Source organism: Culturomica sp. (assembly GCF_003524185.1).
Classification (GTDB): domain Bacteria; phylum Bacteroidota; class Bacteroidia; order Bacteroidales; family Marinifilaceae; genus Culturomica; species Culturomica massiliensis.
Genome location: NZ_DOED01000006.1, coordinates 1 through 55,140 on the forward strand (window position 1 = coordinate 1; position 55,140 = coordinate 55,140).

Annotated in this window: 51 protein-coding genes, 2 tRNA genes, 2 pseudogenes and 1 riboswitch; of the genes and pseudogenes, 12 read left to right on the forward strand and 43 right to left on the reverse strand. The window is 42.4% G+C overall.

Annotation, left to right across the window (positions count from 1 at the left end; translation table 11 throughout):
* Window positions 1-119 (reverse strand): annotated as a pseudogene (locus tag DD657_RS15205) (IS256 family transposase); the annotation flags it as partial.
* A gap of 158 nt (window positions 120-277) precedes the next feature.
* Window positions 278-352 (reverse strand) — tRNA-Val (locus DD657_RS01465).
* A 140-nt stretch (window positions 353-492) separates the two neighbouring features.
* Here DD657_RS01465 and DD657_RS01470 point away from each other — a divergent pair.
* The 3 genes from DD657_RS01470 to DD657_RS01480 all read left to right on the forward strand — a co-directional run bounded on the left by DD657_RS01470 (window position 493) and on the right by DD657_RS01480 (window position 1,810).
* Complete coding sequence (locus DD657_RS01470; protein ID WP_068691055.1) at window positions 493-942, forward strand: energy transducer TonB; 450 nt, start codon at window positions 493-495, stop codon at window positions 940-942.
* A 378-nt stretch (window positions 943-1,320) separates the two neighbouring features.
* Window positions 1,321-1,674 (forward strand): dihydroneopterin aldolase, encoded by a 354-nt coding sequence (gene folB / locus DD657_RS01475; RefSeq protein WP_021989289.1) that lies wholly within the window; start codon window positions 1,321-1,323, stop codon window positions 1,672-1,674.
* A gap of 65 nt (window positions 1,675-1,739) precedes the next feature.
* A tRNA-Cys gene (locus tag DD657_RS01480) sits at window positions 1,740-1,810 on the forward strand.
* Window positions 1,811-2,080: 270 nt separating this feature from the next.
* Here DD657_RS01480 and DD657_RS01485 read toward each other — a convergent pair.
* Window positions 2,081-2,296 (reverse strand): hypothetical protein, encoded by a 216-nt coding sequence (locus tag DD657_RS01485; protein WP_287048167.1) that lies wholly within the window; start codon window positions 2,294-2,296, stop codon window positions 2,081-2,083.
* A 198-nt stretch (window positions 2,297-2,494) separates the two neighbouring features.
* Between DD657_RS01485 and DD657_RS01490 the strand changes: the two genes are divergently transcribed.
* The gene (locus DD657_RS01490; RefSeq protein ID WP_287048169.1) at window positions 2,495-2,953 is read left to right on the forward strand and encodes a DEAD/DEAH box helicase family protein; all 459 of its coding nucleotides are present in this window, start codon (window positions 2,495-2,497) and stop codon (window positions 2,951-2,953) included.
* A 69-nt stretch (window positions 2,954-3,022) separates the two neighbouring features.
* Here the strand turns inward: DD657_RS01490 and DD657_RS01495 are convergent, their stop codons facing one another.
* From DD657_RS01495 to tnpA, 4 genes and pseudogenes are all read right to left on the reverse strand, one after another.
* A complete protein-coding gene (locus DD657_RS01495; RefSeq protein ID WP_068691060.1) occupies window positions 3,023-4,357 on the reverse strand; it encodes a type II toxin-antitoxin system HipA family toxin in 1,335 nt (444 codons plus the stop codon).
* The gene (locus DD657_RS01500) at window positions 4,350-4,664 is read right to left on the reverse strand and encodes a helix-turn-helix domain-containing protein (RefSeq protein ID WP_287048171.1); all 315 of its coding nucleotides are present in this window, start codon (window positions 4,662-4,664) and stop codon (window positions 4,350-4,352) included. Before DD657_RS01500 ends, DD657_RS01495 begins: the two co-directional genes overlap by 8 nt.
* A gap of 101 nt (window positions 4,665-4,765) precedes the next feature.
* On the reverse strand, window positions 4,766-4,915 hold the full coding sequence (locus DD657_RS01505; protein WP_287048173.1) for a hypothetical protein: 150 nt from the start codon (window positions 4,913-4,915) through the stop codon (window positions 4,766-4,768).
* A gap of 148 nt (window positions 4,916-5,063) precedes the next feature.
* Window positions 5,064-5,426, reverse strand: a pseudogene (tnpA, locus tag DD657_RS01510) (IS200/IS605 family transposase); the annotation flags it as partial.
* A 341-nt stretch (window positions 5,427-5,767) separates the two neighbouring features.
* Here tnpA and DD657_RS01515 point away from each other — a divergent pair.
* Window positions 5,768-7,660 (forward strand): PAS domain-containing sensor histidine kinase, encoded by a 1,893-nt coding sequence (locus DD657_RS01515; protein ID WP_287048175.1) that lies wholly within the window; start codon window positions 5,768-5,770, stop codon window positions 7,658-7,660.
* A 112-nt stretch (window positions 7,661-7,772) separates the two neighbouring features.
* On the opposite strand, the gene DD657_RS01520 is transcribed toward DD657_RS01515, so the two are convergent.
* The 8 genes from DD657_RS01520 to asnB all read right to left on the reverse strand — a co-directional run bounded on the left by DD657_RS01520 (window position 7,773) and on the right by asnB (window position 16,203).
* Entirely contained in the window at window positions 7,773-8,723 is a 951-nt protein-coding gene (locus DD657_RS01520) for an MraY family glycosyltransferase (RefSeq protein WP_287048177.1), read from the reverse strand.
* Window positions 8,724-8,733: 10 nt separating this feature from the next.
* On the reverse strand, window positions 8,734-9,681 hold the full coding sequence (locus DD657_RS01525; protein ID WP_287048178.1) for an NAD-dependent epimerase/dehydratase family protein: 948 nt from the start codon (window positions 9,679-9,681) through the stop codon (window positions 8,734-8,736).
* Window positions 9,682-9,784: 103 nt separating this feature from the next.
* Window positions 9,785-10,912, reverse strand: coding sequence for a glycosyltransferase family 4 protein (locus tag DD657_RS01530; RefSeq protein ID WP_287048180.1), 1,128 nt, complete (start codon window positions 10,910-10,912; stop codon window positions 9,785-9,787).
* Between the two features lie 223 nt (window positions 10,913-11,135).
* Window positions 11,136-11,438 (reverse strand): helix-turn-helix domain-containing protein, encoded by a 303-nt coding sequence (locus DD657_RS01535; protein WP_021989294.1) that lies wholly within the window; start codon window positions 11,436-11,438, stop codon window positions 11,136-11,138.
* On the reverse strand, window positions 11,422-11,757 hold the full coding sequence (locus DD657_RS01540) for a type II toxin-antitoxin system RelE/ParE family toxin (RefSeq protein ID WP_021989295.1): 336 nt from the start codon (window positions 11,755-11,757) through the stop codon (window positions 11,422-11,424). Before DD657_RS01540 ends, DD657_RS01535 begins: the two co-directional genes overlap by 17 nt.
* A 168-nt stretch (window positions 11,758-11,925) precedes the next feature.
* Window positions 11,926-13,191 carry a nucleotide sugar dehydrogenase gene (locus tag DD657_RS01545; protein ID WP_287048182.1) on the reverse strand — a complete coding sequence of 422 codons (1,266 nt, stop codon included), beginning with the start codon at window positions 13,189-13,191 and terminating at the stop codon, window positions 11,926-11,928.
* 124 nt (window positions 13,192-13,315) lie between these two features.
* The gene (locus DD657_RS01550) at window positions 13,316-14,287 is read right to left on the reverse strand and encodes an SDR family oxidoreductase (RefSeq protein ID WP_118773516.1); all 972 of its coding nucleotides are present in this window, start codon (window positions 14,285-14,287) and stop codon (window positions 13,316-13,318) included.
* A 35-nt stretch (window positions 14,288-14,322) separates the two neighbouring features.
* Window positions 14,323-16,203 (reverse strand): asparagine synthase (glutamine-hydrolyzing), encoded by a 1,881-nt coding sequence (asnB, locus tag DD657_RS01555; RefSeq protein WP_287048186.1) that lies wholly within the window; start codon window positions 16,201-16,203, stop codon window positions 14,323-14,325.
* 65 nt (window positions 16,204-16,268) lie between these two features.
* On the opposite strand from asnB, the gene DD657_RS01560 reads away from it, so the two are divergent.
* On the forward strand, window positions 16,269-16,610 hold the full coding sequence (locus DD657_RS01560; RefSeq protein WP_118773514.1) for a type II toxin-antitoxin system HicB family antitoxin: 342 nt from the start codon (window positions 16,269-16,271) through the stop codon (window positions 16,608-16,610).
* Window positions 16,611-16,810: 200 nt separating this feature from the next.
* Here DD657_RS01560 and DD657_RS01565 read toward each other — a convergent pair whose 3' ends face one another.
* From DD657_RS01565 to DD657_RS01620, 12 genes are all read right to left on the reverse strand, one after another.
* Window positions 16,811-17,131: a type II toxin-antitoxin system RelE/ParE family toxin gene (locus tag DD657_RS01565; RefSeq protein WP_287048188.1), complete on the reverse strand. Its 321-nt coding sequence runs from the start codon at window positions 17,129-17,131 to the stop codon at window positions 16,811-16,813.
* Entirely contained in the window at window positions 17,122-17,376 is a 255-nt protein-coding gene (locus DD657_RS01570) for a hypothetical protein (protein ID WP_068691081.1), read from the reverse strand. Before DD657_RS01570 ends, DD657_RS01565 begins: the two co-directional genes overlap by 10 nt.
* A 197-nt stretch (window positions 17,377-17,573) precedes the next feature.
* Window positions 17,574-18,662, reverse strand: coding sequence for a glycosyltransferase (locus DD657_RS01575; RefSeq protein WP_287048189.1), 1,089 nt, complete (start codon window positions 18,660-18,662; stop codon window positions 17,574-17,576).
* The gene (locus DD657_RS01580; protein WP_287048191.1) at window positions 18,659-19,525 is read right to left on the reverse strand and encodes a glycosyltransferase family 2 protein; all 867 of its coding nucleotides are present in this window, start codon (window positions 19,523-19,525) and stop codon (window positions 18,659-18,661) included. The genes DD657_RS01575 and DD657_RS01580 overlap by 4 nt, the downstream gene beginning before the upstream one ends.
* Window positions 19,526-19,620: 95 nt before the next feature.
* Complete coding sequence (locus DD657_RS01585; RefSeq protein WP_287048192.1) at window positions 19,621-20,739, reverse strand: EpsG family protein; 1,119 nt, start codon at window positions 20,737-20,739, stop codon at window positions 19,621-19,623.
* The gene (locus DD657_RS01590; RefSeq protein WP_287048193.1) at window positions 20,739-21,752 is read right to left on the reverse strand and encodes a polysaccharide pyruvyl transferase family protein; all 1,014 of its coding nucleotides are present in this window, start codon (window positions 21,750-21,752) and stop codon (window positions 20,739-20,741) included. Before DD657_RS01590 ends, DD657_RS01585 begins: the two co-directional genes overlap by 1 nt.
* Window positions 21,742-22,968: a Coenzyme F420 hydrogenase/dehydrogenase, beta subunit C-terminal domain gene (locus DD657_RS01595; RefSeq protein WP_287048194.1), complete on the reverse strand. Its 1,227-nt coding sequence runs from the start codon at window positions 22,966-22,968 to the stop codon at window positions 21,742-21,744. The genes DD657_RS01590 and DD657_RS01595 overlap by 11 nt, the downstream gene beginning before the upstream one ends.
* A complete protein-coding gene (locus DD657_RS01600; RefSeq protein ID WP_287048195.1) occupies window positions 22,965-23,948 on the reverse strand; it encodes a glycosyltransferase family 2 protein in 984 nt (327 codons plus the stop codon). The genes DD657_RS01595 and DD657_RS01600 overlap by 4 nt, the downstream gene beginning before the upstream one ends.
* A complete protein-coding gene (locus tag DD657_RS01605; protein ID WP_287048197.1) occupies window positions 23,941-25,467 on the reverse strand; it encodes an MATE family efflux transporter in 1,527 nt (508 codons plus the stop codon). The genes DD657_RS01600 and DD657_RS01605 overlap by 8 nt, the downstream gene beginning before the upstream one ends.
* Before the next feature lie 209 nt (window positions 25,468-25,676).
* Window positions 25,677-26,090, reverse strand: a complete 414-nt coding sequence (locus DD657_RS01610; RefSeq protein ID WP_287048199.1) for a hypothetical protein — start codon at window positions 26,088-26,090, stop codon at window positions 25,677-25,679.
* 18 nt (window positions 26,091-26,108) lie between these two features.
* A complete protein-coding gene (locus tag DD657_RS01615) occupies window positions 26,109-26,672 on the reverse strand; it encodes a protease inhibitor I42 family protein (RefSeq protein ID WP_287048201.1) in 564 nt (187 codons plus the stop codon).
* A gap of 104 nt (window positions 26,673-26,776) precedes the next feature.
* The gene (locus tag DD657_RS01620) at window positions 26,777-27,241 is read right to left on the reverse strand and encodes a hypothetical protein (protein WP_021989309.1); all 465 of its coding nucleotides are present in this window, start codon (window positions 27,239-27,241) and stop codon (window positions 26,777-26,779) included.
* A 507-nt stretch (window positions 27,242-27,748) separates the two neighbouring features.
* On the opposite strand from DD657_RS01620, the gene DD657_RS01625 reads away from it, so the two are divergent.
* Complete coding sequence (locus DD657_RS01625; RefSeq protein ID WP_287048204.1) at window positions 27,749-28,366, forward strand: recombinase family protein; 618 nt, start codon at window positions 27,749-27,751, stop codon at window positions 28,364-28,366.
* A gap of 177 nt (window positions 28,367-28,543) precedes the next feature.
* On the opposite strand, the gene DD657_RS01630 is transcribed toward DD657_RS01625, so the two are convergent.
* The 10 genes from DD657_RS01630 to DD657_RS01675 all read right to left on the reverse strand — a co-directional run bounded on the left by DD657_RS01630 (window position 28,544) and on the right by DD657_RS01675 (window position 41,231).
* The gene (locus DD657_RS01630) at window positions 28,544-28,978 is read right to left on the reverse strand and encodes a S24/S26 family peptidase (protein WP_021989312.1); all 435 of its coding nucleotides are present in this window, start codon (window positions 28,976-28,978) and stop codon (window positions 28,544-28,546) included.
* On the reverse strand, window positions 28,975-29,847 hold the full coding sequence (locus DD657_RS01635) for a hypothetical protein (RefSeq protein WP_287048206.1): 873 nt from the start codon (window positions 29,845-29,847) through the stop codon (window positions 28,975-28,977). Before DD657_RS01635 ends, DD657_RS01630 begins: the two co-directional genes overlap by 4 nt.
* Window positions 29,848-29,858: 11 nt before the next feature.
* Window positions 29,859-30,956, reverse strand: a complete 1,098-nt coding sequence (locus DD657_RS01640) for a nucleotidyltransferase domain-containing protein (protein WP_287048207.1) — start codon at window positions 30,954-30,956, stop codon at window positions 29,859-29,861.
* 1 nt (window position 30,957) lies between these two features.
* Window positions 30,958-31,224 carry a PqqD family protein gene (locus DD657_RS01645; protein ID WP_021989315.1) on the reverse strand — a complete coding sequence of 89 codons (267 nt, stop codon included), beginning with the start codon at window positions 31,222-31,224 and terminating at the stop codon, window positions 30,958-30,960.
* A 63-nt stretch (window positions 31,225-31,287) separates the two neighbouring features.
* On the reverse strand, window positions 31,288-33,261 hold the full coding sequence (locus DD657_RS01650; protein ID WP_287048209.1) for a DUF5074 domain-containing protein: 1,974 nt from the start codon (window positions 33,259-33,261) through the stop codon (window positions 31,288-31,290).
* A gap of 234 nt (window positions 33,262-33,495) precedes the next feature.
* On the reverse strand, window positions 33,496-35,205 hold the full coding sequence (locus DD657_RS01655) for a DUF4465 domain-containing protein (RefSeq protein WP_287048210.1): 1,710 nt from the start codon (window positions 35,203-35,205) through the stop codon (window positions 33,496-33,498).
* 167 nt (window positions 35,206-35,372) lie between these two features.
* The gene (locus DD657_RS01660) at window positions 35,373-36,680 is read right to left on the reverse strand and encodes a hypothetical protein (protein ID WP_068691104.1); all 1,308 of its coding nucleotides are present in this window, start codon (window positions 36,678-36,680) and stop codon (window positions 35,373-35,375) included.
* Window positions 36,681-36,764: 84 nt separating this feature from the next.
* A complete protein-coding gene (locus DD657_RS01665) occupies window positions 36,765-37,895 on the reverse strand; it encodes a YncE family protein (protein ID WP_068691105.1) in 1,131 nt (376 codons plus the stop codon).
* The gene (locus DD657_RS01670) at window positions 37,895-39,934 is read right to left on the reverse strand and encodes a TonB-dependent receptor (protein ID WP_287048212.1); all 2,040 of its coding nucleotides are present in this window, start codon (window positions 39,932-39,934) and stop codon (window positions 37,895-37,897) included. Before DD657_RS01670 ends, DD657_RS01665 begins: the two co-directional genes overlap by 1 nt.
* Before the next feature lie 140 nt (window positions 39,935-40,074).
* Window positions 40,075-40,267: riboswitch (cobalamin riboswitch) on the reverse strand.
* Between the two features lie 76 nt (window positions 40,268-40,343).
* A complete protein-coding gene (locus DD657_RS01675) occupies window positions 40,344-41,231 on the reverse strand; it encodes a DUF5996 family protein (protein WP_273134000.1) in 888 nt (295 codons plus the stop codon).
* A gap of 174 nt (window positions 41,232-41,405) precedes the next feature.
* Between DD657_RS01675 and DD657_RS01680 the strand changes: the two genes are divergently transcribed.
* The 5 genes from DD657_RS01680 to DD657_RS01700 all read left to right on the forward strand — a co-directional run bounded on the left by DD657_RS01680 (window position 41,406) and on the right by DD657_RS01700 (window position 45,096).
* Window positions 41,406-42,536, forward strand: a complete 1,131-nt coding sequence (locus tag DD657_RS01680; RefSeq protein WP_287048214.1) for a hypothetical protein — start codon at window positions 41,406-41,408, stop codon at window positions 42,534-42,536.
* A gap of 10 nt (window positions 42,537-42,546) precedes the next feature.
* Window positions 42,547-43,194: an ABC transporter permease gene (locus DD657_RS01685; protein WP_021989325.1), complete on the forward strand. Its 648-nt coding sequence runs from the start codon at window positions 42,547-42,549 to the stop codon at window positions 43,192-43,194.
* Window positions 43,191-44,078 carry a glycine betaine ABC transporter substrate-binding protein gene (locus tag DD657_RS01690; RefSeq protein ID WP_068691113.1) on the forward strand — a complete coding sequence of 296 codons (888 nt, stop codon included), beginning with the start codon at window positions 43,191-43,193 and terminating at the stop codon, window positions 44,076-44,078. The genes DD657_RS01685 and DD657_RS01690 overlap by 4 nt, the downstream gene beginning before the upstream one ends.
* Before the next feature lie 9 nt (window positions 44,079-44,087).
* Window positions 44,088-44,828, forward strand: coding sequence for an ATP-binding cassette domain-containing protein (locus DD657_RS01695; protein ID WP_021989327.1), 741 nt, complete (start codon window positions 44,088-44,090; stop codon window positions 44,826-44,828).
* 124 nt (window positions 44,829-44,952) lie between these two features.
* Window positions 44,953-45,096, forward strand: coding sequence for a hypothetical protein (locus DD657_RS01700; protein ID WP_021989328.1), 144 nt, complete (start codon window positions 44,953-44,955; stop codon window positions 45,094-45,096).
* Between the two features lie 68 nt (window positions 45,097-45,164).
* Here DD657_RS01700 and DD657_RS01705 read toward each other — a convergent pair whose 3' ends face one another.
* The 6 genes from DD657_RS01705 to DD657_RS01730 form a co-directional block, all read right to left on the reverse strand.
* Window positions 45,165-46,586, reverse strand: a complete 1,422-nt coding sequence (locus DD657_RS01705) for an alkaline phosphatase (RefSeq protein ID WP_287048216.1) — start codon at window positions 46,584-46,586, stop codon at window positions 45,165-45,167.
* 287 nt (window positions 46,587-46,873) lie between these two features.
* A complete protein-coding gene (locus tag DD657_RS01710; RefSeq protein WP_287048218.1) occupies window positions 46,874-48,013 on the reverse strand; it encodes a metallophosphoesterase in 1,140 nt (379 codons plus the stop codon).
* Between the two features lie 142 nt (window positions 48,014-48,155).
* A complete protein-coding gene (locus tag DD657_RS01715) occupies window positions 48,156-49,667 on the reverse strand; it encodes a RagB/SusD family nutrient uptake outer membrane protein (RefSeq protein ID WP_287048219.1) in 1,512 nt (503 codons plus the stop codon).
* 11 nt (window positions 49,668-49,678) lie between these two features.
* Entirely contained in the window at window positions 49,679-53,092 is a 3,414-nt protein-coding gene (locus DD657_RS01720; protein ID WP_287048221.1) for a TonB-dependent receptor, read from the reverse strand.
* Window positions 53,093-53,259: 167 nt separating this feature from the next.
* On the reverse strand, window positions 53,260-54,453 hold the full coding sequence (locus DD657_RS01725; protein ID WP_287048222.1) for a FecR family protein: 1,194 nt from the start codon (window positions 54,451-54,453) through the stop codon (window positions 53,260-53,262).
* Window positions 54,454-54,549: 96 nt separating this feature from the next.
* Complete coding sequence (locus DD657_RS01730; RefSeq protein ID WP_021989333.1) at window positions 54,550-55,101, reverse strand: RNA polymerase sigma-70 factor; 552 nt, start codon at window positions 55,099-55,101, stop codon at window positions 54,550-54,552.
* Window positions 55,102-55,140: the final 39 nt, after the last annotated feature.

Below are 55,140 nucleotides of genomic sequence, written 5' to 3' on the forward strand. Positions count from 1 at the left end.
AGACGACGCTCAGACACCATTAAGCTCTCCAGGCCTTGTTTTACCAAGCCTTGTAAACCTTGTTCCCCATTTGTGATTTCAGAAATTATTTCCGAAATTTGTTCATGTGTAAATTCCATAATCTATCATTTTTGAAGTTGCTTTACAAAAATAATCAAAATGGGATTTACACACTTTTTGAAACACTATCTATGCTTACAATCCTCCCGGTCTTTCGCCCGGAATCCCCCTTCTTTGGGCAATAAAAAAAGAGAAGCCTTAAAGCTTCTCTCTGGGGTGGGTCCTGAGGGATTCGAACCCCCGACCCTCTGGGTGTAAACCAGATGCTCTGAACCAACTGAGCTAAGAACCCGTGCAATTCATTTTATTGCGGGACAAATGTAGTGCTTTTTTCTTTTTCTCCAAAACATCCGGTAAAAAGTTTACCAAAAATATTACATTTATATCTTTTCGAATTCTTTTATACCTTTACTGCCTTTAAAACATAAGCGTATGAATATCTGTGGGAGATCCGTCTGTTTCTTTTTATTATACTTACTCAGCCTCTCTGGCTCCGGAGAAACACCCTACTCTCCCGGAATAACTATTTCTTCGGATACGACGCTGACGTTTTCCGATACAATTGCCAAAACCATACCTGCCCCCATTACATTCAGTTATAAAAATGTACGCGACTATATTTTCAATCAACTCAGCTATCCGCAAGCCGCCATCGACTCGACAATTCAAGGTACGGTCGTGCTTAAATTTACGATTATGCCCAGCGGGATAGTCGACAGTCTCCGGATCACCCAACCGGTCCATCCTCTTCTCGATGCGGAAGCATTACGCCTTTTCAAAGAAATGCCTCAATGGAAACCGGTCATATATCAGGGTAAACCCATTGCAGTTACTTATGAAATACCTGTCATATTTGAGTTAGTCGATCCGGAAAAGAAGTAGCATTTACTCCCGGTTTGTCATTTGAAAAATAAAAAAACACATTTCCAAGAAATGAAAAGATAAATTTTTAACATTGCTACAGGTAAATATTAATTTTATTTAACAATTCAACCCTTTTATATTTGAGAATAACCTCTACCTTTGCACCGTCTTTAGAAAAAGATTGTTTTTCATAAGTTTGTATGGTTTAGGTTAGTAGTTAGTAAATGTTTAAGGGTCGGTTTTCCGGCCCTTATCATTTTTTATATACAAGCTTATTTCTCCCGTAAAAACAAATTGGAATCTATCGTTTAATACCCTATTTTTGCACCGGATTCAAACAGAAATCAAAAATACACCGGATTTCGGTACATTTATCATTTGTTAAATTCAGCACATATGAACGGAATCATCGAAATAGAAGGCATGGAATTTTTTGCATATCACGGTTGTTTTGAGGCAGAACAAATTGTCGGCAACAAATTCACGGTATATGCATGTTTACACTATGATTGCAGCCGGCCGGCCGAAAGCGACCAGATCACCGATGCCCTGAGCTATCAAACGGCTTATGAAATCATTGCCCGGGAGATGATGAAACGCTCCCATTTACTGGAACATGTGGGGCAGCGTATGTTAAATGCCCTGTACGAAACATTTCCTCAATTGACGTACGCCAAAATCAAAATTTCGAAGATGAACCCACCGTTAGGCGGTAAAATCGGCAGTACCAGCGTAACACTGGAAAAATAATTTTCCCGTACCTTTTTTTGGTAATTAATAAAAACGTCATATCTTTGCAACGCAAATCGCAACAAGGTCGGTTGGCCGAAAGGTTAGGCAACGGTCTGCAAAACCGTCTAAAGCAGTTCGATTCTGCTACCGACCTCGATAAACAAACAGCAATTATTTGGTAATCAAATAATTGCTGTTTTTGTTTTACTGTGATTTGTCATTTTTGCACGACATTTGCACCACCAAAGAATAATTCAATAAAAAAAGCCGTATCCCTACTCATTTCTGACTAAAATTCATACCACCATCTGCAGAAAATGACAGGAAAAAGATAGTTTTTTCAGATTATGCAGTCTGTAAACAACGATATAAATCGACCTTAAAAAGATCAATCGTACATCAAAAGAGTGTCATTTGAATATTATCAAATACCATCCATAAGAAACTCGCTTGCCGGAATCATTTTAATTGTCATACCATTTTTTTCAAAAGTATCACTTTGATTAAGCGTGATGATCAACCCTTTTTGTAGTCCAAGATTCTGCATAGCTTTCAACAGGCCGTTATACTCCCTGTCGAAATTTTCATGATTTATCGTCAGACACACCTGTACGGCTTCTTTCAAAACATCCTTTTCCATCGTGATGGAAACCAGAATCCTGTTTCAAAAAAGTAGCTCTTTGCGAATCTATAACCAAAGCAATTTCGTCCTGTCTTATCATATCCGTAAATTCAAAATCATTTATCTTTCACTACAAAGACAGGAAATCTTTCAGTATGATGAAAGAATACTTTTAATCAAGTTGATATTTCAATCCCATAACCAAATTTCATCGATTTGGCAGAAGTTCCTGTCGATTGGGAAAAGCTGGAGCAAGGCATCCACGGGGAAGCCTCCCGTCCCCAGCGTAAAACACTACGTCCGCATCAAGAAGAAGCCCTTAATAAAGCACATGAATACTTCAAAAGTTCGGGACATGACAGAGGCAAACTTATCATGGCCTGCGGAACGGGTAAAACATTTACCTCATTAAAGATTGCAGAACACGAAACCGAAGGCAAAGGACTAATCCTATTCCTGGTTCCTTCCATATCCTTATCAGGACAGACACTAAACGAATGGACGGCAGAGGCCAAACAACCGATCAACCCCATATGTATTTGTTCTGACAGCAAAATCACGCAGAAAAAAACCAAAAACGAGGATGATTCCGGTTTCAGCCTTGTTGATCTGGCCTTACCAGCCTGCACTGATAAATTTGCCGGTTTTAATTTTTGCTATCAATTAAACTTATAATTATACTTTAAATATAAAGTATAAAATATAAATTATATATATAATACATTATATTTAAATTATTAAAAACTACATTTTCAAACCTTCCCTTTTAGATTGTGAAACAATTGGTTTAGAAAGTAATAAATGCGTTTTTTCTATCGAATTCATATGTTCCGGACGTACTCCGGCATTTTTCGCATATTTCCTCCACTGTGAAACAACCTCGATCGTTTTATCAATAATCGTTTCAGGATGTGGAATGTTTTGACGTTTCCCAACTATTAACAGATCGTTATAATCAAATTTATCGCGTTTCCCATTAACAGACATCTGATGTTGTCCAATCCATCTCCCCCCCTCTGAATAGGCAAAAGACAAATCATACGCAGGGGCAAGAGACCATTTCCCATTCTTATCCATGAGAAACGAATGGTTCTTAGCATGGTCATCATGGTTACGGGCAACGACATTAAATACCATCCTTCTGAATAATTCGGAAATGTCTGCAGCAGGTAACCGAAGCATTCGTAAAATCTGAAAAGCCCGTTCATAAGATTGAGGTATATCCCGGTCCATATGTGCAATAGCACTTAGTGTTTGCATATGTATTTTATCCCCGCCATCGGTTCTGTCAAATCTCTTTGTCATAAAATGGGAATAATCGCCTTCTGACAAAAGAGAACTTTCCGACATATTTATGCCACAGTCTAATGCCATTTTATAATAAGCATATTCAACATTGCCTATGCCCATAGGATTATCACTCAATTTCGTGTTTTCTACGCCATCAAATTTAAGTAAATAATAGCCGAAACCTTCTGGCGCTTTTACCTGCCCGGATCGTACCTCTTTAGTTTTCGGATTATAGGCTATGATAGCCTTGGGCTTTGCCCCACCAGCCGAAGTCCCCACTTTCAATATATCGATAATCTTTTTATCAGCATTCTTTAAAGAAACCTGAAATGCTTCCCTCTCATTTAAGATCTTCTTCGCAAGTTCTGTCAATATATTGATTTCAATAACTGAAGAAGCCTCCAATTCAGCATCAAACGCTGCCGGGGAATATTCCAAAGCACCCATGGCTCTCTTACCTACGTAACAAAGCCTGTCTAAAGGAGTAATTTCTAGTCCCGGAATACCTTTGCTAATAAACCAATCCTCTATGATTTGGTTACCATACGCATCGGGTAGTGAATCTGCAATTAAACCAGGTAAACCTTTAAAGCATTTGTTTCTATTTTCCGGAAATATATACCTCTGCCCTTCTGCTGTCCTTAAAGGCATAACCAAAGGTGCAATTTCGAGAGAACTTTTTATAAATGATGGTTCGTACTCAAATATTGCAATATCTTTGTCCTTATCCCATACAAGAACACCCACATTACTGTCCCAAATTTTTACATCAACAATATTATTAGTCATTTTTGTTCATTTTTTTCCGTGCCCGGTATTTTTTTTCCCCCCTCATTTTTTTTAAAAGCACTGGACTTGGCAATGCTTCCGGAAACATTAATTCCAGTTTTTCCAACATATCTAAAGCCCGTAATATCCTGACAAAATGTTCTGTACTTACAGGCTTCCCTTTTTCCAAACGCTGTACAGTCGTCAGGCTTGCTCCACTCCACTCTGCAATATCTTTCTGAGTTATGTTACGTTCAAGACGGATTGCCTGTACCCTCCCTCCCATCTTTTCTAATATTTCCTGTTCACTAAGAAAAGTCCATTCCATTATATAATCTTTTCTTCAAAGATAAAAATAATACTTTAAATATAAAATAATATGCATATTTTATATATATAATAATTTATAATTAAAGTATTATATCTGTTTTATATTTTTCTTCCAGCTTTTTTGCCAACCTTTTCCCCTTTTGTAACTATTTGTGCAGGCACAAATATGTCAGCTTTTTGTTTCCGTTTCCCGACTTTTTGTTCTTCTAAATCCTTATCTTTTAGCTTTTCTTTTATACTATATGCCACCGAACTATATCCATATTTTTTTAAAACAAGGTTTTTTCTTCTTCAAATCTCTTTTCCCATTGTTCAGTCATTATCCCACTATCTAAAAATTTACTTACGCAATAAAGCGGGAAAGCCTATTCTTTTAAGAATGGGATGAGAGCGATTTTTATTTCATTTTTTGTTCATCAATATTTTTTTTGATAATGTTTTCAGAAATATGGCCAATGGTTTCTACGTAGAATGAACGTGTCCAGAGTGTAGATATTCGCGAACGAAGCGTTGCAAACTCATTTCCCAACACAAAAGAAGAAAAACCATTAAGTTGTGATACTATATGAGAAACTGAATCGGAAGGAGTGGCTTTGATAAACAGATGCAGGTGGTTTGACAGGATTTCTAAATTTTCTATATTCCATCCATTTTCATCTGCTTTCTGCATTAATAATTCTTTCAGTCTACACTCAATTTCACCAGTAAGTACTTTCCTTCTATATTTAGAACACCAGATAATATGATAATCTATATTGTATACACTCCCTGAATTTTATTTCCAACGATTATCCATAGATTTTTATTTACAAAAGGATTGAAAAATATGCGAATTAAAAATCAAACTAAACTTGCAAAAGTTATTGAATCTCGATATAAAACAAGGGAATGGGATAAAGAATGGTCAGTTATCACACATTTGACATATGTTTCGAAGATTGCTGTTTGCCGGAACTTCAATTCCCGAAATTTCAACGAAATAACTCAGATTTACGTATATTTGTCAAAACTTTTGAGTGCGAGTATAAATATTAAAGAAAGACTCTAGCTGAAATATGTCATTTTATTAGTGAAATATTCCATATCACAAATCTTCCTTATATGAAAAAAGCAGATAACAACTTTTTATCAGAACTGATGACAAAGGCCAATATGGGGTGGTGGGAAGCTGATTTAGAAAGCCAAAACTATATTTGCTCCGGGTATATCTCGACATTGCTGGGATTAAAAGAAGACGGGGTTATCAGTTTCGACGACTTTAATAAACGCATAATTAAGGAAGAACAACACTATACAACGGTACATTCTTTTGACAACAACCAACAAATACCTGAAGTTGTTTATTTGCTGGATACCTGTAAGGGGGCAATTTGGATACGCAGTAAAATCTGTTTTCAAAGAACCGATGAAAACGGGAAAAATAAAATTTACGGTATAGCAGAAGCCCAGGACGGTCCTGATATGGCATCGGCGTATCAAGCTTTGCAACGCAGTGAGCAAATTTTATACAACATATACAAGAATTTACCTGTCGGGATCGAATTATATGACAAGGACGGAATTCTGGTCGACTTAAATAATAAAGAACTGGATTTGTTTTATCTGGAGCGGAAAGAAGATTTATTGGGAATCAATATTTTTGACAACCCGATTTTTCCGGAAGAAATGAAAGAGAAGCTGAAGAAGAAAGAGGATGCAGATTTTACTTTCCGTTACGATTTCTCAAAAATCAACGGATATTATAAAACGAGGAAAAAGACAGGTACAATCGATCTTGTTACGAAAGTGACAGTTCTGTATGACAATAAAGGAAATCCGATCAACTATTTACTGATTAATGCAGATAAAACGGAAACAACCATTGCCTACAATAAAATACAGGAATTCGAAAGTTATTTTGAACTCGTGGGGGATTATGCCAAGGTGGGATACGCCAATTGCAATATTTTGACGAATGAAGGCTATGCTTTAAAGAGCTGGTATAAAAATATCGGGGAACAAGAAGGACGCCCGCTATCGGAAATCATCGGCATTTACGAGCATTTTCATTCCGAAGACCGGGCTGTGATCAATCAATTCATCAGCGATGTAAAAAAAGGGCAAGGCAACAAGCTGAGTCGTGAGGTAAGAGTTATCAGAGAAGACGGAAGTTATACATGGACACACGTCAATCTGCTACTGAACAAATATGCTCCACAAGATCATATCATCGAAATTATCTCTATCAATTATGATATTACCGAGTTAAAGAAAACAGAAGAACAACTTATCAAGGCCAAAAATAAAGCAGAACAATCCGACAGGTTGAAATCTGCCTTTCTCGCTAATATCAGTCACGAAATCCGTACCCCGTTGAATGCCATCGTCGGTTTTTCAAGTCTGCTCCCGAACCTGACCGATACGGAAGAACTCGAACTCTATTATACATTGATAGACCAGAATAATAATTTATTACTCAAATTACTCAATGATATTCTGGATTTTTCTAAAATAGAAGCCGGTCACACCGAACTTCACCCGGATTGGTTCAATTTATCGGATTTGATTGCTGAAACGATCGTTGAAAACACGCCCCATACTCCTCCCAATGTAAAACTTTTGTCTAAAATTCCAAAGCAGGACTATATCGTCGAACTTGACAGGCTTCAAACCAAACAAATCCTGAATAAGCTCATCTCTAATGCCCAAAAGAATACAATTCAAGGCCATATAGAAATCTCATATAAAACGAATAAGCAAAATGTCCAAATAAATGTTACGGACACAGGACACGGTATTCCGAAAGACAAGTTAAAAATTATTTTCGAAAGATTTGAGAAACTGGATCCCTTCGCACAAGGTGTCGGGTTAGGACTACCTATCATCAAATCCATCGTCGATATGATGAAAGGGAATATCACTGTTGACTCAAAAGTCGGAGCCGGCAGTACATTTAAAGTAACATTACCTTGCCGGATCAAAAAAGCAAACGAGTCGGTATCAGGCAATTTTTAAACCGGAAATAATTACCGAATGTACATCACATCATTTTCAGGCCATGAGACTCCGTTCTGCCTGTAAGTGCAGCGCCGAATTAAAACGAAGCAAATATCCGGAGAAAATACACTCAATGATTACAGTGCAATTTACCGTATTTACCAATCAGGCCGCAGTAAATAAAACTTAAAGTCAGGACAACGCCCATAAGATAATAAAATCTCCATTCGTGAAGCCACTCGTAACCCACAAATATCAATATTTGCAATACCATATAGATCGTTGCGACATATGTGTGAGGCCATTTCAATTCGTTTGCCAGCAACTGATAGGCATGTTTCCGGTGTGCCTCGAATATGTTTTCACGCAGAATAATGCGGTGAACGATTGTCAGCAAACTGTCTATTCCATATACAACCAACAGAATCATATAGCTCAAATCCTGGGTCCGGAGAATCAGTTTCCCCAATATAAACAAGATCACAAAGGCCATACTTACGGAACCGACATCACCGGCAAAGCATTTCGCTTTTTTTCTGAAATTGAAAAAATTAAAGACCAGCAACGACAAACCTGTCACGTAAAGTAAACCGGGATCGATAAATGATACGACGTACCGGTCGATGTACCAAAACATTCCGATAACGGCAAGGCTGTAACCACCTGTTATGCCGTTGATCCCGTCCATAAAATTATAAGCATTGATAATCCCGATGCAAAAGATTAAAACAAGGAATAAATAATACCAGGATAAGGAAAACAGTTCCCATTGGCAAAATAATAAGAGCATGGCGGTCATGTGAAATAACAACCGGTTTTTTTGAGATACTCCCCGGATATCGTCGACGAAGCTCACTCCGGCAATCAGCAGAAGTCCGGAAACAAACCAGAGATATTCAAATCCGTTACTGAAAAAATAGATTAAAATTCCCACAGGGAATACAATGCCGCCTCCCCGTAAAGTGATCCGGGTATGAGAACTTCTTTCGTTCGGCTTATCGATGATATTAAAATTGTCGGCTAGACGAAAATATAAAAGTTCTGCCGATAATAAAGCAATAAGTAAAATAAAGTAGTACATATCATTGGATTTACCGGAAACTACGAATGGTTTTTCTTAATCCCTCTTTGGCCCTGACGGGCATATACCGGATATTTAGTGCCTGCTTTAACTTTGTATTGGAAACGACATAATTTTCCGTCAGCTTGGCCAGCCTCTCCATGTTCAGGGGAAGATGCAGGAATCCACCCACCCGGGCACAGCCTTTCATCAGATTTCTATTGATTTTCCAGATATGAGGCAATTTTGTGAGTTCTTCACACATCAGTTCAATCAATTCATTCGTTGAAACGGCTTCGTCGTCCGCCATGTGATAAATGCCGGAAACCACGTTACGGGCAAGCAATTCTTCAATCACGTAACTGAGGTTGTCGATGGAAGTAAACGACCGTCTGTTATCAAAATCTCCCAAGGGCCAGGGCAGTCCTTTTTTCACCACCTGATACAAAAGATTCAGGTTCCCTTTATTGCCCGGGCCGTGTATCATACAGGGACGCAGGATATATACTTTTTTTCCGCAGTGTGCCGGGGAGAATACCGCCAGTTTTTCCTGAATATACTTTTCGGCAGCGATCTTACTTTCCCCGTAGGGACCTTTAGGAACCGGAATAATATCTTCCGTCAGTACCTCTCCCACCACAAAGTCGGCCGCCGCTTTTACGGAACTGAAAAAGATAAATTTCCGGGCCTCAGAAGCTAAAAAATAATCGAAAACTTTTTGAGTCAAGCCCGTATTGATATCGAAATACTCCTGTGCCCTGGTCCGTTTTTTTGTATCGTGCGCCTTTCCTGCCAAATGGATAATTGCATCGACGGAAGGCAATTGTCCGGTTTCCAGGTCGTCCCAGGAATAAGTCTTTACAATCCCCTCTTTTTCAGGGCTGACGATATCCAACCCGAATAACCGATGTTCCCGACCTAAGGACACGACAAGATTAGAGCCCACAAAACCGTGGACTCCGGTAAGTAAAACATTCATAAAGCCTATCAATTAAGTAACCGTTTTAAATTAACCATGCATTTCAATGTTTTAACAGTGTGTAAACAAGATGCATAGGGAAATATGAAATAAGTCAACGGACTTATTCATTTGAAGCGACAAGTCCCGAATAGATTTTCATGTGTTTTTCCACCACTATTTTCAGGGAAAACTGCTGTTCGGCCAACAAACGGGAATGCCGCCCGAACTCTTTTCTCAACCCGCCGTTCCTCACCAGTTCCAATATGGCCTTTGCCAGCATCCGGAAGTCTTTGGCCGCCACTAAAAAGCCGTTCCATCCCTCCCGGACACATTCCCTACAGCCGGGTACATCCGTCGTGATAACGGGCCGCCCCACTGCACAAGCTTCTATCAATGACTTGGGCAATCCTTCCCGGTAAGAAGGCAAAACAACGATGTCACTTTCCCGGTAAACCGCATACATATCCTTCCGGAATCCGATCCATTCCACGTATCCGGGGTCCAGCAAAGGGAGTAAATCTGCCTCTTTCAAAACAGCCAGATTCCCCTTATCGCAGTCTCCTGCCAAAAGGAACACGGCTTTCCCGGCGATCTCCTCCCGTATCATCCGGGCCGCGCCGATAAATTCCATGACCCCTTTGTCCCGTAATATCCGGGCCGGAAATAAAATATGCAATTTCTTTTTCTCCTCCGGCGGCGTCTCCCTGAACAGGTCCAAATCGACACCCGAACCTTTGATCAGATGTATATGGGAAGCAGGCACAAGGTGAAGCCCGGAGATCATTTTCACATCGTCGGGATTTTGCAGGATAAAAGAAAAATGACGGCTTTTAAACGCTATACGGATTAAAAAACGAATCATTTTCTGCACAACACCGTTACGTCCGTCCGTAAAATTATAGCCCAAACCGCTGATGGCATTCACCACCTTCCGGGAAAAAGTCAGTTTTGCGGCCAAAGAACCCAGCAATGCGGCCTTCAAAGTGATATGGTGTATAACGTCCGGACGGTAAATCCGGTAATATTTACAAAGCAGCCACAGGCATTTCAGCTCGTGAAAAGGATTCCGGCCGGATCTTTCAAAAGGAATAGCGATAAAACGGATTCCGGCAGCTTCCAGTTCTTTCCTCCTTCCGGTGTCCGCCGTAAGCAAATACACCTCATACCCATCCTTTATGGCCTGTAAAGCCAACGGAAGCCTGTGGGATATAAAAAACCAGTCTACATTGACCACAAAAAAAAGTTTCATAAATTCGAAATTCAGAAAATAAAAATCCCTGCCGGGAAACCGACAGGGCAACTCTTAACCTATAATATAACAATCGTTACATCAAAAAACAGAACCACCGATTAAAGTGATTTTCATATAATCCTTTATTACAAAAAAAAGGTACCTGGAATCCCAGATACCTTAAATTAATTCTATAACAAAAATTTCAGTCAATATATGCCTACCCTAATTTTTCATCTTACTACACAGGTTTCACAATCTCAATCCTCAATCCCAAAGCATCCATAATACGATAAAAAGTCCCGACACTCGGTTCTATCAATCCTTTTTCTATTCGGGATATATAAGATTTACTGCTACCGATCCGGGCGGCTAATTCTGACTGTGTAATCTTTTCGTTTTTACGGGCTTCATAAATCACCTGACCCATACAATAAGCATAGGCATCCCGTCTGAACTGCTCACGTTCCTCAGACCCCACCTGTCCGAATTTTTCATTCATGATGGCATCGATATCTACAATTTGCTCATTTCTTACTGTCATAATATTCCTCCATTATTTTTAATGCCCTCTCTATTTCATTCTGTGGAGTACGCTGTGATTTTTTCTGAAAACCATTAAATAATACCACTATTTTATCTTCATCAAAACAAAAGAAAACCCGATAAATATTACGATTCCATTCAGCCCGGATTTCATACAACCCATCCCGCAAATACTTAACGAATTTTACAGGGACCCGATTCTGAACCTTTAACATATCAAGCACATAATATATTTTAATGGCTTCTTTTTCATTCAATGAAGAAATAAAATCCAAAAAATAATGCTTATATGCTACAATTTTCCTTTCTTGTTTCACGTTTCAAAAGTAAAAAAAGTTTCAACATATTACAACTCATTGGACAAAAATCATTCTACACCAACAGGAAAAACAACAAGAAATGAAAGGAATTAAAAAGCATTAATCTAATTATTTTAGAATCATTATTGGAGAAAACAAGGAATACGCCACAAAGACTAAGTATACTTATAATCGACCATCTACGACCTCTTTTTCCCACACGCCCTTCACATCATAAACAACATGCCTGGCTTTAACCATCCGATCGGTTTCCAGTTTTTTAAATTGATCATGGGCCACCGCCAAAATAACGGCATCATACTGAATATCGGTTAATTGGCCTACGACCTCTATGCCGTATTCTTTCCGGGCAATCCCGGGATTCACCCAGGGATCGTAAATCGTCACACACACATTATAGCTCTGTAAAGCCCTGACAATATCCACGACTTTGGTATTCCTTACATCCGGACAGTTTTCTTTAAACGTAAAGCCCAGTATCAGAACTTTGGCCTCCAGCACCTGTATTCCCTTTTTCAACATCAGCTTTACGACCTGATTGGCCACATATTCCCCCATGCCATCGTTCATCCTCCGTCCGGCCAGTATAATTTCCGGGTTGTAGCCATATCCCTGAGCACATTGTGCCAGATAGTAAGGATCGACACCGATACAATGTCCCCCGACAAGTCCCGGTTTAAAAGGCAGGAAATTCCATTTGGTAGAAGCCGCTTCCAGCACTTCCTGTGTATCGATGCCCATGCAGGCAAAAATCTTGGACAATTCGTTAACAAAAGCGATATTGATATCCCGCTGCGAATTCTCGATCACCTTGGCAGCCTCGGCCACTTTGATCGAAGGAGCCAGATGGGTCCCGGCAGTAATTACCGAAGCATAGACCGCATCGATTTTTTTCCCTATTTCCGGAGTCGACCCGGAAGTTACCTTTCTGATTTTTTCCACCGTGTGCAATTTGTCTCCCGGATTGATGCGTTCCGGAGAGTAACCGGCAAAAAAACCGGCATTGAACTTCAATCCCGACACCCTTTCCACCACCGGAATACATTCATCCTCGGTTACTCCGGGATACACCGTCGACTCGTACACTACGATATCTCCTTCAGAAATCACTTTCCCCACCGTTTCACTCGCCCTATAAAGGGGTGTCAGGTCGGGATTATGGTTTTTGTCTACCGGAGTCGGAACAGCCACCACATAAAAATTACAACCGCGGATTTCCTCCGGATCGGAAGTACATCTGAATCCGTTTTTCAAAGCGGCCTGCAACAATTCGTCCGGAACTTCCAGGGTCGAATCGTGTCCGGCCATCAATGCCTGCACCCGCGAACGGTTCATGTCAAAACCGATTGTCGTATATTTGGTCGAAAACAGACGGGCCAAAGGCAGCCCTACGTAACCGAGACCGATTACGGCAATTTTTACATTTTTCATAAATTCATTCTGATTAATTAAGAGAAGATTGCTTCCGATTTTTAACGGAACTTTTTCACTGAATCACGCTATTCATTTTTCAGGATAAAGCAATCTAAAATCGTAAATCTAAAATCTACAATTATCAAATATTCTCCCAATACCAACGGACAGCTTCCTTCAAACCATCCCGCATAGAATATTGCGGATTATAGCCAAGCAGATCTTTGGCCTTATCAATACAAGCAAGCGAATGCGGAATATCCCCGACCCGGTTGGGGCCATGTTGAATTTCTATATTTGCGATCTCAGGATCGAATTCGCTCAGAAATTCTTTTAAATAACCGGTCAATTGATTCAATGTTGTACGTTCTCCGAAAGCTGTATTATAGATTTGATTCACAGCCTCCGGATTTTCAGCCGTCATGGCCAGTATATTCATTTGGACAACATTGTCGATATAGGTGAAATCACGGCTATACTCTCCGTCCCCGTTGATAACCGGGCTTTCATGTGCCATCAATTTTTTTACGAACAAAGGAATTACGGCTGCATAGGCTCCGAAAGGGTCCTGACGGCGGCCGAACACATTGAAATAACGCAAACCGACATATTCCAACCCATAGGTTCCCGCAAATACACCGGCATAGAGTTCGTTTACATATTTGGTCACGGCATAGGGAGACAAAGGACGGCCTATTACTTCCTCCGTTTTAGGCAATTCCTTCGAATCGCCGTAAGTGGACGAACTTGCCGCAAAAACAAACCTTTTTATGCCTGCATCACGCGACGCCACCAGCATATTCAGAAAACCAGTGACGTTCACTTCATTGGTCGTCACCGGATCGTCGATACTCCGGGGGACGGAACCCAAAGCTGCCTCGTGCAGTACATATTCCATTCCCTCCACCGCTTTCCGGCAATCTTCCGGTTTCCGGATATCTCCGACAATCAGCCGGAAACGTTCCGGATACCGTTGCAATAACGGAAGTAAATTCCCGATCTTCCCGGTAGCAAAATTATCCAGACAACAAACCTCATCGCCTTGCCCGAGCAAAGCCTCACAAAGATTGGAACCGATAAAACCGGCCCCACCAGTAACCAATACCTTTCGCATATTATCAATTATTAATTTTCAACTGAAACCTTCTTTTATGCTTTACTCTGATTTAAATACCATTTCTGGAACACATAAAGATTCCAGAGTTTTGCTTTATGGTTTTTCCGGCCGCAAAGGTGCTCGGTCAACAACCGCTGCACTTCCCCATACCGGAATATACCCTGCCGTTCAATAAGTTCTTTGTCCAGTAAGGCTTTCAGTTCATCCTTTAACTCATTTCTGAACCAGTAATCGACCGGCACACCGAATCCCCGTTTTGAAAAAGAAAAAGTCTTCCGGGGAAGCAGATCTTTAAAGGCTTCTTTCAGAATGTATTTTTTATTCCTTCCTTTCAGTTTGTAATCCGGCGGCAGACGGAAAGCCAGCTCCACAATTCCGGAATCGATAAACGGAGCCCGGTTTTCAAGGGAACTCTTCATACAGGCGCGGTCGACTTTCACAAACATATCCCCTTCCAGCACGACCTGCACATCGGTCAACTGTTCCCGGGTCAATACGGGACCTCCCTGCAAAACATCATATCTTGCCCTGATTTCCGGCTTAATGTCCCGGAAAACTCCCGGACAAAGCAGCCTTGTACGTTCATCGTCCCGGAATCCCAGAGACATCAGGTTGTAATACAAATCAAAATCTTCCAGCCCCGCATTCTCTATCACTTTACCGGCCTTGCGCAATATATTGTTCGTAAACCGGTTGTAAGGCAACCATTCTACGGCTCGGCGGATTACAGCCTGAATCCATCGGGGCAAGCGGCGGAAACGTTCCGCATAATAATGTCCCAGATACTTTTCATATCCAGCAAACACCTCATCTGCACAATCCCCCGTCAGTACCACTTTTACCTCTTTCCGGGCCAGCCGGGCCACGTAAAAAGAAGGAATGGCCGACGAATCCCCGAACGGCTCATCATAATACAGGATCAGGTCGTCCAGTTCCTTTACCACATCCCTGTAATCCAGGGTATACTGCCGGTGACAGGATTTGATGTGTTCCGCCACCAATCTGGCCCTGTCACTCTCATCATAATCCTTTTCCTGAAATCCGATGGAAAAAGTGCGGACGGGTTCCTCCGAAATCCGGCTCATAATCGCACAAACAATGCTCGAATCTATTCCCCCGCTCAGAAAAGCCCCCATCGGTACATCAGCAATCATTCTCCGCCTGACCGATTCTGTCAGCCGTTCCCTCAGCTCCTGTTTCGCTTCTTCGAAAGAAAGCTGCTCTTTTTCCCCGGAAAACTGCTCCGCAAGATGATAATAGCGATAAATCCTCCGGTCTCCGTCGGGCGTAATCTTCCAGTACACGCCCGGCATCAGTTTCCGGATTTCCCGGTAAATCGTATAAGGAGCAGGAATATAACTCAGTGTCAGAAAATAATTCAAAGCTTCCGTATCCAGATGAAAACGCTCCAAACCGGGAGCAAAGGCTTTCAGCTCCGAAGCAAAACTCACCTTCCCTTTTTCCTCCCGCACAAACAAAGGCTTTTCCCCGAATTTATCCCGGGCCAGATAGAAATCTCCGCTAACCGTATCATACAAGGCAAAAGCAAACATACCTTCCAGTTGCCGGAGAATCCCCTCCATGCCATAAAGCCTGTAACCGTTCAGAATTACTTCCGTATCGCTCTGTGTCACAAACACCTGTCCTTGCGCTTCTAATTTTTGCCGCAACTCCCGGAAGTTATAAATCTCCCCGTTAAAAACGATCACCACGCTCCGGTCGGGCGAAAACATAGGCTGATCGCCCGTGCTTAAATCAATAACCGATAAACGGCGATGCCCCAGCCCGACCTGCTTTCCCGCGTAAAGCCCTCCCCGGTCCGGCCCCCGCAATTTCATCCGTTCGCACATCCGTTCCAGTTCCTGCTTATCCACTCCCTCACTTTTACTGAATATTCCGGCAATTGCACACATAAGATTATATTTTTTTTAACAGGTTAGAAATAAAAAGAGGAATCCGAATTATAAAGTCACACAACATGAATATACTGAAATACAAAGGTTTTATCGGCACAGTTGCTTACAGTGAAGAAGATGACGTATTTTTCGGAAAAATAGAGGGAATCAATGGTCTCGTCAATTTTGAAGGGACTTCTGTTGCAGAACTGAAAAAGGCCTTCCACCAGGCTGCCGACGATTACCTGGCCTATTGTGAAGAACATAACCTGAAACCGGAAAAATCATATACAGGTGTTCTGAATGTCCGTCTGTCCCCGGAAATACACCGCAGGATTGCCCTTTTGGCTCAATCTTCCGGCAAAACCATCAACTCCCTCATCAAAGATGCAGTAGAAAACCAATTAAAATTTTCCGGAATTTAAAGGAAACCGAGCGAAAGTAAAGTGCCCCCTGAAAGTCAGACACGAAACTTTCGGGGAGCACATCATTTTCGACCGGCCTCAACCTAAAAACATGAATATTTTACGCAAAAAAATATCCTGTCGATTTCTCAACAGGATAACAAGTCAGTTGACTTATTCCATGATATCCGCAATCATTTTATTTATAATTATCAGAATATTTAATCTTTTTCATTCAACAACTTCTTTAAACCGATAATATCCTGACGATTATCCCATACCAAAACAATATGTACACAACCATCATTTATAAAATAAAACACCTTACATTTTTTATTAATTATTAGAAAACGGAATTCCGTTTGATTGAATGCATATTCCTCTGCCACTTTCCCTAACAATGGATTTTCTGCAAGTAACCCCACCTTTTTTTCTATCATCAAACGAATTTTACGGGCAACGTTATTTCCCAAATGATCGTGAATAAAATGTATCGTTTCTATCAAACTGTCAATAGCCTGCGGAGTCCAGTTTATTTCCATTGCATTTCCTGATCAAGTTTGCCCATTGCAATTTCAGTAGAACACAATCTTCCCTCCTTTTGCGCTTTCAAGGCTTCATTAACAGAAGAAGACAACACTTCCTTTACAACTTCTTTCTCTGCTGCCTTATCACACATGTGTCTGGAAACCATATATTTATAAACTTCCAGTAAACTCACCTCATCCAGTTTCATAATCTCCCGGAAAATATTCATTCGTATACCATCTAAATTCACCGTTTCCATAACCATCAGATTTTATAGGACAAATATAAACTTTTATCGGGAACTTTAGAATCAATTAATTATTAAAATATCTGATTCAAAATCATTTATCGCACGCCAAACCGAATTAAATCCCGAAAATCCAAGCCGAAAACAGAAGTAATGTCCCGAAAATCCAAAGCAAATTTACCATACAACCAACCCTATCCCCTCTTTTTTTAAATCCGGCCTTTATATAAATCCTCGTAAATCTTTTCATAAGCATCCACGGTTTTCCGGATATCATATTCAGAAGCCCGTTGCAGGCACAACCCGGCAATCTGCTGATACCAGGACTGATCATTCATCAAATGCTCAATATGAAAGGCCAATGCCCGGGCATCCTCAACAGGGAATAAAATTCCGGCTCCGTCGACGACCTGAGCCAGCCCCGGAACATCCGAAGCAACAACCGGCTTACCGGCAGCCATACCTTCTACCGCTGCCAACCCGAATCCTTCCCAATGCGAGGACATAACTACGACATCGGAATTTTTCAATAAACGGGGCACATCATTCCTTACTCCCAGGAAAACAACCCGCCTCTCCAGCCCCAGTTTTTTCACCAATTCTTCACAAACAGGACGACGGGCTCCATCTCCGACCAGGCACAGGGAATAATTGTCAGGAAGTAAAGCCATTGCCCGGATAAGTGTATCCTGATCCTTTTCTTCCCGAAAACCGGCAACCATAGACACTAAAAAAAACTCTCCCGCCATTATTTCATTTTTAGCGAACGGTCCGGCATTAAAAAACACAGGCAGGTGAATGCCATTATATACGGTATATATTTTCCCGGCCTTCGCCAAATAAGACGACAACATGTCTGTCGCTTTACCGGAAATAGTAATTATAGCATTGTAACAACCGTACATCCATCTATCCACCAGACGAAACCACCGGGTTTCCCGTCTCCTGTTAGTCGTACTATGCTCTGTCGTGACCAATCGTACACGACTGCCGGAAATCAGCTTCGCAAGTGCTACAAAATATTGGCACGCCGTGTTATGGGTATGAACGATATCATATTGCCTTAAATAAGGAACTAATTTCAATATAAACAACGGATTATAAACTTTTGTACTGCGCCCCACCTGAAACACCCGGATTCCTTTTTCCTCCAACTCCTTTTTTAAAGGAGTGTCGCTTCCGTCAAAAAGCAAAACATCCGCTTCATAACCATGCTCCCGGTACAAAGGCACCATATCCGCAATCAGTTTCTCTGCCCCACCCATCCGGAGAGAAGTGATGACCTGCAATATTTTCATGAACGCTTATCTTTCAAGTGTAACAAAAAACCAATGGGAAATAAGGGCAAAGAACAAAAACCGATTTGTCTGATCTTAGCAGAAAAATAACGATCCGAACAAAATGCAAACCTCCAATAATTCACAGCTGCTTTCATCCTTTGCAAAAAAGGGATAGGACTATGATATAACTCACTATAATAAGTCATCGATGTCAACGGACTTTTCATCCGTAATTTTACAATACCGGCCGTCAGACCATCGGGCAGATAATCACACAAATAAATCTTTTCATAAAAATACCTGAGTCTGTACTTCCGGGCGATCCGGTTCCATATCAAGCCTTCCGGACAAAATTTCTCTCCTTCCATTTCCGGAAAAGGGTATTCCCGTAATATTCCCGTCCGGAAAACTTCTGCCATATCCCCTTTGATCGCATACTTAAACCGATAATCCAATGCATTACAGTCCAGAATGCCAAAATCCGACTCCCTTCCAACCTTCTCACCGGAAAAGTAGGCTTTTAAACCACATACTCCGGCAAAGGTTTTATCCTCCCGGACCGTTTCGTAATGGTAAACAATCCGTGCCACAGCTTCCGGCGTCAACTGGTCGTCACTGTCCACAATAAAAAACAACTCCCCGGCGGCTTCCCGTACGCCCCGATTTATCGCCCGGTGTTTGCCGCCGTTTTCCTGCCGGAAATAACGGATAGAAATCCTGTCTTCCCGGATAAAAGAACCGATCAGCTCCCGGGTATTATCCGTACTCCCGTCATCGACGATCAGCCATTCAAAATTCCGGTCGGTTTGCTCCAGCAAACTCCCGTACAGCTTACCGATAATATATGCCCGGTTATAAGTGGGGGTAAAAATTGTAACCATATAAGTACCTGTTCAAAATCAGTTATACATTTTCAGAGATTTAATGATCTGAAAATAAAACAATTACAAAAACACAGAATAAGCCAATGGACTTATCATCTGAATTTATCTTCCCGGTGAGTATCCATAAATACCGCCTTATAGGGAATAAAATTTCCGTCATCCCGGACGATGACATTCCTGAAATACACAAAAGAAAAATAGATCAGTACAAACAGCAAAATCAATTCTTTATAGCGGACAAAACGGAACAACATAACAGGCACCAGAACCGCGTAACCGATAAAGTAATACCAGATAAAGCGTATCACGCCTGCATCCCGCAACGTCAGATAAGAGAATACCGAATACAATACCAACATATTCAGTAACACGATATATTTTTTATCGGCATATATCCTTTTACGATAGTAAAGCACCCCGGCCACCATCAAAGACGTTTCTATAAAATAGGGGATATGAAACGAATCCTGGGCTGCTTCTGCATATCCGTCAAGCTTATCCAGCATCAAAAAATGATTCACCGAAGCCATCACCCATTTGATAAAGGGCGAAACACCCAAGACCAATGCAACAACAAATACAATGCCCAGGAATTTGCCGGAAAATCGCCGGTTTGCCAGAAAATACATCGGAAACACGACGAAAGCACTGTAATGAATAGTCGTTGCCAGTAACAGAAAAACCAAAAACACATTTTTCCGGTTTTCTTCCAGAAAACGAAGACTCCACCATACGATCCCCATGGCTATAAACTGCCGGGTATAAACAAAACCCACAATAAAGAATTTGGCAAAAAACAGGAAAAAAGCGAACACAAAAAAAGGATACCTCCGGAAAGCTTTCCCTATCAAAAAGTAAGTCAGCAAGGCAACCGTAAAAAAATAAAAATACGCATCCGCACAAAAAAACTTAATCACCGAATTTAAAAGCAAATATCCGGGTTCAAAACGAAAATAAACAGAGGGATCTCCTGCAGACCAGGGGAACAAGCTATCTATCGCCGGAATTTCGTCAAAAAACCAGGCATAGATATAAACGTCATACCCGCCTATCATGTCCCTGAACCCGGTCATCAGAGCCACAGCCGAAACCAGAAAGAAATAAACCGCTCTATGCTGGAAGCTGATCATATCTTGCCGGGCAGAAGGCAGATATAATTCATAAAAAAGCCCCAAACACAACAGCAACAAAATCAAAATATAGGGAATCATCAACTAAGCGAATTTTGTAAAAATCTCAGGGAACGTTCTCTCTCCTTATCCAATAATCCGCCCACTCTTTTATAATCTATAAGCTCCATCCTATCCAATCTCCTGTACACCTCGTCCACTGAATCATAATACCTGTCCACAATACCCAGCAAACGAAGCAAAGAAACTACTCTTCCCATCCGGGATTTTACCGAAGGAAGTACAATAAATTGTTTCCGGTGAATCAATGCAAAAGCTACCCCATGAAAAGAATCTGTAACCAACATCTCACATTCCGCAATCGCTTTTACCCAATCATTGACACTTACATGCCTGTTTATGTATCCCTTATTACGAATTTTTATGAATTTGCGATCCAATCTGTTTATCTTTAAATTTGACTTACCGGCTAAAATCTCCAGAAGCCGATCGTACTCCGGCGATTGTACAAACTTAAAACTCACCAATGTATTCTGCTTCGTCACAGGACCGGATATCCGGGAATAATCGGTCAATAAAAGCGTCGGGTCTAAAACAAGTCCGGGAACGATCTTGAAGTTTTCCCGGCATACTTCCACAGCAAAACTTTCGCGGACACTGACAGCCGAGAACTTACTCAAAAGCGCCCGTATACGTTCCTTTATCCTGTCCGTATATTTTAAATCCTGTTCTCCGAAACTGGCTGCATAGGAAATCCGTTTCACCTCATCAGGCAAAAAGTCGAAGAAAAACAATAAGCCGTGTAACGTCATAAAATGCGGGTTCCACACCTGATCGCTACCAACAATATATACCGCCTCCCGGTCAATATCCCCGATTTTTACATATGCAGGCAAATAGTGTTTCTGAAAGCGCAACATAAACCGGTCATACAGATAACAACGAAGCGTATTTTTCAATGAAGGTTTATATAACAATACTTTCAACAAATCCACCTGATGTCCCCAGGACCCCAGCACTTCACAAAGGGCATAAGTCTGCAACAACGCTCCGTAGTTAGGAGTTCCGGAAAAAGTCAATAATTTAATCTTCATAGTATTTCATTCGTTTCAGAAATTTCAAAACAACCCTTCCCCGTTGTAATTTCTCCAATAAACCAATCATTTTACAAAATACCAGGTAAGGGTACCATCCCCGGGAATACGCCCCGGCTCCCCGGTATATTTTTAATAAAATCCCGTAAGAGCAATGTGTAAACAACCAAGGATAAAACCACCGGGCCGGATGAAATTTTAAAAAACTGAATTTACCATAAACCAAACGAAAATTGACTTTTAACACCTTTTCCCATGCAGAACTATGTACTGTCAAATCAGCCCGCTTCAATAAATCCCGTCCCCGGTCCGTATGCACAATAGCCAGAGACAAACCTTTATAATGTTGTTCCGGAAAATCCGTATCTCCCCAGAAATCTCCCATCGTAATATCCGCCTTTCGCCTGGCAACCGCAAAACGACAATTCAAACAGCAGGAACGGTGCGTATAATGTGTCCCGAAAGCAGCATAGACCAAATCCCCGGCATAAACCTTCTCCGCCTCAGCCTCTTTTTTGAATATAACCGATAATCTCTGCCCTTTTTCACACCCCTCTTTTTTATCTCTGTAAATAATTGTTTGTACCGGACCGGCTTCGTGTTTCAAAAAGGACTCCAACGCCAGAAGCGAAGGAAAACCGGAACAAATCATATCTACCGTATACAAGTGTCCGGAAAACTTATTTTCTCCCAAAAAACAAGAAAGGCCGGCAATCTGACAGGAAGTACCTCCGAACAATACTGTTTTTCCCTGTCGTAACGCCTCTTTCACCGCTTTATAAATGCCGGAAGACACAACCTGCTGGTATTTGCTGTTCTGTATTTTATACAATTCATATATCCCGGAAATCAAAATATGTCTCACCTCTATCCCTTCCATCGAAGCCCCGGCCACTACACCTCCCTGTGAAAGCACATACACCGCCAAAGCTGCAAAAAGTCCTCCGGATGCACTTTGCATACGAAGCTCATCATCATTCGCCCAAACCGCATAAGGTTCCGAACGTCTGGCGATATCCTGATAATCATATCCGGAAACCACCGGACAAACCTCCATACACCGCCCACATTTCACACAAACCCCAGAGTCTATTTCAGGATACAAATGTCCATTTGAGCGCACGCAAGCGTGAATCGCTTTTTCAGGACAAGAATCCAAACAAGCCAGGCAACCTGTACATGTATTTTTCGAAGCCAAACGAATCTTCGTTCTCATCTTACAAAGCGTTTTATCAGATTTTTACTTTCCATTTTCAATACCCTTTCCCACCTCTTAAAAAAATAGACCCATAGAACAGGAATACAGCTATATTTACCGTGATTCCTCTGCAATGACATTTCATATCTCTCGAAATCCTCCCTTTGTTTGTATTGCAAAGCCAGGTCCCTGTGAGCCAACATACGATACTCCTCCAATTGCCCTGCATATTTATTCCGGTCCGTCTCACTCATAGTTATTCCATTACAGACAGAACGAAGTAACCTGTAAAATTCGTCACATCTCTCGTATGCCTGTCGATAAGTGCGCTTAACCCGCGAATGAGAACCGGGAGTATTTACATAATAGAAAAGACACTCATCGATATAACCACACCGGTATTTATAACTGACAGGCAGTAACATCTGAACATTCTGACCTACAAAAGAATATTCGATGCTCCTCTCCGGGTTCACATCCAGAAAAGCGGCAGTTCTTACTAAATAACAACCGTTTACCCAATATTGTATTCCCTTTATCAACCCCTCAAAAAGCCTGGATTCGTAACGTCTTGGCAAAACAGCCAATTTCCTGACATTTTTAAGCGTATAAAAATCCACATAATAAGCATTCGAACGCACAAGTCCATAATCCGGATTATATTCCAGAAAATCCACTCTTTTCTCTATAGACAGGGGATCCAGATAATCATCCGAGTCCGGCCAGGTCAGAAACTCACCTGAAAACCATTTCAATCCTTCATTCAAAGCCGCAGCCTGTCCTGCATTCGCCTGCCTCTTATAGATTAATTTCATTCCCTCCTGTCGGAAAGCAGGAAGATATTCCAAAACAATTTCTTCTGTTTTATCCGTAGAACCGTCATTTACGAATATCAATTCAATATTTTTATAGGTCTGGTTCAATATCGAATCCAGGAAACGACTGACATATTTTTCCCCGTTATAACAGGGGGTTATAATGCTCACTAATTTATTCATGACGAATTTTTTTTCTCACCTGATTGACAATGAACCCTCTCCACTCCCGGTTCATTCCGATAAAAAAAGTTCCCAAAGCAATAGATACGGCCGAAGTTGCGAACACCATCACGAAACGTCCGAAACCATAGGAAAGGCTGAAATGCATATAGACAGGAAACAGCAAAGACAAAACAGTAATAACGAAACATCTCCCAAACGCCTCCCAGACAAAACTCTTGATGGAAAAAGCGGATAAATATTTTTTCAGTATGAACATATTTCCGAAAGAACAAATCAGGAAAGCAATCACACTCAATACATAAGGAGTATTTGCAGAATACCCGTGTTTAAAATAAAAATAAGTAGCAGGCAATATCGCAGTATAGGTGATCCCGGCCAAAAGGCTCATATATTTTACTTTGCCGGTGGCATGAATAGCAAACAAAACCGGCCTGAACATGACAATAATCATAGCAATGACGATATTCATCCGGCAAAACAGAACCGTATGAGCAGGAACGTTTTTCAACCATACTTCCAATACCAGCTGATTCTCTAAAATTAAAGGAAGTGCAAAAAACAGTAGCGATAGATAAGCATACTTAGCCGCATTATTTACTAAAAACTGTACCCTTTTATAATCTCTCTCTGCATATTTTTTTACAATCTGAGGCCGGACTGCCGTCAAAAAACTGTCAGCAAACATAGATAAAGCTCCCAATACCTGATTCGCAATATTCGTTGCAGCATTCATCAAAGGTCCCCAAAACATATTTTGAAGCAGATTTATCCCCTGACCTCTCAAGGTGGCACTCATGTTGCCCAATAAATCCCATCCGGAAAAAAACAACATATCTTTTATCCGGTCTTTACTATATCTGAAACGATAATGACACTCATTAAAAAAACGTACGCAATATATCCTATACACCAGAGCCACTATTAACGTTACAACAAAAAACAATGCAGAATAAAGAATCAGTTTATCCCGATCGCTCCAACTCAGCAAATAAACAATCAGCAATTTTAAAACCGCATCGATTATACTTACATAAGCATATATTCCCATCCTTTCGTGTGCGATAATCGACGCATTGTAAGGAATCTGAGTGACACTGACCATACAGGCCGCGACAGAAAACTGATAGACCACACGTGCAGCAAACATCCGGTCGTCCGGAACGACCAATTTATGTTCTACAAACCACAGCCCTATTGTTTCCGCCAACAGGAATATAAGTACTGCTATCCCTATATGAATAGTCAGGGCGGTATCAAAAGTTTTTTGTAATCCTACCCGGTCTTGTTTCCCCAAATCATAAGTCAGAAAACGCGAAGTGGCTCCGCTCATGGCACTATTCAGAAATCCGAACATGGCAACCACCCCACCCACAACACTGTATATCCCGTAATCTTCTACTCCCAACACATTCAGCACCACCCGCGAAGTATACAATGTCACCGCCATAATCAATAACATCCGGATATACAACATGGCTGTGTTTTTAGCAATACGGCGGGTATTTTCTGAAGGCATATTACAGATTAAAATGACACAATAAAAAATCTGGGAAAGCGGGAAGTCTTTCCGGACAATACGATATGATTTGCAGGAGGATCGGATTTCAATGTTTCGTCAACACATCAATTGGAAAATAACCGGGAAATAAATACGGAAAGAGGCCAACCGAAAAGTAAAACTTAAAAGTGCCCTTTTTACAGGGCACTTGGGATAAGGTAAAGCGATCAATAACTATATCTCAATTCAGCCTTCAGCCTGCAATTCGGCTTGGAACTGTGTATATCGATCGTAATTGTCGTACTGTGCCAAAAACTGGTCTTCAACTTACAGGAAACAGAGCCACCGGTCGGTATATTACTCCAATCCCCTCCACCTCCGTCACTGGAACGTACATTTATACTAAAAACAGCACCGCCAGGCTCCTGTATGGTAGCTGTAGCAGAAATCGTAACGCCCCAGCCTTTTTTAGAAATCTGATAATGTGCATTACCATTACGGTCCAGGTCGATTTCAAATGGAATCGTACCGCCTCCATTACAAGACTGTGTGGTTACTTGGGGAAACTCATCATTTCCTGCCAATTGATTTTCCACATGCTTCTGAAGCTGTGAAAAAATAATATCCAAATTTTCTTCCATAATAATAAAATTTAAACATTATACACCTAACAAACGGATAATATCTGTGATATAAGGTTTCCCTTCATTCGGGAGGGGCTCAAATACAGCAACGATAGCATGGTATGTTTTAGAAATTTCCGTTACAGTAGTCACTTTGCAGGTAAAACGGTAATTTGTGCCTGCTACGATTTGACTCGAAACGCAAATCGGATCGTATGTAGCTCCGCACCACCCCTTCATTACTGTTTCGAACAGTTTCCGATCTTCTTCCGTCAAAGGACGCCTGGGACTCCACCCTCCGGGAAGCGTAGAATCGAGATCGGCATTTTTTTCGATTTGAATCGGAAGCACTTCTTCATAAAGCAGATCATCGGGAGAAGAGGCCCTGAAAAATGCAAATTGAATGGCTGCTTCCCCCGGCTCGATACATTTAAATACAAAGTATTTTTTCAACGGAGCACCTATGCGATATTCTCCGGGTTCCGAACGTGTACCTTCTTCCAGGAGAGCTAATCCTCCTTCTAAACGGACCAAAAAATAATTGGTACCGATACTCGGGCTTACTTCCCGTTCAACAGTAAAAATTTCATTTACTTTCATGGCTTTGGATTTTTAGTTAATACTTAAAACACTATCTATCAATAGATAAATCAGTTTTCCTCATCCCATAAAGACCTCTCCCGTTGAATGCAAACAAAGCAATGTCAAATCAACATATTGTAGCATTCAATAGCCTCCCTCATTTCCGGCGTATATTGGGTTTTATCCCAACTTTCGATAATGCGGGAAGCTTCTTTTGCACATTCCGGTTCTTCTATATAATAATAACAATAAGATAAAAGCTTACATTTTAAAGGCGACCCTGCCATTTGCGGCAACAAGCGCTCTGCAAACGCCAATGCCTGTTGCAATTCCTTCTCCGTATTACCGATTTCCCGGGCATCCATAAGGGCGATAAGGGCTTCTGCCTTTATTGTAATATCCTGCTCTTCAGAATAATATTCCAGTATATCGGCAGACAACTCGGTTATCATACGTTTTATCGTTTGCTGTTCTTCACTCCACAATTTATCTCCGGATTGAATCTGATGTCTTCTGCCGGTTTCACAAAGGGACTCCAACAAATAGCTTCGAGCCAAAAGAGAAAGATTCTGAAGAGATAGGTTCATAATTCACAAAATATAAATAGTCTGTTTTTATTTGGTCGTCGCCGGGAGAATCGAACTCCCGCTCCCTGACCACAGCGACGGCGTTGCCTTCGGGGGTTTCCCCACCGGAACCAAATCCGATTCACGCCCGGTCTGTTACCCTACGCGTGTAGCAACCCACGGCGACGCCACCGGGAGACTCTTTTACGTCCAAAACTGTCAAAACAACGTCTGACTCTGAATGATAACAACACAATAAATGTGTCCGTTTTAACGTTCGATAAAATAGACAACAACCCAATGACCGGATTGTTAAAAAAAGAAATTGAAAACAGACACCGTAAAAAATTATTAATCAACAAGTGATATGAATTTTGGATATCAACAAAAAATATCATACATTTGTATTTACATTTGTTCATTTAAATGAACGTTTAATTACGCTTTTTTAGACATTCTTACCATAAAAACCGTAGCCTTTCTTTTTTCTTTTCGTTACTTACACAGATTCATTAAATCTGTAATACTATGATTGTAGCTTATTTAAGAGTCAGTACGGAACGACAACATCTGATCAACCAACGGAATGAAATTACAAAATTCGCACAGGCAAGAGGAATGACGATCGATCGTTGGGAAAAAGAGGTAGTCAGCGGACGTTGCCGTAAAGAAGACCGCAATTTGGGACATCTGTTAAAATCATTAAAATCCGGAGATAGCCTGATCGTCACGGAACTTTCCCGTTTGAGCCGGACGCTTTATGATATTATGAGTGTATTGAACAATTGCCTGGAACGTAAAATAACGGTCTACAGTACAAAAGACGGTTATGCTTTCGACGACAGTATCAATAGCAAAGTACTGGCTTTTGCTTTCGGGCTGGTAGCCGAAATCGAACGGAATCTGATTTCGTTACGTACCCGGGAAGCATTGGCCACCCGCCGTCAGGCAGGTATCCGACTGGGCAGACCCGCAAATTACAGGCCCAAACACCAATTGTTAAACGAAAAGCGGGAACGTATCGCAGATTTATTAAAACAAGGGGTCCCTGTTAAAACCATTTGTTTACGATATGGTTTTTCCCGCAGTACATTTTATAAACACTGGAAAGAAAACAAAATCAATTCCCCCTCCGACAGGTATTGATTTATTTTTAATCTACGATTTAAACGGATCAGAACCGTAGGTTCGTTGATCTGCGAAGACACAAGACAAGCATTAATCAAACTCCAAAGACGGTTCTTATCCAAAATCATAGATTTCCAAGGTAGATTGTGAGTGCAATCTGAAATTCATGATTTCAAGCAGGCTTTTAACCGTCAATCATATACGCCGCAAGACGGCCAACACATAACGCCGGATAAACCGGAGATGAAACCAAAGAGCAGAATAAAAGCGCCAGGTAAAAGACTGACAATGACGTATTCTGCCATCCGGATAGCGAACGGCAAAAAGGATCGCAAAGATATCGGACCGAACGGCTTTTTCCTTATTTTGCCAACAACCGTCTCCCTGCATAATAAAATACTCTCCCCGAAGGGCGATAATACGATGCAACAATAGTTTTCCTCCATAGCGGAATAAAACCACATCTCCCCGCCCCAATGCCCTGTCTCCGGGAGGACAAAGTTCCAAAATATCCTTGCCGTCGCGGAGAAAAGGAAACATGCTGTTTCCCCGTATGTAAAGACTGACGTTTTTACCTTCCTGTAATACAGCTATCGCTTCTTCCAACAATAAATTCGAAACGGTTTTCATGAACGGAAAATGGTTTGGTAAACCAATCCGGCAGCATCCGGATCAGGCAAACATTCCAGGATATACACAGGGACCCGCTGTAAAACATCGGAAATCGTCATGCAAATTGCATCAGAGAGTTCTATGTCTCCCATTAACTCCGGAGGACAGGAAGGATACACAGCCCCTAATGCCCTCAATACGGATAACTCCGAAATTCGATTATACGGAGCTTGTTTCAGGCGTACCAAAGCAATTAAAGGATAAGCTTCATTCTTGTAACATGGAGTTTTGCCACTCCAGGGAGAACCGGAGACAAGCGGATATCCTTCGGTAATACGTACAACCGGACTGTCATCATTTAATAAAACGGCACCGGAAATATGTTCGCACCATATACGGGTGTGCGTACTTTTACCGGTCCCGGATTCCCCTAAAAAAAGAACGGCTTTCCCATTGCACGTAATGACAGAAGCATGGATTGCTATCGTCCGCTGCATGGCAAAAGATATATTGTAAGCCACCCAGAATCCGAAACGCAACAAATCCGGGTGGGATGTCGAATCTGTCAGCACTTTACGCCGCCCGGGGAAACAAAGCAAATGAAATGAATTATATCCGTCGGACGACTGAAGACTGCATAGAAAACAAGCCTTCCCCTTATATATCCGCAAATGTCCGATCTCCAAAAAGCTTTCATAAAATAAGATACCCGGCACCGAAGGTAAAATCCGGTCCGTCTCGATTGTTAAATCAGGACAAGCAGACGACTCTTCACTTAAAAACGGGACAAAACATCCCATCCGTTCCAATAATTCCGATGTCCCGGAGCCACCGATCACCAACATATGTCCGGCGATACGATAAACTTTTTTCCTGTTTCCTTCCATAAATCGTTTCTTTACCGTAACTTCAATAACAAATGAGGATGTTTCAGGTGCTCGGCAACAGAATAACCAATACGGCTTACAAATGCACTACGGTAAACAAGTTTGTGTTTCCAGCGAGACGAAAAGAACCGCCGGGCCTTGAATAGAAAGACGGTAAACGCCGATTTTCCGATAGGTTTATTCTGCACAACAACACTCAGTACCTCATTCTGCATACGACGGTACAACTGCTTGTTCTCACCCGGAGGGACAGGACAACAACAAGGATCTATTCCGGTTACATCGAAAGCCAAAACCGTAAATACCCGGGCAAATTCCAACAAACCCGTTCCTTCCAAGGTGTTCATAAATGCACCAACATCTACTTTCTGTCCGCATTTTTGCCAAAAAAGAGCCCAATCGCAAAAATGCCGCAGAACGATGCCTTCGGAAGCGAAATGAACCGCTGCGTGCCGCAATAGGAATAATGCATTGAAATCTGCCGGAGGTGTCCATAATTTATTTGCCTGCACCGGCAATTCCGCACAAGGACAGTCAGCCAGTATATCGTATAACTTTTTCTCCAGGCATTTGTCAACGGTATCCATTTTTACATTCAGGAAATATTGATGATTTTCAACCGGAATGGCACGGTAATAAAATTTAGAATGCTTATAATAATCCACATTCACATCTATTCCGTTATCTTCTGCCCATTTATTCCCTTCTTCGTATTTACCGAACAACCACACGTCGATGTCACCTCCTTCGCGGTGAGCGGGTACCGGATATAAAGAAGCCAGTCCCAATCCTTTCAGTATCATTATACGAATTTCCTGTCGGGCTAATTCTCCGGCCAGTTCTCCGGCTGTACGGGTATACCGGGCAAAACGGTTTTCTATTTTTTCCACATTCAACACCCATTGCAAGCGTAACTCCCTCGGTAGTAAATACTCCGCAGATAATTTTTTCAATCCGTCCCATATCAAAGCCAGAACTCCCTGCCCGGAAGCGATTTTATATACTTCTTTCCAATCCTGCCCGGAAAGCATTTCAAGTTCTTTTATCTCCGCAGGGCATCTACCTATAGCAGTACGTAAAAGTCCGACCACTATTTTTTCATGCTCCATATCAAAGTATAGCTTTACATTGCTTCAGAGAATCTATCCATACCAAAGCATCGCGCTTCGCTATTTCTTCGGGGATCGAATAGGTTTTCATCAATAGTTCCACCACATTTTCCTCCGTAAATTCCTTATGCCTGAATTTTACCCATAATTCTTTGGCTGTATCGTTCAGAGAAATTACTTTGGTCATATCGGCACCCTGCGTGCCGTGCATAATTACGATATTTTCACCGGCAATCACCCGCAACCGGTAATCTGGATTAATTTTCATACTAATATTGATTTAATAAAAGGTTTGAAAGTCACAGTCCGTTACTTTCAAACCTTTATTACATTATTTAAATTCCGCCGGGAAATAAACGCCTGCCGGGAAACGGAAGTAACCGGCATAGGTCGCTTTCAGAGGTTCTGCAGCATTGAAATTCCACACGCTGACGTGGTTGATCTTGTAGTCCTGACCATATCCCTTGATTGTCGCCATATACACTTCTCCGGTTTCCGGATCAACGCCCAAGCTGTTGTAATTCATTGCAGCATCTGCAATTTTACTCGTTATATTCAATAACTGCTCTGTTGTTCCGGAAGTAAAATCATGCCTGTATATCGTTGTCGACCCGTTTGTAAAATACACGTTATCTCCAAAAGCAGCAAAAGCCGGCACGGCACCCCAGCCTGCTCCGATTTTATAACTTCCCAATTCATTGCTTTTCAGAATAGAATAATCGGCCGGATCAATCTTCATCATAACGGCCGGATTGGATACTACAGAGACCCATAATTTCCCGTCCGCCGATTTCCGGAGACCCGATATATTAGCATCCATAGTAATGGTATGTACGATATCCGTCCGTCCCGGTTCCAATACATGCAAGGATTTACCGGCAGCGGCAAATACCTTATTTCCGGCAACGGCCATCCGGTTTTTAATAACTCCTTTTGTACCTTCGATAAACTGAATCGTTTTTGTGGCAAGATTAAAAGAGTACACCCCATTATTATCCCGGATAAAAGCATATCCTCCCGTCACTGCGATATGGGTCGGCCAACTTAAAGCCGGAGTAAACTCGTCTGCTTCGTAAGCCACCACTTTTTCCATCGTTTTCGCATCGGCAACGACAAACATTCCGACTCCACCGTTTCTGCTGCCATTTTGCGTAATGATATAAATTTTGCCGTCATTGATAAACAGGTCCTGTGCTACATTTCCCATATGTTCACCGTTAGCCCGGTAATAAATATCAGGGGTCATTACTCCATCCGGAGAAATATGACAAAGGGTTCCGGTTTCATTCGACATATTGCCTTCCATCAACACTAAAGCACCTTTGGTATAATCGACTACAGCCGGAGTCAAGGTCGTCAGGTCAAGCGTTTTCGTATAACGTTTTCCGGCAAGTAAATCGGCGTTACCGCTAAACGTCTGCACACCTCCTGTCGTTCCGACAGTAATCGTCGCCGGCGAAGCCGTGAAATTCGTTGGAGCGATCATCATATATACGGTTGTTGAAGCTCCGACAGCCAACGTTACAGGTTCTTTCACCGACAGTTGTACGACAGTCCGCTTCACCCCGTCGATCATATTACCGGAAGCATCTATCGTCTTCCCTGCCGTCAGGGTGGAAGTGGTAATGTCGAATGTATAGTCACCGGCAATCGTCTGTCCGTTTCCGTCCAATTTTACCGTTTCCAATGCTATCGGAGCTGCCGTCGAATTGGTGACTGTAAATTCCAATAATACAAAAGCATGGCGAAAAGAAAAATCCAGCGTCCGATCGATATAGTTACCGACAGTTCCTCCGTCCAAGCTCAAAGAAGCATACATAAAATCGGTCGCCCCGATATGAGCCGAGCTATTGGCAGCCTCCTGTACCTGATTATTGGAAAGGGTTGCCGGGAGACGGGTCAGGACTGCCGTTGCATCGGCACCTTCCCGATAGGGATAGTAAGCATAAAAACGGTGTGTACCCGAAGCTCCCCATTTGTATTTTCCCGTATAAGTAACGTTATCGGCTACGGTAAAAGTTGCAGAAACATTATTCTCACCCGATGCCAGTGTATATTTGATATTCGTTACATTACGGTCGGCATCGTTCGTCTCGGCCAGAGCCTTATCGGAAAAAAGTGCGATCGCATCGCTGCTGTTCCATAAAATACTGTAATCGTCGCCGATCGATGTGCGGGTAGACTCTCCGCTCTTTCCCGTTACTTTAAGTCCTTCATTCGGCTGTACCGAAATTCCGTGTTCATCCTCCTGACAAGCTCCGAACAAGCAGGCAAAGAACACGAATAATAACATTCCTTTTTTCATTTTTTATCTTGTATTTTTATTAATAATCAACTTCGTTTATTACCAGTTGCCTCCGTTATCCCAGGGATAGGATGAAGAAGCGAATCCTTTTTCCACTTCAATTTCAATGATTTCAACCACAGGCGGCTGATAACTTCTAATTTTTTGTTTTTCCATCATTATGTATTTAAAAGTTTGTGTTCCATCTTTCTATTCGACTTTACAGACGTTTTTCATTTCAAATTATTAAATTGTTTATTTCCGGATTGCAATGTCGTCCATACAGAAATATGCCGGAGTATTCATTCCATAGGTCCCGGTATCGGAGCTCGATAAAGTAAATGTCAATTTATTTACAGCTCCGAGCGATGTTAAATCGAGTTTCGTCCATTGCTGTATAATATCGGACTTCCCGTTCCGGTAATCTGCCAAATAAAAATCGACTGTACCGATTTGCCCTCCGTCTTTGTTATATCCGGTTACGGTCAGCTTAAACCAATCTCCATCTGCAAATTTTTTCGCAAAGCTATCTCCGTTCAGCATGGAAAGCACGGCATAGGTAGAGTTGGTTACATACAAATGGTCAACGGTCTTTTCTGTCGCTGTCGGAAAAGTAATTGCCGAAGTATAATCGGGTCCCATAATATTTTCAGCACAATAGACAATGGCAAACCTTTCTGATCCGTTCCGTCCGCCCAGTGATGTCAAAGGGTCCTTATAATAAACACTGTACTGATTCGACACTCCGGCAACCGTCATATCACAATTTCCGGAATAAGCCACTCCGCACCAGAAAGCAGAAGGACCTCCCATCGCTGCCGTATAAGGATAAGCTGTAAACGTCGCACCGTAACGGGTATGGGTATAAATATCACAAATACCGTAATCATCCGTCGTTCCGGTGGATGTTCCGTAAGAAACGCCATTGTCTTCCAATACAATATCCTCGAAATCAATCACATCATACGTCATTGCAGGAGTCAACGCATTAACGTCCAAATTCTTCGTATAACGTTTCCCGGCCTGAAAATTCGCATTTCCGGTAAATTCCTGGTCTCCGGCAGAAGTTTTTACCGTGATACGGGCTGCCGCGGATGAAAAATCAACAGGGGCAATCAACAGGTAGACTTTGGTGGAAGCTCCGGCTGCCAGCTCGACTCCCCCCGCAACAGTAAGTCCGACGACATGGCTCTTACCTCCTTCGATCTGAGTTCCGGATGCATCCGCCGTTTTCCCCGAAGTAAGAACCGAGGTTTTCAGGTCGAAAGTATAATCTCCGGCAACCGCTACGGTTCCTCCGTCCAAAGTCAACCCTTCCAGTACCAACGTTCCGGTAGTAGAATTGGTAATGTGGAATTCCAATAATGAGAAAACATGTCTGAAAACAAAATTCAGAGTTTTCCCGATGTATTCTCCTTTCGTTCCGGATTCCAACGCTAAAGAGGCATACATAAAATCCAACTTGCCGATATGATCCGAATTATTTGCGCCTGCCTGAATCTGGGCATTGGGCAAATTAACCGGTATATACTGAAGTTTGGTATTAGCACCTGCAGCATCCCGATACGGGTAACAGGCATAAAAATAGTGTGTCCCGGGATCTCCCCAGACGTATTTTCCGGTAAAGGCCAGACGATTGTCCGAAGCAACTCCGAAGGTTCCGGAAGTTCTGTCCGCCCCCTCCGTCAACACATATTTAATGTTGGTTACACTTTGGTTTTTAAAAAACGGACCGTCAGCCGATATTCCCCATTCTGCCTGAGCCTTATCGGAAAAAAGAGCGATAGCATCGCCGGCACTCCATAAAATGCTATAGTGATCTCCTATCGAAGTCCGAACCGGAGAAGCATTACTCCCTGTCACTTTCAAACCCTCATCCGGCCTGAATGAAAGGGCGTGTTCCTCCTCCTGACACCCCCAAAGCAGACAGGAGAATAACACCGATAATAACAACCATTTTTTCATTATTTCTGTTTTTATCTTCTATTTACCGTTACCAGTTGCCTCCGTTATCCCAGGGATAGGATGAAGAAGCAAATCCTTTTTCCACTTCGATTTCAATAATTTCGATCACCGGGGATTGATAATTTTCAATTTTTTCCATAGTCTCTGATTTTATAATTAAACATGAATTATTTCCGTGTATCGATACTGATTCCTTTGACATGTAAATCAACGGCTCCGGCTACTTCTGTAGAACATTCTCCCAGCCAGCCGTTTTCCTGATTGACACCGCAATACACTTTTACAAAGTCGATTCCCGGTAATTCCACCGGATTTCCGTCGGCATCCACAGCCCAAGCCAGATCGATAGCCGATTCGTCATCTGTATTGGGATAATTATCAGCATAGCCATAACGAAAAGCATACAGGACAAAATAATTACCCGCTCCACTTTCATCCAATCCGTTTTCAGGTAAACGGGTTCCACTGAAAGTCAATCTGTCTTCGTTCACCCAAGCAGGGAAATAAGATTGCCGGTGAAACATATTCTTAGCCTTATATCCTGAATTCCCTTGATTGTCTTCCCAATAAATATATTCGTCGGCAACCTCTTCCGACACAGGGCGGTGGTAGGTGATTTCATAATTACGAATTGTCCGGACATCTTTACCCGCCTCAAGGAAAAAAGGATACCAAGCTTCGTTCTCTGCTGTCTGATATGCACTTCCGGCAATTTCATACCATTCGTCATCCGGGAGTCCGTTACCGTTTTTATCGTAGGAAACGACGATAATTCCCGGTTCACAACTTCCGCCGAACGGAGCATCGGGACGGGGATTGGCATTAGAACCGAAAGCATTTCCTAAAATCCGGATATCCCGTTTTCCCTTTACGTTCACAACCGTATGGTCAAAACCGAAAACAATATACCCCCCGAATCCGCCCAAACTGACCATCCCTCCGTTCTCTTTTCCAACCAAATACCCTTCAACCTTGGTAATTATATCTTCCCGGGTATCTCCTTCGGTATAAGCAGGTAAATCATTGGTAAACTGTCCTACTGCCGGGAGGAAATCATAGATTTTAGCAATATACGGCGATGCCTCGGCAATACTTTTCTTTACCGTCACCGAAATGTTTCCCGTCTGACTTTCCTCTCCTTTTGTCGCCGTAACTTTCAATTTATAAGTGCCCGGCAGTCCTGCTAAAAAAACGGCCTCTCTGGATGTCGCCGCCGTCAGTGAATAAATCTCTGAAGGTGCACTTTCCATACTCCATTGCCAAACAACATCTTCTCCTTCCGGAGCATTCGTTAAAACAAGACGTGTCAAAACATTGGAAAAGGAGGTAAAGACCGTATCTTTAATTTCTCCCAATTGTTCATCATCATCACCGCCCCCCGGAGTGCCCGGACCGTTATTATCGTCGCTGCATGCCAAAAACAATGCACAGCACAACGAAATCAACATTAAAAATTCAATTGTCTTTTTTTTCATAATCTGTTTATTTAAGTTACTCTGTTATTAACCACATATTTCAAAACCCATAAAAAACGGGATATAATGCAATTACACATAAGCTCATTTATACACAAAAGCAAAATGCCCCGGAATATTCCCGGCTGTCGTCTTCCATTTCAATTTACCTTCCGGCGTAAAACAATAGATATATCCCGTTACAACATAATTCTGGGCATCTGTAATAAAAATTTCCTTTGTTTCCGGATTGACGGCAATTCCGTAAGGAATCAATATTTTCTTATCCGTACCGTCGGTAATTATTTTGTCGGATACGACTTGTTGCGTCCGGGTATCCAGTATGCCATACGTCACCGTATTCTGTCCCGTGTGATGACTGTATGCGACACTGTAGAAATAGAGAGAATCACCGACCATACACATCTCGCTAACCGGTATATTCAAATCGGCCACCACCTGATCCGTAATCGTATTGATGACAAATAAATCCGGAGCGACATCATAATAATCCCCCCGGGAGGATACGTAAATATACCCCCGTTTATCCAATTGCATCCGGTGCAGGTTTATCGCTACATCTATATCCTTGATTTTCCGGAAGGTTTTTAAATCCACCACCGACACCCGGCGGTCATAATCGGGAACCCGATATCCCCCGGAATTCGCCACATACAATTTCCCGTTATGAATAACTATTTCTTCCGGCTGATAGCCAACCGTCACTTTACGCGTCAGTTTTAATGTCGCCGTATCTATTTCTGCCACAAAACCGATTTCCGCATTGGGATCGATTGCTACCTTCCCCGCATACGAACTGACATAAGCCTTCCCCTCATGAAAAGCCATATACCGGCAATTAGGCACCTGTATGGTATCAATATGCCGGGTCGTTTCCACATCGAACACCTCGATAAAATTAGAACAGTTGATAACGGCATAAGCTTTCGACCCGTATATTTTAATATCGTTGCCGACATCCCCTAATTCTTTAACGATCTGCGGATTGCGTTCCGAATACAAATCACGGGTATATATGCCGGTCGTATAATCGAAATAATCCAGAGAAGCCCGGTTCATCCCCATATTCCCTTCGTTGAGTAAATAAAAACCCTTAATCCGGGTATTTGCCAAGGGGTAAGAAACCGTCTCGGAGTCCGAAAGAAAAATAATCTCATCTTTCCGGCAAGCCCAAAAAGACACTAACAGCAGGGACAAGTATATAATCTTTTTCATCAGAAGCTAAGAGTTAAAATAAAACGGAAATTTCGTCCGGGCATCGGATAGTTCAGTACGACATCATAATATTGATTCAGTAAATTATTGGCTTCAGCCGATAATTTCAGAGTATAGTCCCGGTAATGGAAAGTTTTTTGCAATGAAGCATCGTGTGTATACCACGGTTCGATACGGTTGCGTTCAATATTATTCACCGCTCCATTATAACGTTCCCCGACATAGATAAAACTGTAATTCACTGCCCACGTTTTATAGGTCAACCCACCGATAACCGATCCGCTATGCCAGGGAGTATAAGGAATCTGATCCCCATACGAACTAAGCTTGAAACCGTTGATTTTGGTAAAATCCCGGGCTTTCGACCAGGAATAAGTCAGGTTTGTATTCAGTTTTACTTTCCCGATCGCCGTCTGAACAGCAACCGTCGCATCTATCCCTTTGCTCTCCACCCTTCCCATGTTCGTCATCATCCATCGGAAACTGCTTCCGGTAGGCGTTGCAATAATTTTATCGGTAATCGCGGCATAATAAGCATCTGCCTGAGCCGTCAAAAGCGTGATAAAAGAGGCCTTAAACTCCTTTTTATAACTGACACCGAAGTTATACTGACTGGCATACTCCGGTTTTAATTTACTATAACCGATCTGGGTATAATACAAATCATTAAAGGTAGGCATACGAAAAATCCGTTTATAGAAGAAACGTAAGGTCAGATCCGTTTGCCTGAAAGGTGTATATCCGACAAATAGGGCCGGCGCCAACTCGTGTTTATCAGGGGATTTTGTATTGTATCTTACTTTTTCAAAAACCAATGTCCCCAACAAACTGGCTTGCATTTTCAATCGTCCGAAATCCACAGCCGTCGCCAAAGCTCCCCAGGCCGAATGACGTTCGGGGAAAGTAAAAAGAGTACCTACCCCCCGCATATCCGCATTCAGTTTATTGTATTGCCAATCGACGGCAAGCGATACCTCCCAGTTCGGCCGGATGGCATAGGAATGAGCCGTAGAAAAATACCAGTCCTGCTGATAATACCGGTTATCGTATTGCATTTTTTTGGTAACATAGTCTTCCATAAAAAGCACCGTATCACGGGACAGATAATGAGTATAATCCCAGGCAAATTTTGCACTGAATTGCATTTTGTAGCGGGGAGACAATTCTTTTTTCAAAAAAGCCTGAAACATAAAATTTTTATCTCCCTGCCGTTCTCCGCCTGAAAACACATTCCGTACGATCGCTCCCGGCAATCCCCTGTCGGACTGGTAGTAGTAAATCTTCGCCTGCCACACCCCGTCAGACAATGTTCCATATAAACCGCTTTCTATCCGGAATGCATCTATATCGCTGTTTCTCCGTATAGCAGTTGTATCATAAGCGACCGCCCCTCCGGGTGTCAACCTTCTGTAACGGAATTTATACCGCCCGTTGGAATGCAGGTATTCACCTCCGGCAGTTATCGACAGACGATCGGAAAATTGATGCTCGAGACGAAAAGAGGGATTACACAGTTGTATGGAACCTGCCTTATAACGCAAAAGAGCATGCGTATGCTTTCCCTTTTCAAAAACCGGACGTTTTGTTTTTAAATAAACAGCCGAAGCCGATGCAAAATCCTTTGCAGCCTGAAATATTTCACTTTTTTGCCCGTTGTACAAAGCCACCTCTTCCAAGTCGTCCAAAGAAAAACGACTGAGATCGACAACTCCATTCTGGGCATTCCCGATTTGCAAGCCATCGTAAAAAACGCCTACATGATGAGAACCCATGTTGCGCACGTTGATGGTCTTCAAACCTCCCATGCCACCGTAATCCTTAATTTGAACACCGGCAAAATAGCGAAGAGCATCCGCCAGAGAATGAGAATTGAGACGCTGCAACTGCTCACCTTCCAAACGCTGGGCCGGGATAATCTCTTTATACTGCCGGGCCACGACAACGGCCTCATCCAGAAGCTGCACACTGTCCAACCTGCTTTGTGCCTGTAAAGCAGCTATCATTGCCAACAGGCAAAATATGCACACACACTTTTTCATGTAATAAAATCTGTAAAACCACAAAATTCATACAGATTTCACATCACACGGGGAATAACCGAACAAGTAAAAACGTTACACTGAGAGTGTTTTAATAAAGTCAGAATACCGTTACACTTTCTCCCATTCGCCGCAGGAGCAAAATCTAAATACGCAAGGCAGGTCTTCTGACTTATTCCGTTTTGACGCCTTCCCAACCTTTAGGTCAGTGGCAAAGTATGTCAAAACATCTTTGGAACTTACAGCAGCGGGAACTGTTGCCGATTTGCACGGCATTCCCTTTTAATTCCATTCGCGAAAACGAATCGGAAACCATTGCGCAGCAAAAGTATTTTTTCAGAATGACATTTACAAATAAAATCAGAAATTTAATTTCATCAACACATATAACATGTCGTATACCAATTAATTACAAGATATTATCTATATTTTCCCAACGTTTTATCTTTTGAAAAATATCGAATCCGGATTTGAAAAATTCTGCGACTTTTTGTTCCGGATCAGGATAGGAAAGGGCATCTTTCAACGTCAGAAAGAACTCCTTCTTTTCCGGTTTAAACAGAGCTTTATCCGGTTGCAGCAAGGATTCATTTCCCCTTATCGTTTCGATAAAAGGATAGGGCATGGCAAAAAAGGCAGCCTGCGGGAAACTGATATCACCCGGCCAAAACCCACATTCGTATAACCGTTCGTCAAAAGCCTTCTCCATAACGGGATCCTTTTTACCGAAAGGTGCCGGCTCTCCGCTAAACACAATACAAGTCAGATCCATCGTACCAAAATAATAAGCCGGATAATGCACTTTACAGCGAAATGCCGTCAGATAACGGGCCATAGCACCATAAGCAAACAACATATTCTCTAACCATTTGCGGATAGCAACCTTATCGTAGCTGTGATGCTTGTCGTCCTTATCGAATTCCAGGGGATCATAAAATTCCTGCGGATGAACATTGATCAGGGTCGGTGAACCGATTTGTTCCAAAGCCGAGGCAAACTGTCCGTAAAAAGCGGCAACACTCACGCCATCTTCCAAAGGTATATTTACTTTTTTCCCGTCACCGTTCATAAACTCTACCTGATGTTCTCTGAAGTTGAATAAAATGGAAAAAGGGGACGAATCTCCGGGTATCAGTCCGGTTGTCAATCCGTCCGGGACAAGATAGAGCCTTACATGTGCCCATTGGGGCCGCTTCGGGCTACGCTCCACTTTCACTTTCCCCGCCATCTGCAAAAACAGATGTACCGTATCGGCCGTATCCTGCCATTCAGGATAATCCAAATATATATCTTCCATCCTTTTATTGTATAACTGTTCGACAATCTACTTCTTAAACTTACCTTCCCTGAAAATAGTTCTTCCTTTTAACTTTATTTAGAGCCTATTTTTTTCAAACAAAATTGTTCCCCTCTCCGTTATATCTTTCCGGAGGATATCGGAAAAGCGGGGTAATTTTTACAAATATGATTTATGAAGAGCTATACTCTGATTTTCATTTTCTATCTACTATTTGTTTTTCCGGTTTCCGGTAACGAACGGAAAACACTTCCGCAATTCCATTTCGGCGGAGCCTTACGTTTCAATTACAATTTTTCGGACTGGAACCGGGGACACAGGGACAGAGGCGGGGACTTCGGATACGATGTATTTCTCCTTCACCCGACAGCTTCTTACAAAAAATTACTGTTGGATGCCGATTTTCGTTTTTACAGCACAGCTTTCGGAGGATTTATGCTGAAATACGGCTGGATCGGCTACCAATTCAATCCGCAAAACCGTATCGAAGTCGGACTCACCCGGGTGCCTTTCGGCATCCAGCCTTCAGGAGCCCACAACTTCTTCTTTCAAATTGCCTACTATGTGGGATTGGAAGACGATTCGGATATGGGAGTCAAATTCGTACATACGGGAGAGCATTGGGAATATGCACTGGCTTTTTTCAAAAATGCAGAAGAACTGTTGTTCAGTGCCGATGCCGAAGTATCTGATGATCGCTACGGATATGACGTTGCCGGACGAAACAAGGAAATCAACCAATTAAACGGACAGGTATTTTACAAATGGGGAGAAAACGTCATACAAAAAAGCGGTGTATCGGCCGAATTCGGGCAGTTATATAACCTGGATACCCGGAATAACGGTACTCATTTTGCTTTTGCCCTTCACCACGAACTCTACTGGAAAGGTCTCAGTTTAAAAGCACAGGCAACGACTTACGCCCTGTATCCTAAAAATGCTCCCGGAGAAGGCCGGACCCTCATCACAATGACGGCTTACGGAGCCCCTTATCTCGTTGCCGCCAAAGCCAATATCTATTCATTGAGTCTGGGATATAAATTCCCGATTCATTGGGGACCGTTCAAAAGCCTTCAAATATACAACGACTTCGGGTGGCTGCAAAAATGGAATGACAATTACAAAGACAGTTTTCAAAATGTGTCCGGCTGCCTGTTGACCGCAGGCCCGGTACAAACCTACATCGATTACGCCCTGGGAAAAAATCAGGCCTGGCTGGGGCCGGACTGGAACGGTTTCGGACCGGGAGGAGGCAGTGATTCCTGGCATGCCCGCTTTAACATTAACATCGGTTATTATTTCTAAAATCAAATTTATGCTGACAGAAATTTTTACACTCTACCGGGACCGTTGGGATTTTTTCCTGCAACTGATGTTACAACACATCACGATATCCCTTATAGCCATCGTCTGTGCAGGAGTCGTCGGACTATGTCTCGGTATTTTTATCAGCCGCTACCGGAGAAGCAGGAGTACGATTCTGGGATTGACGAATTTCATTTATACCATTCCTTCGATCGCTTTATTCGGCTTTTTGATACCTTTTTCAGGTATCGGCAATACCACCGCTATTATTGCCCTCACGATCTATGCTTTGCTTCCGATGGTAAGGAATACATATACCGGCATCCGGAACATCGACCCGGAAATCACAGAAGCCGCCCGCGGTATGGGAAGCACTCCCTTCCAACTCCTTTACCGGATCGAATTGCCATTGGCATTCCCGGTGATTTTAACCGGCTTACGCAACATGGTCGTCATGACGATTGCTTTGGCAGGTATCGCCGCCTTCATCGGTGCCGGAGGATTAGGCGTTGCCATCTACCGGGGAATTACCACTAACAATCCGGCCATGACTGTCGCCGGCAGTTTACTGATTGCCGTATTGGCTTTGTTCACGGACGGTTGTGTCGGTCGCTATGAAAGTTACATCAAAAAGAAACGCAAAATGAGCCGGGTATGAAAACAACACTACTCTATCTGCTTACGAGCCTGTTTTTATTCGTGGGCTGCCAAGATTCGGATACCACGATCCGGATTGCCACCAAACCGATGACCGAACAATTCATCCTGGGAGAAATGCTGGCCATACTGATTGCAAACAACACCTCTCTCCATCCCGTTATCACCAAAGGAATAGGAGGCGGAACAAGCAATATCCACCCGGCAATTGTAAAAGGCGATTTCGACTTATACCCCGAATATACGGGAACCGGCTGGCTGGTCGTTTTGAAAAAAAATAATTTACTACCACCACAGCAACTTTACGACCAACTGGCAGAAGCCTATCGCCAACAGTTCCATCTGGTCTGGATCGGTCCTTACGGCTTTAACAATACCTATAGCCTCGCCGTAAAAGAAGAAAATGCCCGTAAATTCGGGCTACAGAAATTTTCAGATCTGGCCCGTTATCCGGACCAATTCAGATTCGGGGCCGAGTATGATTTTTTTGAAATACACGAAGGGTACGATGCCCTGTGTAAATTTTACAACCTCAAATTTAAAAAGACAATGGATATGGATATCGGTTTGAAATACGAAGCCATTAAATCGGATAAAATCGATGTTATGAACATTTTTACTACGGACGGACAGCTTAACGGTGCCCGCCTGACCGTCCTGGAAGACGACAAACATTTTTTTCCGACTTATTACTGTGCAACCGTTGTCCGCGAAGAAACGTTGCAAAAACATCCGGAACTGAAACAGGTGCTGGCTAAAATGAATCATATTTTAACGGATAGCGAAATGTCCGAACTCAACTATCTTGTAGAAGTAGCAGGCCAACCGGAACACGATGTCGCTTTAAATTTTCTGAAACGCAAGGGAATCCTGACTCAAAATTAACCTGGACTTATGAATGATTTTCCCGCTATACGATTCGATCACGTCTCGAAAGATTACGACGAACATACCATTTTAAAAGATATCAGTCTGGATATCCGGAAAGGTGAATTTCTGACTGTCATCGGCAGCTCCGGCAGCGGAAAAACGACCTTGTTAAAGCTAATTAACGGCTTAATACAACCGACATCCGGAAAAATATATATCAACGGGAAAGACATTTCTCTGGAAAATCAAACCCTTTTAAGGCGTAATATCGGATATGTAATTCAAGGCATCGGATTATTTCCGCACATGACCATACGAAAAAACATAGCCTATGTACCCGGTTTGCTCAACAAAAAAGACAAAAAACGGACAACGGCAGCCGTCGGGCGGTTGATTCAAACGGTCGGACTCGACCCGGATATGTTGGAACGTTATCCTTCCGAACTTTCCGGAGGACAACGGCAGCGTGTCGGCATAGCCCGGGCACTTGCCGCCAATCCGGATATTCTTCTGATGGACGAGCCCTTCGGAGCCGTGGACGAAATTACCCGGAAAATGCTTCAGTCCGAAATTATCCGGATTCATCAGGAATTGCATGTGACGATCGTATTCATTACCCACGACATCCGGGAATCCCTTTTATTAGGCAGCCGGGTTCTGGTCATGAACAACGGATGTATCGAGCAGGAAGGTTCTCCTGATGAAATCCGCCGATCTCCGAAGTCCGACTTTGTAAAAGCCCTGACCGGACACGAAATACAATGACCTTACGACCGTTTAATTGTGGATTTTAAATTGTGGATTATATAAACAAATTCCATTTCTTGATAAAAAATCAACGATCAATACGTACCATGAATTATCCACAGCATACTTAAATAAAAAATATATGAAAAAGAAACATCAAAAAATCCTGACACTTATCGGAGCTATTATTCTTTGCATTCTGCTATTGTGGTGGCTGTTTGCAGCTACATTAATCGAAGAAGACGAAGAAATGCCTACCTCTGTTATTACGGAACAGGCAGAATAAGCTTTTCAGGGAACAAAAAACGCCGGACCGAATTCCGGCCCGGCGCTATTTCGTGATCATTTCCCCGGTCAATATCCTGCAGCTTGCGCTATTCTCTTCGGAATATCGGTATTGTCCAGTTTACCACTGAACAATTGAGCTCCGGCACCTATGGCATATACCGGAACAACCCCGGCTGAATGACTGCCGCTCGTCCAACCGACCATTGCAATGCCATCGAGTATCCGGATGGCCTCTCCGGCCAGTTGTTCGTTTTCAGAATAAAGATTCTTCTCCGGTTTCGCGTTTTTCGAACCAAAAGTATTTTTGTATACCTCCTTTAATCTAGCCTCCTGAGCTTCACTCAACGGCACCTGATTCCAGAATCCGAGATTTTCTGTCAACACGCTTTTCACATCTTCCCAGCTGACTTTGTTTCCTTTTTCTTCCCGTAACTGATGAAGTTTTGCCGTCAGTTTATCCTTCGATACTTTCTGATATTGCAAAGCCTGTAAATTCAAAGCATATTTTCCGGTTCCCAAAACAATACCTCCGGTTTCATGATCGGCTGTAATGACAATCAACGTCTCATCCGGATGCTGATTGTAAAAATCCAACGCTTTCTGTACAGCCTCATCCATATCAACCACTTCCCGGAAAGCCGTTGCCGCATCATTTCCATGACAAGCCCAGTCGATCTTACCTCCTTCAACCATCAGAAAAAAACCGTTATCGTTATTCCGGGTCAAAAATTCAATCGCATTCTCTGTAATCTGTGCCAATGTCAGATCATTCCCGGAGCGATCTATCGCATAAGGCAGAGAAAAATTATCGCTTCCTTCCTGCTGTATAAAAATTAGTTTCCCGGCATCCCCGGCTTTGGCTTTATACTCTTCCATTCCCCGGATTACAGTGTAACCTTCCTTGTCAAACAGTTCATACAAATTGATAGCCGTCGAATCTTTTTTATTATTGGGTTGTACAAAACCGGCTCCGGCATAGAAATCAAAACCGGCTTTCGGCAAATCCGTACCGATTTCGTAACTCATCCCACGATCCGGACGATGAGCATAAAACACTGCCGGAGTAGCATGATCGACACTCACAGATGTCGTTATTCCGACTTTTTTACCCGCTTCTTTCGCTTTTGTAGCAACACTGTATAACGGAGCCTGATGCAAACTGTCCATACCTATCGTTCCGTTTTTCGTCTTTGTTCCCGAAGCCAATGCCGTTCCGGCAGCAGCAGAACAGGTAACAGAATTGTATTTAGAATAAGTGGTTGCAAAATTCACAACAGAAAATTGTGTGAAATGTAAAGGCTTAATACCAATCCGGCCTTCTTTTTCCGCCAAATACATTTCTGTACCGTTTACCTGATTTACCCCCATCCCGTCACCGATAAAATAGAATACGTACTTTGCCTTCTTTTCTTTAGGCCCACATTGGCATTGCGGCAACAAAAACAGCACAACTGCCAAAACAGATAATAAATAAATCGCTCTTCTCATTTTATTTTTAAATTAATTCAAAAACATACTGTCCGTTATTTAAGTTCAAAAATAAAAACAAAAATTCAAATACAGTCGTCTTCTCCTTCAATTTAATGAAAAAGTAACAAAATAATTAAAAAGTCCACCGACCAAAATAAGGTTTAAATTTTAGATTTACGATTTTAGATTGGAATACAAGCAAAAAATTGTTGATTCGTTGTCGGATTTATTTAATCTAAAATCATAAATCTAATCTTTTTCTGAGGGTTGCTTTGCGGGTTCAAGCTAAAATCGTAAATCTAAAATTAAAACATCGGTTCCGGAGATTTCTTATCATATATCACTGAAATCTTATTCCCCTCGATCAGAATTCCCCGTCCTCTTCCTTTCTCATAATTTTCTTCGTTGTCGACATTGACAGCAATCACTCTGCCCTGATAAAATGTAGTCATATCGTCAAAAATCGTATGACCGACCAAAATACGGTCAACTTTATATTTTTTCAATAAACGGATGACGTCCGGAAGATAAACCGGCTGATATTTATCGGCTGATTTTACCATTCCTCTATACCAGAAAGGGCCTGCTTTCGTATCAAAGACAAAAGCAGAAGTCGCCGATACAGCCTTTCGGCCTTCTTTATTAAGGGAAAGACCTTTGCCGACCGTTTCATTCATCTGTAAAACTGCCTCTTTACGTTTCAGAAATTCGGCACTTAATCCGGCGTGTACAATCAGATTATTTCCGATAATTTGTACCAGATTCCGGGTTCTCAACCACCTTCCCAATTCGCTGTTTTCCTGCCACAAATCCTGATAAGCAATCCGCAAGCTATCAGCCAGTTCTTTGTATTTACGTTTTGTATAACGGCAATCTCCCCGCAATACCATTTCTTCATGGTTACCTAACGTAAAAGAGACTCCGCCTCCGGCTTCCGCAGCTTCCTGTTCCAATTTATAGATCAGCCAGAAAACCGGCAATACGTCTTTCCCGCGGTCGAACACATCTCCTATTATCACCAAGCGATTGTCTCCGAAATTCCAATTGTAATTTTCATCGATTACCCCGTTATTTTTCAGTACGGATACAAAACAATCCAAATTACCGTGAGGGTCCGAGATAACGAGCATTTTTTCCGGTTGCGGCATCTTCCAGGGTTGACGTTCGAAAGTATGCAACTTTACCCGGAAACGATGTTTTCCGTTACCGGAAACCACCGGAAAAGAAAAACCGGCAGGCACAGCAGCATACGACGTATCCCGGATCACGGCATCCTCTCCGACCCATACCATGCGGAAACCACCGGTACTATCATACAAGATATAAGGCCCATCGGCCGACAACGAACTTTGCTTTTCCTGATGATCTTTTGCTACAGCAGCCTGAAAACAGGCTGCCGTAAAGCAAACGATCAAAAAATATCTGACAAGATTTTTACCTGTCATAAACCTGACTTTTTATTACCACGGATTTATTTATAAACCGGATTTTATCCCCGGTCAAAAAATACTCCGTTATATCTGACAAAATAAACTCTCTGCTTCTGTTCTGCATTTCAAAGATATTTTTTATTTTACCAAACATCCGTTAATTTGTCAAATATTCCGAATAACCGGGGTTCTGTTCTTTCCGGATAGCGGGATTGGCATCCATTTCCTGTTCCGGAATAGGATAAACCACCTGAGGCCGTGTATAATCGATATGACTCGTCGAATTGTCGATACACTCCTCCGATTCCCGGTCAAAAGGAATGGCCCTGCGGAAATAATCCCAAAATGTATGTCCTTCGAGCACCAGTTCTTTTCTCCTTTCTTTCAGAATCGCTCCGATTAATTCTGCTTTATCCAAACCCGTAGCATCGAATTTTTTATCCGTTCTTTTTTCATATATATTGTTCAGCGTCTCTACGGCATCCGGTGAGCCCAATTCGGCATAAGCCTCAGCCAGATTCAGATAAAGTTCGGGTAAACGCACCAGGCAAATATTGTGCAGATAATGGGGATTGCCTATATATTTACGACAACCGTTATAGCCGTCCCGCGTTTTACATACCAGATAGGTCCTGACATCTCCTTCTACTTCTTTTACCAAATCTACCCAGGCATCCTGTAATCCGTAAGCTCCGTATCCGACCTCACTCCCAACCTGCCCGTCCTTCGGATCTCCCGGTTTATCTATAGTTTGATATCTCAATAAATAATTCAGGGAATTCGTACTGAGATTATCCGTTTCCGTATATTGTAATTCCCAGACACTCTCACTGCCGAAAGGCTTGTAATAATTATTGGTATATTCTTTATATTCTATCATTTTCGCGTTTGTCGCTGAAAGTCCTTCCAATGCTGCATCCCTGGCAGCCTCCCATTTTTCCATATAAAGATACACCCGGGACAACAAAGCGCATACTGCCGGATAGGATAAATATTTCCCTTCCCCTTGACCGTACTGTTTCAGTAAATCTTTGGCAGCCGTAAGGTCTTTAACAATCACTTCTTCGTAGCAATATTTCGCATCTTTCCGTCCTTCCGGTTTTTCTTCCATCCGCTTCAGATCTATAATTGTTAACGCTACCGGTACGCCGAATTTATACTGATCGGCATATCCGGATTTACCCGGGAAAGAGAAAATCGGCGGATAGGCAAAGTTACGCATCAATTCAAAGTAGGTCAGCCCTCTCAGTGCCAATGCTTCTCCTTTAATCCGTCCTTTTTCGGCATCCGTTCCTTCTGCCTGATCGACCTGATCGATAATTAAAATTGTCGCTTTGATCGTATTATAGAATTTCGACCAGGTATCCTTGGCATAACCGGCAGAAGAAGAAGTTTCATCGTAAGCATTCTCTTTTTCATACCGGTTACCGCTGGAAGACAGCACAAAGAAATCGGGTCCTTTGGCAGCTTCATAAGCCTGTATATGCCGGCCGTAAAAATCTGCATCGGACAATTTATCGTACACCCCGGTCAGAGCACCCTGAAGGTTCTCCACCGTTTTGAATACCTCACCTTCATCCATCTGGGTAAAACTCTTTCTGTCCAGAAAATCGTCACAACCAGCATTTATCAGAAGGAACAATACAAAGAATATATAATATTTTTTCATGATTCCTGAATTTAAAAGTTAATTTGTAATCCTGCCGTGTAAGTCGTAGCCGACGGATAATCGTCGGGATTCCGGTACCCGTTCAATGTCATTTCCGGATCGTATCCTTTCAATGCGGTAAAAGCGATCAGATTTTCTGCCTGTGCAAAGATTTTTACACCTCCCAGACGAATTTTACTCACTACGTGTGCAGGGAAAGTATACTGCAATTTCAGATTTTTGAATTTCAGATAATCGCCTTTATAAAGATAACGGGTTGATAACCATCGATCCCATTTCGTATTGATCCGCAAAGGATTTTTTCCTCCAGGATTATCCGGTGTCCAACGGTCGAGCTGATCCCGTTCCATGGTCCGGTAGTCTCTCTTCCCGTCGTTCTTCGTCGCCACCCGTCCCGTATAATCCAACACCTTATGTCCCAACCCGTAGGTAAACAGACAGCTCAACTCCAGGCCTTCGAAACTGATCACCGTCGAAAAACCTCCGCTTACCTTCGGCAATGCACAACCGACGATTTTCCGTTCCGCTTCGTCGTATTTTTTGGTAATGGCTTTTTTACCGTCCGTATCCGTATAATACCAGCGTTGTTCTCCCGTTTCCGGATCGGTACCGGCCCATTCCCTCAAATACCAGGAATAATAGCTTTCCCCGTTGCGCTTAATCTGAGTACCGATATCGTCACTCTTCAAACCGAAAAACTTATTTTTCAATGTAGCCAGGTTCATACTGAATTCCCAGTTTACTCTTCTGTCTCTGATAATATCAACGGACATTTCCAACTCTATTCCCTGATTTTTCAAGCCTGCACTGGAATTCACCAAACGGTCTTCGTGACCGGTAACCATAGAAATAGGCTCATCCAGTAACAGATTGCTCGATTTACGACTGTAATATTCCAGCCCGATATTCAGACGATCCCACATACGGATATCCAATCCGACATTGAATACTTTATTTTCTTCCCAGGTCAATTCCCTGTTTGCTATGGCTGCAGGCGCGATACCTGCATCCCCGCCATAATCATAACCGAATCCGTATCTGGGACGCCAGGAATAATAACTGCTGGGTAACGTTCCGTTTACACCGTAACTAGCCTTCAATTTCAGGTTATTGATTACAGGGTTATCCTGCAGGAATTTTTCCTGAGAAATCCGCCAGGCTCCCGAAACCGACCAGAAATTACCGACCCGGTGATCCGGATGAAAACGGGAAGAACGGTCGCTACGGAAGGAACCGCCGATATAATATTTATTGTCGTAAGCGTAATCCAGTTTCATCAGCCAGGAAAACATCGCATATTCGTCCCCGCTACCGCCCAAACTTGCCAAAACAGAGGAAGCCGATAAGTACGGATAATCGTCGGATAAAAAGTTTTTACCGCTGGCAGAAATGTAAGCACTCGTCATCGTTTCAAGCTCTATACCTCCGTAAGCAGACACATCGTGTACACCTCCGAAGGTCTTATTAAAATACAACAGGTTCGAATTGGTAATCATGGTCCGGCGGGCATCTCTCTCTGACAAATAACCGTTATCCTTTTTACCATCGCCGAAATCCTTGTCGTAGTAATGCCGTTTCCTTGTATGGAGATAATCGACGGCAGCCACACTTTTAAAATTCAGCCATTTCGTAAAATTAAATTTCAACCAGCCGGAAAGCAGGGCTTTCAATTGAGGCCGGGCATAAGTGTAATATTTTCCGATAGCCACCGGGTTCATATTACTGTTGACATTACTCGGAAATTTAAAATTATACGATCCGTCTTCCAATTTTACAGGAACAATAGGAGCCAGGGACAATGCTGTATACTGAGGCATAGCATACCCTAAAGCATCACGGCGCGGCCCGCTTTGGTCGGAATAACTCATCATATTGCTGATTCCCCAGTTAAGAAAGCGGTTGGCGTTGTCCGACGACAAATTTGCCCGGAACGAATACCGTTTCAACTCGCTGCTCCGGAGTATCCCCTGCTGATTGAAATATTCCAGTGAGGTATAGAATTTTACGACATCATTTCCTCCTCTGGCCGACGCATTGATTTTTTGGAACGGAGCCACACGGGTAACTTCATCATACCAATCGACATCAGGCAAACGGCTGTAATCTTCCCCTTTTGCACCGTCTTTATCAAAAAATGCATTGTAATAATTATTCTTGACGGGATTGTAAATCTTAAATTGTTTATTGAATTCACTTTTGGCCAGATTCATCCACTCATTATAATTCTTACCCGAGAATTTATATCCTTCTTTATCCGCATATATCTTCTTCACTTCGTCGAAAAACTTTTTACCTGCTTTCCTCTGGATCTGATAATGCATCTCTCCTTCCAGCCACAGGTCGATAAATTCCTCCCGGTTTACCAAGTCAGGCTTCGATGCCTTGAATATCCTGGATACACCGAACTGTACATCTACCGTATAATTGACCTTTTGCCCTTGTTTTCCCTGTTTGGTCGTAATTACAATCACCCCGTTCGCACCCCTCGAACCGTAAAGAGAAGAAGAAGCGGCATCTTTCAATATCGTCATACTGGCAATATCCGAAGGGTTAAGTGTATTCAACGGGTTGGTCGGATATTCGGCATCCCCTGACATATTAGCAGCATCCCAAACGACACCGTCCACGACATAAAGCGGCGCATTCGAGGCATTCATCGAACTGATACCTCTCAAACGGATAGTTGCTCCGACACCCGGTTGCCCGGTGGAGGTAACCAACGTACCCGGGGAATTCCCCCGAAGCACATCCTGAAAAGAAGCTACCGGGCGTTCGGCAATCTTATCAGCCCCTACGACCGTTGCCGATCCTGTATAAGCTTCACGGCTAACGGTACTGTAACCGGTTACGACAACTTCATCCAATTGGGTATCTTCCCGTTGCATGACAATCTGCATTTCTTTATCGGAAGCAGACACTTCCTGAGGAATCATCCCGACAAAAGAAAACACCAGAATCGTATTTTTTAAAGAAGGAACTTTAATTTCAAAACGTCCCTGAACATCGGTTGCAGTACCGGTAGATGTTCCCTTTATCCGGACAGACACGCCCGGTAAGGTTTCCCCGGAATCATCCCGGACAATTCCCCTGACCGCAATCGTTTGCTGTGGAAGTGCCGGAAGTGCTTCCGCTTTGCGAATGACAATCACATCATCCTGAATATTATATGTCAACCCGGTATTTTTCAGGCAGTCGTCCAATACTTCCTTTACGCTTTTATCGGCTGCCGAAACCTCCGACAAACGGACTGATTCTATATCCTGTGTACTGTACAGGAATACGAAACCGGTCTGTTTCTGCAACTCCCAAATGACATCATGGAGAGTTACATTCTTGACATTAAGAGCCACACGTGTCTGAGCGTCTATCGCAGCACTCACATGCAGACATCCCAATAATACCAGATAAAACGATAGCCTCATCATAAAAAAGACTTTTTTTAATCCCCCCTCACAGAAGGAAATTCGATTTTTGTTCATAACTTTGGATGTTTAGTTAAACTTATGATTTCTGTTTGCGCAGAAATCGCTACCGGCAGGAAATGTTAGCGCATTTCCTGCTTTTATTTTTATCTCATCATTTTGATTTCATTTTACCGGAAAACAATTGTATTTCCTTTTATTTCCACTCTTACCTTTCTGGTATCTTCCAACAACTGCAATATCGGCTCTACACTTCCATACCGGCTGATGCTACAACCGAAGCGCAAATCTTTCACTTTCGGGTTAGCATAAAATACATGCATATCATACCAACGGGACAGGTAATTCATAATGTCCTCCAAACGCCAGTCTTTAAAACGGAAATATCCTTCTTTCCAGGCTGTATATTCCGAAACATCGACGGTTTTCACCTGTACGTCCTTTGTCTCCCGGCTGAAATTGGCCTGTTGTGAAGGTGTCAGCACAAGCGGACCGACTCGAGGAGTTGTGATATTGACACATCCTTTTACCAATGTCGTTCCGATAATATCCTCATCGGCATAGCAGCATACATTGAACTCCGTTCCCAAAACTTTCACCTCCACATCTCCGGCCTTTACAATAAAAGGTTTTCCGGCTTTTACTACCTCGAAATAAGCTTCTCCCTGCAATTCCACCATCCTTTTATCTTCTGTAAAATTTACCGGATACCGTAAGGAACTCATAGCATTCAAATGTACCCGGCTTCCATCACTCAGTTTCAGCGTATATTCACCTCCCCTCGGTATATCAATCCGGTTGTATATAACCTTCTGCTCCGGAATGATTTTCGTCTCATTCTGATAATTCAGACAGGCGGAATCTTTGCGGATTTTCGCACCGCCTTCTTCCAATACCTCAAATGAACTTTCTTTTTCAATATCCACAACAGTCCCATCCCCTAAAGTTAAAATTGCCTTTGTTGTTCCGGGTTGAATCCGATCGTTACAAACCGTCTGATGACTACTTAACGAACAGCACTCCTCCGCTGAATTTCTCAATAAAAAATAACATACGGCCAAAGGCAAAACAACCGAAGCCGCATAGCCGATGTATTTTTGAATTTTGAGATTACGTTCCCGCCGGATACTTTTCTCTATTTTACTCCAGGCACGGCTACGATCATATTTCTGCGCCATCGAGCAAAGTTCCCGGAAATTTTCCGGATTGTCTAACTTTTCAAATAACAGCTTTGCCGACAGAGAAGAATCGATCCATTCCTGTAAACAGGCTTTTTCTTCCTCCGTCAATATTCCCGTCCGGTATCCGGCAATCAAGGACGCAATCTCAAATTCTTTTTCCAACATAGCCTCTTTTTTATCCATATAACAGTTTAAACCCCGATCAGGGGTAAACCAAATCAAACTTTTTTTAATTTTTTTTTGGAAATAATCGCTTACGATTAAAAAAACGGCAATAATTTAACGAATCAGATACAACAGGAAAGTAAACAAATAGTAATATCCTTTCAAAAATTCCCGCAGACGCTTATAAGCGATTTTTTTATGTGTATGTACGGTCCCTACAGCCATAGACAACGTTTCTGCAATTTCCCTATTGTCTTTTCCCTCCAACGCCAATAACATGACCTTACGGGTTTGTTCAGGCAACTGTTCAATGGCTTGCCGGAGAATACGATAAGCTTCTTCCTCTATCACGTGATCCCGGAAAAAGGACTCTTCCCCCTGCTCCAGTATTTTTCCTGCATAGCCCAGTTTTATTTTCCGGTGCTCCAGTTCATTGAGTGCCCTGTTCTTTACAGAAGTATACAGAAATCCCTTCAATTGATGCAGATATTCGAAATCCTCCCTCCTTTGCCACAAACGGATAAAACATTCCTGAACCAAATCCGCCACGCATTCGGCATCTCCAACATAACGCTCACCGAAAATACACAACGGTTCATAAAAGTCATCGAACAACCGCCGAAAAACTTTCACGTCAGTAATATCCACTTTTATTGCATCCGCCATCTAAAACATATTGGTTAACCAGATTAAACGACCGTTAAA

Bases quoted from the DNA above. Each gene is read 5' to 3' on its own strand.
- DD657_RS01470 (WP_068691055.1), top strand. From the start codon at position 493: ATGAATATCTGTGGGAGATCCGTCTGTTTCTTTTTATTATACTTACTC.
- DD657_RS01605 (WP_287048197.1), bottom strand. From the start codon at position 25,467: ATGCCTTCAGAAAATACCCGCCGTATTGCTAAAAACACAGCCATGTTG.
- DD657_RS01680 (WP_287048214.1), top strand. From the start codon at position 41,406: ATGAAGAGCTATACTCTGATTTTCATTTTCTATCTACTATTTGTTTTT.
- DD657_RS01720 (WP_287048221.1), bottom strand. From the start codon at position 53,092: ATGATGAGGCTATCGTTTTATCTGGTATTATTGGGATGTCTGCATGTG.
- DD657_RS01590 (WP_287048193.1), bottom strand. From the start codon at position 21,752: ATGAAGATTAAATTATTGACTTTTTCCGGAACTCCTAACTACGGAGCG.
- DD657_RS01500 (WP_287048171.1), bottom strand. From the start codon at position 4,664: ATGGAATGGACTTTTCTTAGTGAACAGGAAATATTAGAAAAGATGGGA.
- DD657_RS01550 (WP_118773516.1), bottom strand. From the start codon at position 14,287: ATGCGAAAGGTATTGGTTACTGGTGGGGCCGGTTTTATCGGTTCCAAT.
- DD657_RS01645 (WP_021989315.1), bottom strand. From the start codon at position 31,224: ATGAAAATTAATCCAGATTACCGGTTGCGGGTGATTGCCGGTGAAAAT.
- DD657_RS01485 (WP_287048167.1), bottom strand. From the start codon at position 2,296: ATGGAAAAGGATGTTTTGAAAGAAGCCGTACAGGTGTGTCTGACGATA.
- DD657_RS01570 (WP_068691081.1), bottom strand. From the start codon at position 17,376: ATGGAAACGGTGAATTTAGATGGTATACGAATGAATATTTTCCGGGAG.
- DD657_RS01580 (WP_287048191.1), bottom strand. From the start codon at position 19,525: ATGGTTACAATTTTTACCCCCACTTATAACCGGGCATATATTATCGGT.
- DD657_RS01495 (WP_068691060.1), bottom strand. From the start codon at position 4,357: ATGACTAATAATATTGTTGATGTAAAAATTTGGGACAGTAATGTGGGT.
- DD657_RS01665 (WP_068691105.1), bottom strand. From the start codon at position 37,895: ATGAAAAAGATTATATACTTGTCCCTGCTGTTAGTGTCTTTTTGGGCT.
- DD657_RS01525 (WP_287048178.1), bottom strand. From the start codon at position 9,681: ATGAATGTTTTACTTACCGGAGTCCACGGTTTTGTGGGCTCTAATCTT.
- DD657_RS01625 (WP_287048204.1), top strand. From the start codon at position 27,749: ATGATTGTAGCTTATTTAAGAGTCAGTACGGAACGACAACATCTGATC.
- DD657_RS01620 (WP_021989309.1), bottom strand. From the start codon at position 27,241: ATGAACCTATCTCTTCAGAATCTTTCTCTTTTGGCTCGAAGCTATTTG.
- DD657_RS01530 (WP_287048180.1), bottom strand. From the start codon at position 10,912: ATGAAACTTTTTTTTGTGGTCAATGTAGACTGGTTTTTTATATCCCAC.
- DD657_RS01520 (WP_287048177.1), bottom strand. From the start codon at position 8,723: ATGTACTACTTTATTTTACTTATTGCTTTATTATCGGCAGAACTTTTA.
- DD657_RS01700 (WP_021989328.1), top strand. From the start codon at position 44,953: ATGAAAAAGAAACATCAAAAAATCCTGACACTTATCGGAGCTATTATT.
- DD657_RS01685 (WP_021989325.1), top strand. From the start codon at position 42,547: ATGCTGACAGAAATTTTTACACTCTACCGGGACCGTTGGGATTTTTTC.
- DD657_RS01545 (WP_287048182.1), bottom strand. From the start codon at position 13,191: ATGAAAAATGTAAAAATTGCCGTAATCGGTCTCGGTTACGTAGGGCTG.
- DD657_RS01670 (WP_287048212.1), bottom strand. From the start codon at position 39,934: ATGAAAAAGTGTGTGTGCATATTTTGCCTGTTGGCAATGATAGCTGCT.
- DD657_RS01715 (WP_287048219.1), bottom strand. From the start codon at position 49,667: ATGAAAAAATATTATATATTCTTTGTATTGTTCCTTCTGATAAATGCT.
- DD657_RS01660 (WP_068691104.1), bottom strand. From the start codon at position 36,680: ATGAAAAAAAAGACAATTGAATTTTTAATGTTGATTTCGTTGTGCTGT.
- DD657_RS01600 (WP_287048195.1), bottom strand. From the start codon at position 23,948: ATGAATAAATTAGTGAGCATTATAACCCCCTGTTATAACGGGGAAAAA.
- DD657_RS01710 (WP_287048218.1), bottom strand. From the start codon at position 48,013: ATGACAGGTAAAAATCTTGTCAGATATTTTTTGATCGTTTGCTTTACG.
- DD657_RS01515 (WP_287048175.1), top strand. From the start codon at position 5,768: ATGAAAAAAGCAGATAACAACTTTTTATCAGAACTGATGACAAAGGCC.
- DD657_RS01650 (WP_287048209.1), bottom strand. From the start codon at position 33,261: ATGAAAAAAGGAATGTTATTATTCGTGTTCTTTGCCTGCTTGTTCGGA.
- folB (WP_021989289.1), top strand. From the start codon at position 1,321: ATGAACGGAATCATCGAAATAGAAGGCATGGAATTTTTTGCATATCAC.
- DD657_RS01635 (WP_287048206.1), bottom strand. From the start codon at position 29,847: ATGGAAGGAAACAGGAAAAAAGTTTATCGTATCGCCGGACATATGTTG.
- DD657_RS01585 (WP_287048192.1), bottom strand. From the start codon at position 20,739: ATGATTCCCTATATTTTGATTTTGTTGCTGTTGTGTTTGGGGCTTTTT.
- DD657_RS01565 (WP_287048188.1), bottom strand. From the start codon at position 17,131: ATGGAAATAAACTGGACTCCGCAGGCTATTGACAGTTTGATAGAAACG.
- DD657_RS01575 (WP_287048189.1), bottom strand. From the start codon at position 18,662: ATGAAAATATTGCAGGTCATCACTTCTCTCCGGATGGGTGGGGCAGAG.
- DD657_RS01730 (WP_021989333.1), bottom strand. From the start codon at position 55,101: ATGGCGGATGCAATAAAAGTGGATATTACTGACGTGAAAGTTTTTCGG.
- asnB (WP_287048186.1), bottom strand. From the start codon at position 16,203: ATGTGTGCAATTGCCGGAATATTCAGTAAAAGTGAGGGAGTGGATAAG.
- DD657_RS01675 (WP_273134000.1), bottom strand. From the start codon at position 41,231: ATGGAAGATATATATTTGGATTATCCTGAATGGCAGGATACGGCCGAT.
- DD657_RS01610 (WP_287048199.1), bottom strand. From the start codon at position 26,090: ATGGAAGAAAATTTGGATATTATTTTTTCACAGCTTCAGAAGCATGTG.
- DD657_RS01640 (WP_287048207.1), bottom strand. From the start codon at position 30,956: ATGGAGCATGAAAAAATAGTGGTCGGACTTTTACGTACTGCTATAGGT.
- DD657_RS01695 (WP_021989327.1), top strand. From the start codon at position 44,088: ATGAATGATTTTCCCGCTATACGATTCGATCACGTCTCGAAAGATTAC.
- DD657_RS01725 (WP_287048222.1), bottom strand. From the start codon at position 54,453: ATGGATAAAAAAGAGGCTATGTTGGAAAAAGAATTTGAGATTGCGTCC.
- DD657_RS01690 (WP_068691113.1), top strand. From the start codon at position 43,191: ATGAAAACAACACTACTCTATCTGCTTACGAGCCTGTTTTTATTCGTG.
- DD657_RS01655 (WP_287048210.1), bottom strand. From the start codon at position 35,205: ATGAAAAAATGGTTGTTATTATCGGTGTTATTCTCCTGTCTGCTTTGG.
- DD657_RS01705 (WP_287048216.1), bottom strand. From the start codon at position 46,586: ATGAGAAGAGCGATTTATTTATTATCTGTTTTGGCAGTTGTGCTGTTT.
- DD657_RS01615 (WP_287048201.1), bottom strand. From the start codon at position 26,672: ATGAAAGTAAATGAAATTTTTACTGTTGAACGGGAAGTAAGCCCGAGT.
- DD657_RS01560 (WP_118773514.1), top strand. From the start codon at position 16,269: ATGAATATACTGAAATACAAAGGTTTTATCGGCACAGTTGCTTACAGT.
- DD657_RS01535 (WP_021989294.1), bottom strand. From the start codon at position 11,438: ATGACAGTAAGAAATGAGCAAATTGTAGATATCGATGCCATCATGAAT.
- DD657_RS01595 (WP_287048194.1), bottom strand. From the start codon at position 22,968: ATGAGAACGAAGATTCGTTTGGCTTCGAAAAATACATGTACAGGTTGC.
- DD657_RS01630 (WP_021989312.1), bottom strand. From the start codon at position 28,978: ATGAAAACCGTTTCGAATTTATTGTTGGAAGAAGCGATAGCTGTATTA.